The sequence below is a fragment of the Chryseobacterium sp. JJR-5R genome (assembly GCF_034047335.1).
Classification (GTDB): Bacteria; Bacteroidota; Bacteroidia; order Flavobacteriales; family Weeksellaceae; genus Chryseobacterium.
In genome coordinates, this window is record NZ_CP139137.1 from 288356 (window position 1) to 346026 (window position 57671).

General features: G+C 40.7%; 45 protein-coding genes, 2 tRNA genes and 3 rRNA genes (2 of these 50 running past the window's edge). 19 read left to right on the forward strand and 31 right to left on the reverse strand.

The features are described 5' to 3' along the window. The 3 genes from SD427_RS01360 to SD427_RS01370 all read left to right on the forward strand — a co-directional run. Window positions 1-279: the end of a carboxypeptidase-like regulatory domain-containing protein gene (locus SD427_RS01360; RefSeq protein ID WP_320559539.1), read on the forward strand. The gene continues 2601 nt to the left of window position 1, outside the view; the window shows 279 of its 2880 coding nt (coding positions 2602-2880); its start codon lies beyond the left edge, outside the window; its stop codon occupies window positions 277-279. A 17-nt stretch (window positions 280-296) separates the two neighbouring features. After that, the gene (locus SD427_RS01365) at window positions 297-1694 is read left to right on the forward strand and encodes a DUF5689 domain-containing protein (RefSeq protein WP_320559540.1); all 1398 of its coding nucleotides are present in this window, start codon (window positions 297-299) and stop codon (window positions 1692-1694) included. A gap of 387 nt (window positions 1695-2081) precedes the next feature. After that, window positions 2082-3509 carry an MAC/perforin domain-containing protein gene (locus tag SD427_RS01370; protein ID WP_320559541.1) on the forward strand — a complete coding sequence of 476 codons (1428 nt, stop codon included), beginning with the start codon at window positions 2082-2084 and terminating at the stop codon, window positions 3507-3509. Between the two features lie 123 nt (window positions 3510-3632). On the opposite strand, the gene SD427_RS01375 is transcribed toward SD427_RS01370, so the two are convergent. From SD427_RS01375 to SD427_RS01395, 5 genes are all read right to left on the reverse strand, one after another. Continuing rightward, a complete protein-coding gene (locus SD427_RS01375; protein ID WP_320559542.1) occupies window positions 3633-4103 on the reverse strand; it encodes a DUF6702 family protein in 471 nt (156 codons plus the stop codon). A gap of 58 nt (window positions 4104-4161) precedes the next feature. Then, window positions 4162-4908: a TIGR00730 family Rossman fold protein gene (locus tag SD427_RS01380; RefSeq protein WP_320561071.1), complete on the reverse strand. Its 747-nt coding sequence runs from the start codon at window positions 4906-4908 to the stop codon at window positions 4162-4164. Window positions 4909-4920: 12 nt separating this feature from the next. Further along, window positions 4921-5634 carry a nucleotidyltransferase family protein gene (locus tag SD427_RS01385; protein ID WP_320559543.1) on the reverse strand — a complete coding sequence of 238 codons (714 nt, stop codon included), beginning with the start codon at window positions 5632-5634 and terminating at the stop codon, window positions 4921-4923. A gap of 91 nt (window positions 5635-5725) precedes the next feature. Continuing rightward, complete coding sequence (locus SD427_RS01390) at window positions 5726-6136, reverse strand: RNase adapter RapZ (protein WP_320559544.1); 411 nt, start codon at window positions 6134-6136, stop codon at window positions 5726-5728. 201 nt (window positions 6137-6337) lie between these two features. Next, the gene (locus SD427_RS01395) at window positions 6338-7357 is read right to left on the reverse strand and encodes an aminoglycoside phosphotransferase family protein (protein ID WP_320559545.1); all 1020 of its coding nucleotides are present in this window, start codon (window positions 7355-7357) and stop codon (window positions 6338-6340) included. A 48-nt stretch (window positions 7358-7405) separates the two neighbouring features. On the opposite strand from SD427_RS01395, the gene xrtF reads away from it, so the two are divergent. The 6 genes from xrtF (at window position 7406) to SD427_RS01425 (ending at window position 11616) form a co-directional block, all read left to right on the forward strand. Next, window positions 7406-7936: an exosortase family protein XrtF gene (gene xrtF / locus SD427_RS01400; protein ID WP_320559546.1), complete on the forward strand. Its 531-nt coding sequence runs from the start codon at window positions 7406-7408 to the stop codon at window positions 7934-7936. Beyond that, the gene (locus SD427_RS01405; protein ID WP_320559547.1) at window positions 7923-8360 is read left to right on the forward strand and encodes an exosortase F system-associated membrane protein; all 438 of its coding nucleotides are present in this window, start codon (window positions 7923-7925) and stop codon (window positions 8358-8360) included. Before xrtF ends, SD427_RS01405 begins: the two co-directional genes overlap by 14 nt. A gap of 246 nt (window positions 8361-8606) precedes the next feature. Beyond that, a complete protein-coding gene (locus SD427_RS01410) occupies window positions 8607-9524 on the forward strand; it encodes a hypothetical protein (RefSeq protein ID WP_320559548.1) in 918 nt (305 codons plus the stop codon). A gap of 60 nt (window positions 9525-9584) precedes the next feature. Further along, window positions 9585-10154, forward strand: coding sequence for a hypothetical protein (locus tag SD427_RS01415; protein ID WP_320559549.1), 570 nt, complete (start codon window positions 9585-9587; stop codon window positions 10152-10154). 21 nt (window positions 10155-10175) lie between these two features. Beyond that, entirely contained in the window at window positions 10176-10751 is a 576-nt protein-coding gene (locus SD427_RS01420; protein WP_320559550.1) for a DUF6705 family protein, read from the forward strand. Between the two features lie 37 nt (window positions 10752-10788). Next, complete coding sequence (locus SD427_RS01425; RefSeq protein WP_320559551.1) at window positions 10789-11616, forward strand: hypothetical protein; 828 nt, start codon at window positions 10789-10791, stop codon at window positions 11614-11616. A 26-nt stretch (window positions 11617-11642) separates the two neighbouring features. On the opposite strand, the gene SD427_RS01430 is transcribed toward SD427_RS01425, so the two are convergent. The 20 genes from SD427_RS01430 to SD427_RS01525 form a co-directional block, all read right to left on the reverse strand. Then, window positions 11643-11927 carry a hypothetical protein gene (locus SD427_RS01430; protein WP_320559552.1) on the reverse strand — a complete coding sequence of 95 codons (285 nt, stop codon included), beginning with the start codon at window positions 11925-11927 and terminating at the stop codon, window positions 11643-11645. Between the two features lie 101 nt (window positions 11928-12028). Beyond that, entirely contained in the window at window positions 12029-13027 is a 999-nt protein-coding gene (locus SD427_RS01435; protein WP_320559553.1) for a cation diffusion facilitator family transporter, read from the reverse strand. A gap of 55 nt (window positions 13028-13082) precedes the next feature. Next, window positions 13083-14075 carry an aspartate-semialdehyde dehydrogenase gene (locus SD427_RS01440; protein ID WP_320559554.1) on the reverse strand — a complete coding sequence of 331 codons (993 nt, stop codon included), beginning with the start codon at window positions 14073-14075 and terminating at the stop codon, window positions 13083-13085. Window positions 14076-14105: 30 nt separating this feature from the next. Then, on the reverse strand, window positions 14106-14543 hold the full coding sequence (locus SD427_RS01445; protein ID WP_320559555.1) for a hypothetical protein: 438 nt from the start codon (window positions 14541-14543) through the stop codon (window positions 14106-14108). A gap of 91 nt (window positions 14544-14634) precedes the next feature. Beyond that, window positions 14635-17316: a TonB-dependent receptor gene (locus SD427_RS01450; RefSeq protein WP_320559556.1), complete on the reverse strand. Its 2682-nt coding sequence runs from the start codon at window positions 17314-17316 to the stop codon at window positions 14635-14637. Window positions 17317-17525: 209 nt separating this feature from the next. After that, window positions 17526-18386, reverse strand: coding sequence for a carboxylating nicotinate-nucleotide diphosphorylase (gene nadC, locus SD427_RS01455; protein ID WP_320559557.1), 861 nt, complete (start codon window positions 18384-18386; stop codon window positions 17526-17528). 11 nt (window positions 18387-18397) lie between these two features. Next, complete coding sequence (gene nadB, locus SD427_RS01460) at window positions 18398-19969, reverse strand: L-aspartate oxidase (protein WP_320559558.1); 1572 nt, start codon at window positions 19967-19969, stop codon at window positions 18398-18400. Window positions 19970-19998: 29 nt separating this feature from the next. Beyond that, entirely contained in the window at window positions 19999-20625 is a 627-nt protein-coding gene (locus SD427_RS01465) for an NAD(P)H-dependent oxidoreductase (protein WP_320559559.1), read from the reverse strand. Between the two features lie 135 nt (window positions 20626-20760). Next, on the reverse strand, window positions 20761-23022 hold the full coding sequence (locus tag SD427_RS01470; RefSeq protein ID WP_320559560.1) for a T9SS type B sorting domain-containing protein: 2262 nt from the start codon (window positions 23020-23022) through the stop codon (window positions 20761-20763). Window positions 23023-23195: 173 nt separating this feature from the next. Further along, window positions 23196-25448: a T9SS type B sorting domain-containing protein gene (locus tag SD427_RS01475; RefSeq protein WP_320559561.1), complete on the reverse strand. Its 2253-nt coding sequence runs from the start codon at window positions 25446-25448 to the stop codon at window positions 23196-23198. A 161-nt stretch (window positions 25449-25609) separates the two neighbouring features. Then, on the reverse strand, window positions 25610-26086 hold the full coding sequence (gene rnhA / locus SD427_RS01480; RefSeq protein WP_320559562.1) for a ribonuclease HI: 477 nt from the start codon (window positions 26084-26086) through the stop codon (window positions 25610-25612). 161 nt (window positions 26087-26247) lie between these two features. After that, window positions 26248-27837: a replicative DNA helicase gene (gene dnaB, locus SD427_RS01485; RefSeq protein WP_320559563.1), complete on the reverse strand. Its 1590-nt coding sequence runs from the start codon at window positions 27835-27837 to the stop codon at window positions 26248-26250. 129 nt (window positions 27838-27966) lie between these two features. Then, window positions 27967-30327, reverse strand: coding sequence for a gliding motility-associated C-terminal domain-containing protein (locus SD427_RS01490; RefSeq protein ID WP_320559564.1), 2361 nt, complete (start codon window positions 30325-30327; stop codon window positions 27967-27969). A gap of 86 nt (window positions 30328-30413) precedes the next feature. Continuing rightward, window positions 30414-32492, reverse strand: coding sequence for a T9SS type B sorting domain-containing protein (locus SD427_RS01495; protein WP_320559565.1), 2079 nt, complete (start codon window positions 32490-32492; stop codon window positions 30414-30416). A gap of 91 nt (window positions 32493-32583) precedes the next feature. Further along, the gene (locus SD427_RS01500) at window positions 32584-33819 is read right to left on the reverse strand and encodes an MFS transporter (RefSeq protein ID WP_320559566.1); all 1236 of its coding nucleotides are present in this window, start codon (window positions 33817-33819) and stop codon (window positions 32584-32586) included. A gap of 95 nt (window positions 33820-33914) precedes the next feature. After that, complete coding sequence (locus SD427_RS01505) at window positions 33915-34280, reverse strand: hypothetical protein (RefSeq protein WP_320559567.1); 366 nt, start codon at window positions 34278-34280, stop codon at window positions 33915-33917. Between the two features lie 69 nt (window positions 34281-34349). Next, window positions 34350-35849, reverse strand: a complete 1500-nt coding sequence (locus SD427_RS01510; protein WP_320559568.1) for a GH3 auxin-responsive promoter family protein — start codon at window positions 35847-35849, stop codon at window positions 34350-34352. Between the two features lie 123 nt (window positions 35850-35972). Then, a complete protein-coding gene (locus SD427_RS01515; RefSeq protein ID WP_320559569.1) occupies window positions 35973-36233 on the reverse strand; it encodes a hypothetical protein in 261 nt (86 codons plus the stop codon). 247 nt (window positions 36234-36480) lie between these two features. Then, complete coding sequence (locus tag SD427_RS01520) at window positions 36481-36876, reverse strand: hypothetical protein (RefSeq protein WP_320559570.1); 396 nt, start codon at window positions 36874-36876, stop codon at window positions 36481-36483. A gap of 296 nt (window positions 36877-37172) precedes the next feature. Beyond that, window positions 37173-37775, reverse strand: a complete 603-nt coding sequence (locus SD427_RS01525; protein WP_320559571.1) for an NAD(P)H-dependent oxidoreductase — start codon at window positions 37773-37775, stop codon at window positions 37173-37175. 169 nt (window positions 37776-37944) lie between these two features. Here SD427_RS01525 and SD427_RS01530 point away from each other — a divergent pair, with 169 nt between their 5' ends. From SD427_RS01530 to pth, 5 genes are all read left to right on the forward strand, one after another. Next, a complete protein-coding gene (locus SD427_RS01530) occupies window positions 37945-38322 on the forward strand; it encodes a helix-turn-helix domain-containing protein (RefSeq protein ID WP_320559572.1) in 378 nt (125 codons plus the stop codon). 195 nt (window positions 38323-38517) lie between these two features. Beyond that, entirely contained in the window at window positions 38518-41892 is a 3375-nt protein-coding gene (gene mfd / locus SD427_RS01535; protein ID WP_320559573.1) for a transcription-repair coupling factor, read from the forward strand. Between the two features lie 216 nt (window positions 41893-42108). Continuing rightward, window positions 42109-42966 (forward strand): hypothetical protein, encoded by an 858-nt coding sequence (locus tag SD427_RS01540; RefSeq protein WP_320559574.1) that lies wholly within the window; start codon window positions 42109-42111, stop codon window positions 42964-42966. Window positions 42967-43067: 101 nt separating this feature from the next. Then, on the forward strand, window positions 43068-43994 hold the full coding sequence (locus tag SD427_RS01545; RefSeq protein ID WP_320559575.1) for a hypothetical protein: 927 nt from the start codon (window positions 43068-43070) through the stop codon (window positions 43992-43994). Between the two features lie 88 nt (window positions 43995-44082). Next, window positions 44083-44646: an aminoacyl-tRNA hydrolase gene (gene pth / locus SD427_RS01550; protein ID WP_320559576.1), complete on the forward strand. Its 564-nt coding sequence runs from the start codon at window positions 44083-44085 to the stop codon at window positions 44644-44646. Window positions 44647-44702: 56 nt separating this feature from the next. Here pth and SD427_RS01555 read toward each other — a convergent pair whose 3' ends face one another. From SD427_RS01555 to SD427_RS01570, 4 genes are all read right to left on the reverse strand, one after another. Beyond that, on the reverse strand, window positions 44703-45125 hold the full coding sequence (locus SD427_RS01555) for a hypothetical protein (RefSeq protein ID WP_320559577.1): 423 nt from the start codon (window positions 45123-45125) through the stop codon (window positions 44703-44705). Between the two features lie 271 nt (window positions 45126-45396). Next, window positions 45397-46989 carry a SulP family inorganic anion transporter gene (locus SD427_RS01560; protein ID WP_320559578.1) on the reverse strand — a complete coding sequence of 531 codons (1593 nt, stop codon included), beginning with the start codon at window positions 46987-46989 and terminating at the stop codon, window positions 45397-45399. A gap of 143 nt (window positions 46990-47132) precedes the next feature. Next, window positions 47133-47432 carry a hypothetical protein gene (locus tag SD427_RS01565; RefSeq protein ID WP_320559579.1) on the reverse strand — a complete coding sequence of 100 codons (300 nt, stop codon included), beginning with the start codon at window positions 47430-47432 and terminating at the stop codon, window positions 47133-47135. A gap of 10 nt (window positions 47433-47442) precedes the next feature. Then, window positions 47443-48120, reverse strand: coding sequence for a carbonic anhydrase (locus SD427_RS01570; protein ID WP_320559580.1), 678 nt, complete (start codon window positions 48118-48120; stop codon window positions 47443-47445). 2178 nt (window positions 48121-50298) lie between these two features. Here SD427_RS01570 and SD427_RS01575 point away from each other — a divergent pair. The 5 genes from SD427_RS01575 (at window position 50299) to rrf (ending at window position 55527) form a co-directional block, all read left to right on the forward strand. Beyond that, window positions 50299-51815: ribosomal RNA gene (locus tag SD427_RS01575) — 16S ribosomal RNA — on the forward strand. A gap of 226 nt (window positions 51816-52041) precedes the next feature. After that, window positions 52042-52115: transfer RNA gene (locus tag SD427_RS01580), tRNA-Ile, on the forward strand. 99 nt (window positions 52116-52214) lie between these two features. Then, window positions 52215-52288, forward strand: a tRNA-Ala gene (locus tag SD427_RS01585). Window positions 52289-52495: 207 nt separating this feature from the next. After that, window positions 52496-55259 (forward strand): 23S ribosomal RNA (locus SD427_RS01590). Window positions 55260-55419: 160 nt separating this feature from the next. Beyond that, window positions 55420-55527 (forward strand): 5S ribosomal RNA (gene rrf, locus SD427_RS01595). The 16S, 23S and 5S rRNA genes sit together here with 2 tRNA genes alongside, the layout of an rRNA operon. A 628-nt stretch (window positions 55528-56155) precedes the next feature. On the opposite strand, the gene SD427_RS01600 is transcribed toward rrf, so the two are convergent. Then, complete coding sequence (locus SD427_RS01600) at window positions 56156-56713, reverse strand: serine acetyltransferase (protein WP_320559581.1); 558 nt, start codon at window positions 56711-56713, stop codon at window positions 56156-56158. A 44-nt stretch (window positions 56714-56757) separates the two neighbouring features. Beyond that, window positions 56758-57671, reverse strand: partial view of a glycosyltransferase gene (locus tag SD427_RS01605; protein ID WP_320559582.1) — the 3' portion only. It continues 238 nt past the right edge of the window; the window shows 914 of its 1152 coding nt (coding positions 239-1152); its start codon lies beyond the right edge, outside the window — the gene reads right to left on this strand; its stop codon occupies window positions 56758-56760.

Genomic DNA, 57671 nt, shown 5'->3' on the forward strand with positions numbered 1-57671 from the left:
AGGGATCTGCTGAAACCGGTAAAGCTTCCTTCAGCATTTTTCCTGAATGCGAATGCTGGAAAGTCTTTCGTATTCGGTAAATATTATATACTGATAACAGCATCTGTTAATAATATTTTGAATAACAGGAGATACATTACAGGAGGGTTTGAACAGACCAGAGAGACAAAAGCAATTGATTTTGCTACTGATTATTATAGTCCGACCCCTTCTTTCGGTCCAAAATACTGGTATACGCAAGGGCGTTCTTATTTTGTAAACATGCAGTTCAGATTCTAATAAAAATAAAAATTCATATGAAAAATATCATTAACTTTTTAAAAGCAACATTTTTGGCAGCAGGCATGCTGTCTGTAATGTCTTCATGTGTGAAGAATGACGAATGGGAAACACCGCCTTTCGAATGTTCCAATAAATTTCCTGAACCTACAATCTCCATGGCAGATTTTGCTGCCCAGGTTCCAAGCACAGGATTTAAGCTTATTACTACGGACCAGGTTTTTGACGGATATATTATTTCTTCAGATGAGCAGGGCAATTTCTATAAAACCATTTCTTTTCAGGATAAGGCCGTAAATCCTACAGTGGGCTTACAGATAGAGGTTGACAAAGCAAGTAATTTTGCAGACTTTCCTGTTGGATCCCATATCAGGATTAATGCTAAAGGCCTGCGGTTAGGACTTGACAGGGGAACTGTTAAATTAGGATCTGTAGATCCGGTTTTTGCCATCGGCAGAATTCCCCAGTCACTGGTAGGAAGATATGTTTCCGGTGTATGTGGCGGAAACGGACTTGATATCCAGACTATCGTTCCCACTCAGCTTGCTTCATTGGCCGATGCAAAAAACCCTAATCTCATCAATACATTGGTTACAGTTCCGGATGTACAGTTTAATATTGCAGAAATTTATCCTGCTGTAAAGAAGTTCCTTGATTATGACGCAGGCGGCCAAGGCTTAGATACAGACAGGAATATTGAAGATAAATCAGGGAATACTGCTGTCATCAGAAATTCCGGGTTCTTTAAGACAGGAGGAGAATTATTGCCTACAGGAAACGGGAATGTTACGTTTGTCGTAAGCAGATATAATTCCACTTGGCAAATGTTGATCAGGAGCGTTTCTGATATCAAATTTACAGGGACAAGAGTAGATGCAACACCGCCAAAAGGAGGTACGGCAATTACCTATACAGGTGCTTTCATTGAAAATTTTGAAAGTTATCCCGCTTCACCTGCCAATCTTGAATTATATCCCAAATATGTAAACGATCCTGTATTGGGAAACAGATATTGGCAGTTGAAGACATTCAGCAACAATAAGTATATTCAGTTAGGAGCTAACTCAGGAACAGGACCGTATGTAACTTATTTTGCTGTGCCGGTTGATTTTACTGCCGCAAATACTTTGAAATTTGACGTTAATGTCGGATTCTGGAACGGAAATGCCTTAAAAGTATATTATACTACCAGCTATACGCCTCTGGGAGATATTACTCAGGCTGCAAAAACAGATATCACATCAGCATTTACCATTCCTCAGGTTCCGGCTACCGGTTACGGGACATTAGCTCCGGCAGGGACATATACTATTCCCCCTACGGTAACGGGTAACGGATTCATCTTATTTGAATATACCGGAAACGGAAGCGGTGTTACGACAACCGTTCAGTTAGACAATATTCAGGTCCAGTAAAAAGATTTAAATATCCAAAAAGAAATATTGTACTGAAATAAACAGTAATTTTATCAGAATAAAATTATAATTCATTTATTGATCTAAGCTTGGAAAAGTAATACAGGCCGGCTTTCAATTAGGGTGGGATTTTTCTCACCCTTTTTTATTTATTATTATATGCGGTCATAACGATATTTAAGAGTATGCTGAAAAATAAATGCTATTGATTATAAGTGAGATGTATTTAATTAATTGTAAATCAATTTATTAATAAATATACCGCTTTTTTTGTTATCTGGTTTTTAATATAAAATTAAATTCTCCAGTTAGTGATATTTATCATATGTTTAAAATTTTGTTGTATAGTATTGAATATTACTTTTGCTGAGAAAATTATAAAGTACTATGAAAAAACAAATTTTATTTTGCTTTAGCAGCTTGCTAATGCTTTTTATGGCTTCATGTTCTTCGGAAGAACTTATCAATGATGCTTCAACAGAAAATCTTAAAAAATCACAGCCTTCATTATCAGGGAAATTTGCAGGTGACGGAATTTATGATGTTTTAGGTCATGGCTTCGATGCTGCCGGAGAATATGCTAATGCTAATTCTGCAGGCTTCCAGGTAATTAATGTAGAAAAATTTAAACAGGAACAACCCGGAAGAATAATTTCAGAAAATACAAATTCACAGGCCTATGTTGAAGAATATGGAGAAAACGCAGAATCATATTCTAAAATGGTTTCTACGAAAGTAGATGTTACGGCAGGTATTCCATTATTTAAGAAAACACTTTCTGTAGGATTCAGCTCTGCTGTTACGAGCAATCAGAAATTTGATGCAAAATATATCTACGGCAGTTATAACCTTACGATTAAGCAGAAAAGATTAAGATTTAATGCCACTACTGATATGTTAGCGGATTATATCAGTGATGAATTTGCACAGGATTTACAAACAAAAACACCTCAGCAGATTGTACAGGATTATGGCAGCCACGTAGCGGTAGATATTTATACCGGTGCAAAAATGGATATTATGTTTCAGTCTGAGACAACGAATGAAAGTCGTGACCGTGCCGCAAGAGTCGGGGTGAAAGTTGGTATGAAAGATATCTTTAATGTAGATATCAGCAATGATGTGAATACTGCAGAATCAAGCAAAAATTATTCTAAAAAATTATCCTATAAAACCAGAGGGGGTGATCCTTCGAAAGGTTTGATAGGAGAAATAAATCTTGATCAGGATAATCCGAAAATCAATATTTCAAACTGGCAGAATAGTTCAACACAAAGTAATGCTGTTCTTGTGGATTTCGGGAATAATGGCTTGACCCTTATTTATAACCTGGTCAAAGATCCTGCTAAAAAAGCTCAGCTTAAATCATATGTAGACCAATATTTATTGGATAATCAAATATCTTTAGAATATAATACATCAATGTTGTACGGCTATCAAAATCAGCCGGAAAGCAATCATTATTTTGCTTTTGATTCAAATCTGCAGCCATCCTCATACTGGACTAATGAAGGGCCGACATTTAAAGTTTTCAAATACAGAGCACCTAATACAGTGCCTATTTATTGCTACAAAAGTACTTCAGGCGCACATCATTATTACACTACAGCCAGTAGTTTACAGCCGTCTTCTTACTGGAATGTATATATGGGAATAGCCTTCTATGCGTATAAAGAAAGTGGTGTCGGCAGAATTCCTGTCTATAACTATAAAGCTAAGAACGGGTCAGATCATTATTTGTCTACCTCTCCTAATTTAGGTCCAACAAGCTATTGGTATTCAGAAGGTATTGCCTTTTATATTCCTGCGAATTAATCTGCAGATTCTATTTATACCCAATATGAACAGGCTGTCTTTGAAGGCAGCCTGTTTTATTTTGATATTGTTCAAATAAAAAACCACTGCATCAGCAGTGGCTTCTATAATCTTTAAACTTTCTTAGAAAGAAGCTTCATTCACTTCTTTTCCCCTTTGGAAATTCATTGTTTTCTGGCTTCCTTTGTAGGCAATGTTAACGAGGTTAATCTGCTTTGGGAAAACACTCAGGAGGATCGTATTTTTAATTTTTAAGGTACTGATATCTGAAACACCGCCTGCTTCAAAATATACCCATACAGTTTCTCCGCTGACCTGACTGCCCGTAAAAGTTATTGTTTTCGGCGAGTCATTGACATACACATCAAAATTATTGTTTACATATCTTTTTACTTCTGCTTCAAATCCGGCTGTATTCGGATTGATTTTTATGGCATCGGAAATATGACTGGTATTCATCTTTGTGGTAAACTTCAATGTTTTGCTTCCGTCAATATAATCCACTTTGGTCATTGAAGAGAAAAAGTCTACATATGCAAAACTCATTAACACAAAAAGTGTTAAAACTCCGGTAATACATAAAATTTTTTTCATCTTAAATAATAGATTTACAATCATGATTGTTTAGTTAAAGGTGACAAATAACATGCCATTAAAAATTTACATTAACGGAGTACTTGTCATAAAACGCCTTGATATGGGCAACCGCTTCGTCTGCGGTATCCACCACACGGTAAAGATTGAGATCATCTGGATTGATCATTTTTTCTTTAAGCAGTGTTTCTTTAAACCAATCCAGCAGTCCGCTCCAGAATTCAGAGCCGACAAGGACAATCGGGAACTTTCCGATCTTGTTGGTTTGAATTAATGTTAAAGCTTCCGTAAGCTCATCCAGTGTCCCGAATCCGCCCGGCATCACTATAAAACCCTGGGAATATTTGATGAACATCACTTTTCTCACAAAGAAATAATCGAAGTTCATAGAATAGGAGCGGTTGATGTAAGGATTGAAATGCTGTTCAAAAGGCAGGTCAATATTAAGTCCGATGGATTTTCCCTGCGCATTGAAAGCACCTTTGTTTCCTGCTTCCATAATTCCGGGTCCGCCTCCGGTAATGATTCCGAAACCAATTTTTGTAATCTTTTCTGCAATTTCCACGGCCATTTCATAATATTTGCTTTCCGGCTTCAGCCTTGCAGAACCGAAAATGGAAACACAGGGGCCTATTTTAGCCAGTTTTTCATAACCGTCTACAAACTCTGCCATTACTTTGAAAACCATCCAGCTATCCTTCATGATGGTCTCATCCCATGTTTTCTGCCTCAGGCTGTTGTGTAGCCTGATTTCATTGCTTTCAAGTTCCGGGTTTACCAGACTTTCGTCTCTGCTTCCTTCCATTCCCATTGTAAATTATTTAAAATATTGTTCAGCTTTTATGATGGATTCAGGTTTTCCTACATCAATAAGAATGCTGTCGTGCACAAAACCGTGGATAAGTTCAGTATGCATCAGGTCCAGATATTCTTCCATGACAGAAAAGTTGCCTATTCTTTTGATCTTGTCAAAAATAACAGGATTTATGCAGTGAATACCGCTGAAAGCCAGTGGCTTAAAGCCTTTGTTGAATTCCGCAAGCCGCTGTTCCCCTGTCTGTACATTCAGCCAGCCTCTTAAAACCAGATCATCATTAAAAAGCAGTTTTCTCGAACTTTCACGGTCCGAAACGGCTAATGTAGCAAAATCTTTTATCTTTTTATGATAATCAACCAGCTCTGTGATATTGAGGTCCGTTAAAATATCGGCGTTCAGGATCAGGAAATCCTCTCCGTGATCAAGAAGCCTTCTGGCAAAAACCAGGCCGCCGCCGGTCTCCAGCAGCTCCTCAGATTCATCCGAAATTTCTATCCGGCATCCAAAATTATTGTTCTGCTTCAAGAATTCCACAATCTGGTTTCCGAAATGGTGGACATTAATGACAAAATCTGTAATCCCGAAACTTTTCAGGTATCTGATATTCCTTTCCAGAAGCGGTACGTCATTTACCTTAGCCAGTGCTTTCGGATGATGATCGGTAAAAGGTTTCAGCCGGGTTCCTTTTCCTGCTGCAAAGATAAGCGCCTTCATATAATATGCATGATAAGTAATTGGTAATGAATTGATATACAGGTGATGAAATAATTAACAATGTTAAGTGTCACTCATTGACTGTTGTTCATTATTTATGATTGAGTTGGTGCTGTTCGTCATGGTGAAGGCTGATTTCCACCTGGTCGCCGTATTTTTCCTCAATAAAACGGGTAATTTTGATTGCAGAATACACCGATCTGTGCTGGCCGCCCGTACATCCGAAATTAATCTGAAGATTTTCGAAGCCTCTTTCCAGATAATTATCAATATTGATAGAAACCAGGCTTTTTATAAGCTCTAAAAATTTAGGCATGTCAGTTCTGGTCTCCAGGTATTCCTGGACTCCGATGTCATTGCCGGTCTGGATCTTATATTCTTCCACTCTTCCCGGGTTTAAAATTCCGCGGCAGTCAAAGGTAAATCCGCCTCCGTTTCCGGTGTCGTCTTTTGGGATTCCTCCTTTCTTGTATGAAAAACTGTGTATATCAATGTGCAGCATATTCTGTTATTTTTATTTTTAACCGTTAAGGTTTATTTAAGTTGTAAGAGTAATTAAGGTATTTTGATAAATCAAAATTTTAGCCTGAAAATTTTTGAAATAAACTGTTATTTAAGTTATAGTTATTTTAAATCATCTGATTTTTAAACATTCTCAATGTATATTTAACTTCCTTCTTGTTCTTAACAGCATAAAATAATCTTAATGGTTTATAATTGCTTCAATTTTCTGTTTTGTTTTCTCCAGATCTAACTGTTGTATTATTTTTGCCAGTTCAGGATAATCATCCATATTTCCCCAGGTCCGGGCAAATTCTGTAATATTTTCGATTCCTTTTTCAATGCTTGCCAGGAAATGATGCTTTTTCTGAACCAGGCCTCGGAAGCCATACGCTCCCAATACCTGTAAGAACCGCATCATTTTAAGCGGGTTCACCGATTTTCTTAGTTTATTCTGCGTTTCCTCCTCATCGAACTGTTTTATATAAAATTCCAGCATTTCATTTTTAAAGCCTTCAGGGAAATTGGCTTTGGCCTGAAATAGGAAAGAAACTGCATCATACATCAGCGGGCCTTTCATCGCCGACTGGTAATCGATAAAAGAAACTTCGTTCCTTTCATTTACCATAATATTTCTTGCCTGAAAATCACGGATCATAATTCCTTTTGGCTGCAGGTTTTCAATGAGGCTGACAATTTCTTTAAATTCTTTTAACAGAGCCGACTTATGGTATTCCAGTTCCAGGACATCTGCAATAAAATTCTTGAAATAGTATAAATCGTGGGTCACCGGTAGCTCATCATAGCTTTCATATTCAAACGTTCTGCTGAAATCTATTTTATCTTCCGTTGAAGCCTGAAGCTGATACAGTTTTTTAAGTGTTTGTTTCACAAGAGACTTTACATGATCAGACAAGCCTTCTCGCTCGATGATTTCCGAAAGGGTATGTGCCCCTAAAAATTCCTGGATGTACATTTTACGGTCATCTGATACCGCTGTAATTTCGGGGGTATTGAGGTGTAAACCTGAAAAAATCCCGGAGTAATATAGAAAGCTTTCATTCTCCTGGATATTCTCATTGTAAGTAATGATGTATTTTTTGTCCTGGGCTGTAGCCAGAAAATTAATCCTTGCAGAGCCGCTCTGTGCTAAGGGTATGCATTCAGAAGTTTCTGTACCGGTAGAGCGTTCAAAAAATCGTTTGGCGTTTTCAGCATTCATAGACGAAACAAATATACTAATTTACGCGGTAATCTTTATCTTTGCCATATGTTAAAGGACTTTAAACCGGTTTTAGGTATTCTGCTGCGTTTTATCATCATTTATGTGGTGTTGCTTTTGGCATATCAGTTTTACCTTAACCGTTTTCAGCATGAGGGGCTGGATCCTTTTTCCAGAATGATTGCCGCGCAGGTAATGGATATCCAGAATTACTTAGGGTATTCTACCCGGCTGTATGATGATGTAAAAGGGGAGCAGGTTTACTTTTATGTGAATGGAGCATATCCTACCCGGATGGTAGAGGGCTGCAATGCCATTTCTGTCATGATCCTGTTTGTGGCTTTTGTTTTTGCTTTTTATAAAGGTAAAAAAACATTCGCTTTTGTGCTGGCCGGACTTGCCCTGCTGTATGTGATGAATGTACTGAGAATTATCGGGCTCAATATTGTAGTGACAGAATATAAATCTTACAGTAAAGTTTCCCACGATTATGTTTTCCCGGCTGTTATTTATGGCACCGTAGTGGTTCTCTGGCTGGTATGGATCAAATTTTTTGCCTTAAAAAATGAGAATTCTTAGCTGGTTTTTGGTTATTGCCGGAGTTTTCGGACTTATCGGGGTACGGGCGCTTGAAGACAAAATCTTCTATGACCCTTTCCTCAGTTATTTTCATGAAGCAGACAAAAATATGCCTTTTCCGCATTTTGAATGGGGGAAATTAATCGCCGGCCATCTGTTCAGGCTGATCCTGAATTTATTTTTCTCCTGCTTGATCCTTCATTTCTGGTTTAAAAATAAACAATGGACCATTCAGGGTGCCGTATTAATGCTTATTGTCTTTGCCGTTACTTTTCCCATATACCTGTACTGTATCTATGACCGTTTCGGTACCGGCTATCTTTTTTCTTTTTATATGCGAAGGTTTGTGATCCAGCCTTTGATCTTATTGCTTATTATCCCGATGTTTTATTATAGGAAAAAAATAATGCAGAATAACAAATAAATCAAAAAGAAAAGAAATATTTTCTTAAGAAATAAAATGGTTGTTTAATTTTTTTTATTTTAGAGTGTATTTGTTTAATTATTTGAATGATAGGTAGTTATTTTGATTAAATGTTGAATTAACTGACAAAATTTGTTGTGTTTTTATTATATTATTTTTCATATTTAGTATTTAGATTTGTAGGGTTAGTTTAAACTGATAATCAATAATTTTATATCTTTAATCCTGTAAAAAACATCAATACCCATGAAGAGAAAAATTATTCTCAGGCTGTGCTTACTGACAGTCTTTCTGGCTCTGCTGTGGTCCTGCCGTAACGAAGATTTCGCCTCCGGCGAAACAAAACCCCAACGAAACAATGCCGACTTTTTCCGGCATGCCTCATCATCTGCTACTGCAAAATCCGGTGTAGACTACATCAGTATCCTGGAAGCTTACAACAGGGAATCGGATTTTTTGTCTTCCATGGCGGATCAGCAAGGGATGCCGATTTGGGACAAAATGCAGGTTGTGGATGCTGACCATGCAACCGGTTTAATGATCCCCCTTTCACATGATAACGAAACCATGAGCTCTGTGCTGTTTGCTACCCTGGATGATAAAAATTCGGTAACCGGAATAAAAGATTATGACAATGCCCTGTTGGAAAGCATTGTTTATAATGAAGGTATAGACATAAAGCTGCGGGAAAGGATGTTCTATACTTTTGTGTATATGGACAACAGGACCTTCGGGAACGAGCTTTTTACCAATATTCCTAAAGGCATGATGGATGACCTGAAATATGATAAGGAATACGAAAGGATATGGATAAAAGATTTTGAAGAGCCTAAACATGTACACAGTGAAACCTCAAAAATGTTATATATAGAAAGCTGCGGTTCTTCCTGGTCCTGTAAAAACCATGAAAGCTGGTCTAAGTGTGATCATTGCCCGGCATGTTATACAAGTTCCTGCAGCACTACGGTAATATGGATTCCTGATGAATCGTTTCCCGGATCTCCCGGCATGCCTGGCGGCGGTGGCGGTGGTGGAGGAGCAGGACCTTCTATTCCTCCAAAAGATCCTTGTGGCTTAACTACCGTATTTTACAGATTAGCTCCGGGATGCGGCGGCGGCAATACAGGTTTGCCAGAGCTAGATGATCCCTGTGAGAAAATATAAAAATCTACAAACGATTCTAAATACAAATCTAATATAACAAATTTAGAAGGGAAAACAGGATTGAATCATGAAGAAGGTTATAGATTAGGCACTCCAATATCAGGCAGTGGACAAACAGGTACTCAAAACCAATTGTTACAAAATTTACCTGGTACCCATGAAGTTGATATGAAAATTTTCAGCAATACATTTGCGCTGATGCATACCCATTATGACGGCATATATCCTATATTTTCTCCCGGCGATATACTTTTGTTTAACAACTGGATTGTTTGGGCAAATACATGGAACTCAATACCAACAAATACCCCGAAGATTCCATTAAATAATCTTACCTTAACAGTAGTAACAAGCAATGGGAATTATCTGCTTGCGTTTGATGGTTCTTTTGTTGACCCGCTTCCTGCTTTTACTCCGGAAGGATTCGATGATTTGAATACAAAGTATAAAAATAATTATTTAGATAAAACACATACAAATGGTAATTTTAACATGGAAAAGGTTGAAAAGGAATTTTTAAGCTTTATTTCTGAAAAAATGAATATGACAGGATTGAAATTATACAGAGTAAAAAGCGATGGAAATTATGAAATTTCTTTAAGTGATCTTGATGGTACGAAATGTCCATAAATAAATATAAAAAATAATGTTATGAAAAATATAATCTTAATAATTACTTTATTATCAATTAATTTAGTTTCATGTCAGATTTATCCTCTCAATACAAGCCCAAGTGATATACCAGACAATGCCTACATAAAAGATACAAATAATGAATGGGACAAGTTTGTCGGTACATGGAAAGGAAACTGGAATGGCAAAACTCTTTATCTTGAATTAAAGAAAGTGAAAACGTATTCTTCTATTCCTGGAGACACTCATCCATTTTATACCGATGAAGTACTTGGTGAAAGGAAAATTATTGATACAAATGGAATTGTAGAAATAGATAGAATTTCTAATTTTGATTATGAACATCCAGAATTTCGGGGAATGACTAAAAGCATAAAACCTCCGGGTAGAGACAGATTAACCTTTTACCCTAAAAATATGTGCAGAAAGTCTGCTACACTGGATATTGTGAATTTCACCGGGACTCAAATGACATTACATTTCGAGTATGAGCCAAGTGCTTATGATGAAAACTGTATTCACAATACTTATGTACAGCAAAATGGAGATTTTCCTATTAATTTTCCTAAAGATATTATTTTAACAAAACAGTAAAAAGAATTCTGTTGATTGTTACTCTAAAGATATAAATATGAAAAATAGTATTACAATCAATAATCCCTGCCCAGAAAATTGGGAAGATCTGCAGGATTTTCCTCAAGGAAAATTTTGTGAGAAATGTTCTAAATGTGTATTCGATTTCACTGAGAAAACAGACGACTATATTCAGGATATCTTAAAACAGGCCAACGGTAAAGAAATCTGTGGAAGAATTTCTGCAAAATCAGTTTCTGCTATTATAGCAGGTATTGTTTTGATTACAAAATTAACGTTTGTTCAAGCTCAAACTAAAAATGATTTTGGGATTGCAACAGAACAAAAAATAATGAGCAGAACTAGAGTATCTGGTAAACTGATTTTTAAAACAACAAAAAAAGAGATTCCTAATGCCGAAGTTTTCTTCATTCATAAATCAAGATATATTAAAACAACAACTGATGAAAACCGGAATTTTGCTTTAGAAATACCTAACGAATTAATTGAAAGGAAAAACGTTTTATATTTTGATTTTGAAAAATTAAATGATCAAACATATAAAAGCCATGATAGAAAACTTTCTAATTTGATGAATGGTGATATTTATGAAAATACATCAGTTATTTTTACCAAAAAGGAAGAAATGAACGAAAAAGAATTTGAAATAGATTCACAGCATTCCTATATAGGAGCTGTTGTCATTAGTATAGAACGACCTCCGAATTATTATTATTTCAATGGGAAAGGCATCAATGAAAGAAAATTCGAAAAGCTGAAGAAAGGGAATCCACAATATCAATACTTTTCTTTTGAAGGTAAAGAAGCAAAAGTTCTTTCGAGAATTGGATTTATTGATAGAGTATATGTGTTATATTCAAAATAAAAGTTTCAGAAACTCTGAAACTTTTATTATTCTTTATTAAAATATTTATCCAGTTCATCAGTAATTCTTGAAACGGAATTTTCATCTGTAATAATCATGTTAATAATAATTTTTCCTTTCTGAATACCTACGCCTCCGGTTCCGGTCTTATCTTTATTATTAATATTATTAATAAACTGAATCTTTTGATCATCTTTGAAAAGTTCTTTAAGTTCCACCTTAAAAATTTCTACCAGTTTCGGGATGTACTGCGACTTCACATCAAACATTTCGTTTTCCCAGTTTGCATAGGTCACCCTATCGATATTCAATTGATAGGCAATGTCCTGCTGAAAATATTTTGTTGTTCCTCAGCCTTTTAAGATTGATTCCGACTCCCATATGATTTACTTTGACACCTGTCATATTTTTGTTACTCTGCCGTGTGCTTTTCCCAATAGGTGACATTTTCCGGAGTCCATATTACTTTTTTTATAAAATCCTGTTCGCGGACAGGGCAGTCTGAAATCCTGCAGATGGCACAGGAAATCGGCTTACAGTCGTCCATATGGAAATTAAACTCGACACTTCTGTTGATGTTTTTTGCCAGAAGGAGGATCATCTTTTCCATTTCATTGTGGGCGTCCCGGAGGCTGTAATACCAGGGGAGCGTAATATGGGCATCAATGTGCAGGGAGGCGCCGAACTGCTGGATTTTCATGTTATGGACATCAATCCATTCGGTTCTCCTGTTTTCTTCCAGGATCTTAATGATCTGGTCCAAAAGGTCACGGTCCTGTTCATCCATAATCCCGCTTAGTGATTTGCGGACGATCTTATACCCAACCCATATGATGTAAAACCCAAATATCAGGGCTACTACAGAATCCAGCCAGTAGATTTTGGTGAAATAGACAACGATAAGGCTGATTACCACTCCAAGTGTTGTTACGGTGTCCGACTGCAGGTGTTTTCCGGATGAAATGAGCACCAACGAGTTTTCCTGTTCCCCTCTTCTTACGGAAAGGTATCCTAAAAAGTAATTAACCATTGCTGTGGCAGCAATAATGGCAATCCCCCAGTCGAGCCGGCTTAAAACTTTTCCTACTACGAGGCTGTTGATGCCTTCATAGATAATCATAATCCCGGCAATGGCAATCAGCGCACCTTCGATGCCCGATGTTACAAATTCTACCTTTCCGTGGCCATACGGATGGTCTTTATCTTTAGGCTTTGCGGCCAGATACAGGGAATACAGGCCCATAAAGGCACTGATGACATTAACGATGCTTTCCATGGCATCAGAGAATACCGCATCGGAATCGGTCATTTTCCAGGCGATGATCTTTCCGATAAAAAGGATCACCCCGAACGCGGCAATCAGTTTCTGAAAGCCTATTTTATCTTTTTTATGAGTTTCCTGCCTGTTCATAAGGTTTGATAAAAAAAAGAATCTCACTGCTGAGACTCTTTTTATTTTTGTTAGTTTATACTAAGTTATTTGCTACCAGGTATTCTGCAATCTGTACCGCATTGGTGGCGGCGCCTTTCCGCAGGTTGTCAGCCACAATCCAGAGATTCAGGGTCTTTGGCTGAGAGAGGTCCCGCCTGATCCTTCCGACGAATACTTCATCTTTTCCTTCGGAATACAGCGGCATCGGGTATTCATTGTTTTTTACATTGTCCATTACCACGACACCCGGGGTTTCAGATAAGATTTTTCTCACTTCATCAAGGTCGAATTCATTTTCAAATTCAATATTGACACTTTCCGAATGGCCTCCCTGCACGGGAACCCTTACTGCAGTGGCAGTGAGATTGAATGTATCGTCACCCAGGATTTTCTTAGGCTCCTTCATCAGTTTAATCTCTTCTTTCGTATAATCATCATCAGCAAAAACATCACAGTGCGGAAGTGCGTTTTTGAAAATCTGGTAAGGATAGACTTTCTGAATAGAATCATCGCCGCTGATTTCTCCGTTCAACTGATCAACAGCTGCTTTACCGGTTCCGGTTACAGACTGGTAAGTGGATACGATCACCCTTTTAAGATCATATTTTTTGTTCAAAGGCCCCAATACCATTACCAATTGAATGGTAGAACAGTTGGGGTTGGCAATGATTTTATCTTCTTTCGTTAAAACATCTGCATTGATCTCAGGAACCACCAGTTTTTTGTCAGGATCCATTCTCCATGCTGAAGAATTATCAATTACAGTCGTACCTGCTTCGGCAAAAAGCGGTGCAAACTCCAGGGAAGCTGACCCTCCTGCCGAAAAGATGGCAATATCAGGTTTGGCAGCTATAGCGTCCTTCATGCTTACAATCGTAAATTCTTCCTGTTTATACTTCACCTTTTTACCTACGGATTTCTCGGAGGCTACGGGAATCAGTTCTGTGACAGGGAAGTTTCTTTCTTCCAGAATTTTAAGCATAACCTGGCCAACCATTCCTGTTGAACCTACTACAGCTACTTTCATTGATAATTAAAATTGTTTATGTTAATATATTTATGCCCCGAAGACTCTGGTCCAAGGGAAAGCATAGGCGAATAAACTGACTGCAATCAGCCCCATGATCACTACCGTTAAAGAAAGGGAAGGGCCGACTTTTACTTTTTTATAGACTACCGTCATCAGAATGGCAGCAATAAGCATAGAAAACGGATGTTCCACATACTGGAACCTTGAATACGGATCGCTCATCAGTGTTCCGGAAGACAGGGCTGCTTTTACGCCCGGCGATACCAGCAGTAAAACAATCCCGGCCAGAAACTGAACGTGGAAAAAGATCATGGTGAAAAGGGTAATCTTTTTCAGGAACTTATTTATTTTCCCGCTGAACCCGAACATGGTGGTGAGAAGGGCAATAACAAACAAGGCCACCAAAAGGAGTTCCAGATATCCGATTCCTTTATGTGCACTCAGTAAAATCTTGTAAAAATCCATAATCTATTTTCTTTTTTTCTAGTACGCAAATATAACAAAAATCCCGGCGAAAAGCCGGGATGGATATGTAATAAAATCTAATGTTTTTTTATTAGAATCTGAAGGTTAAACTTGTAGACCATGTTCTACCAAAACCAAAATATACTTGGTTAGATTGATGGATACCTTGGTAAGTTCCTACATTGTTGTAAGCTGTAAGTTGAGCATTTTGTGATGCTAACTGTGCAGCAGGCGTTGATCCTGTTCCTACAAAATTATTCGCAGAAAGACCAGTGTGGTTGTTAGTTGTTGCTTCAACGATATACGTAGTATCAAACAAATTGTATACGTTTGCACTAATTGTAAAACTCTGTCCTCCTTTTAAATTAAATTTGTAGTTAGCTCCTAAATCAAATAAATGATAATCAGGCAAACGAAGAGCTCCAAACTGTGTTGCAGGTGCAGTATAAGTAGCTGAATTTCTTGAGTTGTCAAAATCATTTACGTTGAAACCAGCATAATTTCTATCAGCATATCTCCAGTTAGCATAAAATCTTAATCCTGCTACAGGTTTTAAAATTACAGTAAGTGAAGTTGTTGTCTGTGCAGCATCACCAACCTTTACACCATCTAAAGCTAATGTAGCAATGTTACTTCCTGCTGCTAAATTAATTGGGTTGTTGTTCTGGTCATAAGAGGTACTGCTTGCATTACCTTCATATTCCCAGTTCCCTAATGAGGCCGATCCTTCTAGTTCAACATATTGACCTAGTTTATATGATGCTTCAAATTCAATTCCTGAATGAACTTCTGTTAGACCGTTGACTTCAGCATATGAAAAAGGATTTGAAACCCCATTTGCATCTATAATTGTTAAGCCAGTTCTTCTCTGGAATCTATCAGCCCAAGAAGTTCTGTATAAGTTGACATTCGCTCTAAAGTTACTAGCTCTAAAACCGTATCCTAATTCTGCTGAGAAAATTTTCTCATTAGTCAAGTTAGGATTTACAACTTGCTGATTGTTTGGATAAACAGATGTAAAGAAAGGCTGTCTTGAATAATAACCGATATTACCAAATACATTATGATTATCATTTATATTATAATTTAATCCACCTTTTACATTATATCCCACAAGGTCTTTAAATCCAGTTTTTGTATTAACTATCTGTCCTTGTTGTTTAGTAACTCCGTCAAGGACCCAATTATCAATTCTTTGAAAAGATTGATTAGATATCGAACCTTGAGCAAATGCAGATATCTTATCATTTGAATATTCAACCTGTCCGAAACCTCCATACCATAAAACTTCACCATTATAATTTCTACTGGCAATCTGAGAATCATCTTTAACTGCTTTCACAAAAGGATTTGCAGATGGAACAGTGCTGTATGATTGGTTAACAGTGTAGAATGGTTGTTGGTTTAGATTTTGATTTTCACGATATTCTCTATTACCCAAGAAATCTGTAATCACTCCTGGGTGGTAACCGAAGTAATATCTACCATCAATTCCAACAGAGAAATTCCAGTTATCGTTGATTTTATGTTGGAAATTTGATAAAATTCCATACCAGTCATGAGAGTTTACGTGTGCTCTCTGTACCAATCCGTTTGTTCTTGTTGCAATACCAGGTGTAGCATTTGCTGGAGCGTTTGTAGTGTTCCCCACGGTAAAGTCTGAAACAACCTGACCCTGATTCCATCTAACGATATCATCCCATCTTATCTGTCCATCAGCTGTTTTAGCAACATTGAAAACAGTTTTTCCGTTGATGCTTCCTAAGAAACCAGTTCCTCCACCTCTACCCCAAGAGCCGTAACCTACTGTTGACAATTTTGATTTTTCAGAGATTTTCCAATCCCAGTTGATTGAAGCGATAGGTTTTGAGTAGTAATTGGTGTTAGTTGAAAACTGCTGACCATTCAAAGTTCCCCAGTTAGAGTTGTATCTTCTGTTTGGATCCTCTGCTTTTACTCCGTTTAATAGACCATCACCCATATCTAGATATGTTGCAATAGTATTGGTAAAGTTTTGGTTATGCCATTGAGGAGCTCCCGTAAATGTAAACTGTAGATCGTGTTTTTCATTTGGTTGGTATCCTAATGCAAAGTAGTAGTTATAAGATTCAAAATCTGAACCGTCAATATACATTGCTCCTGCAGTTCTTCCTAATAGGAAAGATGAAGACCATCCTGTTTTTGATTTTCCTGTATTATAAGCAAAAGAAGTCTTTAAGTATCCGTCATTTGCAATTCCCAAGGTTACTATTCCTTCTCTTTTTTTGTCTGCAGCTTTTGTAATATAGTTCATTGTACCCCCTACTGAAGCAATTGCCAATTTAGAAGATCCAAGACCTCTTTGTATTTGGATGTCTGAAGTTACATCAGCAAGACCCGCCCAGTTAGACCAATAAACGGCACCGTTTTCCATGTCGTTGACAGGCATACCATTGATCATTACTGCGGTATTTGAATTACCGAAACCTCTAACTCTAATGTTAGCATCCCCGAAACCACCGCCACCTTTCGTAACATAAACTGAAGGAGTTGTATTTAAGATTTCAGGAAGTTCCTGGTTACCTAATCTTTCAACAATTTGTGCAGCTTTAATATTTGAAACAGCAACCGGTGTTTTTCTGTCTTTCGCAAGATCGGCAACTCCAGCAATTACAACCTGTTCGATATCCCTTGATCTTGTATCAGCAGTATCCTGAACCTGTTGTGCATAATAAATACTAGCTGTGGATAAGGTAATTATCGCAGTTAGCATTGATTTGTTGATTAATTTCATAATCGTTAGTAATAGTTAGATTTAATTTTCTGCAAAATTGAGGAAATAAAATTTAACTAATATTAACTTTATGTTAATTTTTAAAGAATCTTAATAAGGTTCAATAAATTGATTTACAATGCATTGAATAATATTTGAGATTTCATATGAAAAAAATCAGATTATTGATTTTTTAACAAAAACACTTTATTTTTACTGAAAATCTAACGTTATTTAACGGCCTTAAGGCTCAAATCCATATTATCAGCAGAATGCGTCAGTGCCCCAGCAGATATGTAGGTAACACCTGTAGCAGCAATGGCTTTCAGTTGTTCACGGGTAATTCCGCCGGATGCTTCGGTTTCGCATGAACCGTTGATCATCTTTACGGCCTTTGCCATAGTCGGGATATCCATATTGTCCAGCATGATCCTGTCGACCTTTGCCTTGATTGCTTCTTCCACTTCATCCAGATTTCGGGTTTCCACTTCTATTTTAAGCTTCTTTTTATTTTTTTTGATGTAATCCTTAGCCATTTTTACGGCATTGGTAATACTTCCGTTGTAATCGATATGGTTGTCTTTCAGCATGATCATGTCATAAAGCCCGTACCGGTGATTGGTTCCGCCGCCAATGGCCACCGCCCATTTTTCGCAGACCCTGAAATTGGGCGTGGTCTTTCTGGTATCTAAAAGCTTGGTCTTGGTTCCTATCAGTCTTGAGTCCCAGTCATGGGTAAGGGTGGCAATCCCGCTCATCCGCTGCATGCAGTTCAGTACCAGCCTTTCTGTGGAAAGGATAGACCTCGCGCTTCCGGTTACGGTAAAAGCAATGTCTCCGACCTTCACTGCGTCACCATCTTTTACAAATGTTTCAACATGCAGGTTTTTGTCAAATGTTTTAAAAATAATTTCAGCCAGTTCCACCCCGGCCAGGATGCAGTCCTGCTTTACGAGGAGCTTTGCGCTCTGCTCAAGGTCCTTGGGAATGGTGGAAAGGGTAGAGTGGTCGCCGTCCTGAATGTCTTCTTCCAAAGCATTTTTGATGAACTGTTTCAAAACTTTATCGGTTACGTATGCCGGTCTCTTCATATTGTATGCTCTTAAACTAAATCTTTATTGTAAAATGCTCCCTTATTTTCTGTCATTTCCATAGACTGGGTAATGATGAGGTGGGCAACGGTTGTGAGGTTCCTTAATTCTGATAACTGCGGGGAAAGAATGGAGTAATGGTAAATTTCATCCACGGCAGCAGCGATTTCCTGATGTTTCTGCAAGGCCATATTCAGGCGGCGGTTGCTTCTTACGATGCCCACCAGGTCGCTCATCATTTCCTGCAGCTGTTTTCTTAAATAAGAAACAATCACCATTTCATCCATAATTTTCATGCCCTCTTCGTTCCATTCCGGGACCGCTTTCAGGTCATCAAAATTGAAATTATTTTCATGCAAAAGGGCTACGGTTTTCATGGCGGCATTGTGTCCGAAAACCAGGCCTTCCAATAATGAATTGGAAGCAAGGCGGTTGGCTCCGTGAAGCCCGGAATTTGTGCATTCTCCTACGGCAAAAAGGTTCCTGATGGAAGACTGCCCGTCCTTGTCCACTTCAATGCCGCCCATCAGGTAATGGCAGGCCGGAACCACTGGAATCAGCTGTTTGAAAGGATCAATCCCTTCATCCCTGCATTTTTTATAGATATTCGGGAAATGTTCAAGGAATTTTTCCTGATCCATTTCCTTACAGTCCAGGCCTACATATTCGTCACCGGTTATCTTCATTTCCGCATCAATCGCTCTTGCCACGATGTCCCGGGAGGCCAGCTCTTCACGCTCATCATATTTATGCATGAATTTTTCACCCTTTTTTGTTCTCAGCCTGGCCCCGTCGCCACGTACGGCTTCAGAAATCAGGAACAGCATGCCGTCAATTTTACTGTATAGTGCCGTTGGATGAAACTGGTAATACTGCATATTGGAAACTTTTCCTTTTGCTCTTGCTACGAAAGCGATGCCGTCTCCGGTTGCAATGGTAGGATTGGTGGTGTTTTTATAGACATGTCCCGCTCCGCCTGTGGCCACCATTGTTATTTTGGAAGTAATTTTCTTGATTTCTTTAGATTTTTCATCTAAAATATAGGCACCATAGCAGTGGATGTCTCCTTCATTGAGTTCTTTGCCGGGAACGTGGTGCTGGGTGATGATATCAATGACGTAATGATGATCGAGGATCTCAATATTTTCACTTTTATTGGCGGTTTCCAGCAATGCCCTTTCAATTTCAAAACCGGTGATGTCTTTGTGGTGGACAATCCTGTTTTCCGTATGCCCGCCTTCTCTTCCCAAAGCAAACTCTCCGTTTTTCATATCGAAGTTCGCACCCCATTCCACAATTTCATTAAACCTGGCCGGTGCTTCCTTTACTACCATTTCCACTACGTCGCGTTTGTTTTCGCCGTCTCCGGCACGCATGGTATCTTCAATATGTTTGTTGAAATGGTCATTTTTAGAATCTGTAACCACTGCAAGGCCGCCCTGTGCATATTTGGTATTGCTTTCATCTTCATCAGACTTGGTTACGATAATTATTTTGGCATCCGGAAACTGCTCAGAAATTTTTATCGCGTAGGAAAGTCCCGAAATCCCGGAACCGATTACTAATACATCCGCTTTTATCATTATGCTTGCTTTAGGTACAAACGTCTAAATTAAATAAATTTAAACAATTTCTCGTCTGGTTTTCTTACTTTTTTCAGGTGCTGGAAATGATCTTCCTCCGAACGGTAGCCTAAAGCCAGCGTAACGGTAGCTTTTTCAGCTTCAGGGTCGATTTCCAGGATTTCCTCAATAACATCCTGGCGGAAACCTTCCATCGGGCAGGTGTCTACATTTTCAATTGCGGCCGCATACATCAGGTTAGCAAGAACGATATACGACTGTTTTTCTGCCCAGTTGAAAATATCGTGGCTGTTTTTCCGGAAGTGCTGGTCAATGCTGTTCCTGAAAGGGTCTAAATGTTCCAGCGGCGTCTCTCTTACTTCCGAGATATGCCTGAAGTATCCGTTAAGATACTGCTCTTCCACTGTTTTTTTTGAAACGATGACAATGAGATGGGAGCAGGTTGAAATCTGTGACGGGTTGTAAAAGGCCGGAATCAGCTTCTGCTTCATTGCCTCGCTTTCCACAACCAGAATTTTGTAAGGCTGAAGGCCCAGAGAGCTTGCAGATAATTTTCCCGACTCAAGAATGTTGCCAAGGACTTCCTGAGGCACTATTTCCTGATTAAATTTTTTTACGGAATATCTTCTGCTTAAAGCTTCTAAGTAATTCTTCATATCACAAATTTAAGAATAGAATACGAATTAAACAGGGTTAAGGCAAAATATCTTATTCCAAATCAGGATGGAAAAAGGATCACTCCGATAATCTGAAGTGATCCTTTTTTAAGTATACGGAATGGTTGTTTAGATTTAATCCCTGTTTTTAACAAGTACCCACCCGGAGTATGTGAACGGGGTGTTTTTCTTGTCATTTTCATTCCATGAAACAGAATACCAGTAGCTGCCTGTCGGAATTTTTCTTCCGCCTACTGTGCCGTCCCACCGGTATCTGTTGGATTTATCGGCCTCATGGATTTTAGCTCCGTACCGGTCAAAAACATTAAATACCAGGTTTTTTTTGCCTGCCAGTGCAGAATAGTCGATCACATCATTTACTCCGTCTCCGTTCGGGGTAATTACATTGATCAGGTTCGGAACCACGATGGTAATGGTAATCGGGTCACAGTCATAGGCGTCTTTGATATAAATCTGGCTGTCTCCTCTCGGTACATTCTTAAATTCATTGGAATCCTGCCAGTGAATTCCGTCGATGGAGTATTGGTAAGGCGCAGTTCCTCCGTTGGCGTAAACCGTAACGGTTGTATTTGAAATATCGACACTGGTGATTACGGGCTGCTCGGAAGGGTATACTTTCACAGGTTGTTTTACTATACAGTTCCCTGTTTTAAGCTCCACCCAATAGGTCCCGACGGTTACATTGGCAATGGCCTGCGTTGTTGCGCCCGTACTCCATTTGTAAGCGGTAAATCCCGGGCCGGCATCTAATGTTGTCATGTCCTCCATGCAGATAATTTTATCCTGTAGAATTGCAGAAAAAGCCTGTGGAATTACAATTAATGTGACTTTGGCTACGGCATAACATCCGTTTGCATTGGTAACCTTAATATATGCTACGCCATTTGGAGAGATATATGCGGTCGGTACCGGGATCGGATTGGTTCCGTTCTGGGCATCGGTTAGGGAAGGGTAATATGTTTTTGTACCGGTTTGTGTAGTGACCAGAGCTGTGGTAAGATCAAACTGCCCCGTAGAAGGCTTGGCCTCAATCGCACAGGATCTTAGAGTGGCATCCTGTACTGTTACAACCGGGAATAGGGCCAGGGTAATCTGTGCAGCATCCGTACAGCCCTGCGGCGTAGTTACCTGAGCATAGATTGTGGTTGCCGGTGAAAAAAATGCCGAAGGGTTGGTGATCGGATTGACCTGACTATTGAGATCAGACATGGTATTATAAAATATTGAAGTACTTCCTGGAACCGATGATAAGGCTGCTGCTGTAAGATCGAAAACGGCTCCACCTGCATTATTGTTGTTACAGCCGTTGATGGTTACGTCATTCGCTGAAAAAGGGGTAGGAGTTAATACAATGGTTCCGTCACCATTATCACAGAGCGTGGATGAAGGATCCTGGACAACTACTGTAACCGTAGTGGTTCCGGCAGGGTACTGGTAATTGCTGGGGTTGGTAATCGGTGTTCCGCCGGGCCCGAAATAAGTGAAAACATAGTTTGCCGGGGTTGTTACGAACTGGTTCTGGAAAGACGTTAGATTTACAGTTCCGTTTCCTGTAGCCGGGTTTACGCAGACACTCGGGGTAACGGTATTGGTAAGAATAGGAACTTTATCAATGTAAATTTTGGCATTTTTTATTGAATGCCTTGCGCTTGCACCTCCCGTTGCTGCGGAAAATCCGAAGTATCCTGTGGTCATTCCTACGGCTCCTCCGGAAGCCGTAAATGGCTGGTCTACCAGTAAGACACCGTCCATCTGAATTTTTATGTTCCAGATATTGGTATTTACAGGATCCATTTCACCGTTTACGATAACGTGTTTGTAAGTAGCCCCAACAAACGGCTGTGTTGGATTGAGATCTGCAGTGTGGAAAGTACTTCCTGCAGTGGTATTATATTCTATATTATTGTTTCCTACAGGCAAGTTGTTGGTTCCGTACAGAACATGGATTTTACTCATCTGGCCTTCTGTGGAATTATTGAAGATGTCAAAACCTACCATCAGCCCGTTGGCATTGGCAGGTATGCCCAATCCGCCTCCACTCGTAAATCCTGTAGGCGGGTTGCTGAGGTACCAGAATGTAAATCCGTCACCGCGGCCGAAAGACGTCGTTCCGTTTCCGTCAATTCTGAAATCAAATTCCACTTTCCATTTATCGCAATATTTGAGGTTGATAGGGGTTGCTAATTTTACCACGCCAAACTGGCTTCCGATATCCTGAGTAAGCTGTATAAAATCTCCGCTTACAGAAGCATTGGAGACAAGATCCCATCCGGTTGTGTTCACAGGGCTCCCGGTAAGCTGGTATGTCTGTGCAGAAATTTTTCCGGCGAGACAAATGAAAATGATAAGAAAATAAGAAAGTATTAGTTTTTTCATTTGAGCGAATTGTTTAATTTATTGATGGTTTAAGTTAAGTTTACAGTATATATATGCTTATTATAAACTCTTTATACAGGATTTATATAATCCGGGCTGCTTACAACAGAGCATCTTTACACAAACAAAAAAGACCACGTTCATACGGAGAGTGGTCTTTTAATGTAAATTATTTATTCTATGTTTTTTACCAGTATCCAGCCGTTGTAAACAGTCTGGGTATTGTTTTTATCATTTTCATTCCAGCTGATGGTGTACCAGTAAGTTCCCGTCATTACTTTTTTGCCGCCGGCTGTTCCGTCCCATTTATAGTTCCTCAGCTTGTCGGCCTCATACATTTTGTTTCCGTATCTGTCATAAATAACGAAAACCAGATTTTTTTTGTAGGCCAGGGCAGTATAATCAATCACATCATTTACATTGTCTCCGTTAGGCGTAATTACATTAATCAGATTCGGAACGGTAACCTGAACGTTGATCGGCGAACAGTTATAGGCATCTTTTACATACACCACGGCTTCACCTCTAGGCAGGCCTGTAAAGGTATTGGAGTCCTGCCAGTTTACACCGTCCAGAGAATACCGGTACGGCGCTTTCCCTCCGTTTACATTTATTGTAATTGTTGTATTGGTAATATCAATCCCTGTAATTACGGGTTGGGGTGAAGGGATGACTTTCACCAGCTGTGTTGATGTACATCTTCCTGATTTCAGCTGAACCCAGTATTGCCCCGGAGAAACATTCTGAATAGCCTGAGTAGTGTCACCGGTGTTCCACAGGTATGTATCAAACCCCGAGCCCGCATCAAGCGTGGTTTTTGCATCAATACAGATAATCTTGTCTTTCAGAACAGAAGAATACACCGGAGGCAGGACTTTCAGGGTTACTTTGGCAATAACAAAACAGGTCGCTACATTGGTAATTCTTACATACACCGTTGATGAAGTTGAAATATAGGCAAGGGAATTTGAAATTATATTTGTTCCGGCTACAGCATCAGCCAGCGTGGTATGGTATGTTTTGGTAATTCCCGCAGCATTCGTCACATTGGCCTGTGTCAGGTTAAAGGAAGCAGTGCTGGGTGCGTTTTCAATAAAGCAGGATTCGATGGTAGTGTCATTATAGACGATAGGAGGGAAAAATGCCAGTGTAATGGCAGCAGATCCCACACATCCCTGCGGCGTGGTTACCTTAACATACACGGTTCCGGCTGCAGAAACATAAGCATTAGGATTGGTAATCGGGTTCGTTCCTGCATTAAGGTCAGCCAGTGTCTTATAGTAAATTTTGGTTGATCCTGCAGGTTCATTTACGTTGGCAAGCGCAAGATTATACGTTGCTGTTCCTGCATTGTTATTGTTGCATGCGGTAAGCGTGGCAGGGGTAGCAGTGAACGGGGAGAGGGATAAAATAATCTTTGCATCCGGATTATCACACAATACGCCGGCGTTATCTTTGATGAGCACGGAAACGGTCGTATTCCCGGCAAACTGGTAACTGGCAGGATTGGCAATCGGGGTTCCCGCCACACTGTATGAGAATGTATAGTTTGCGGGATTGGCAACAAACTGATTCTGATAACTTGTCAGGTTCACGGTTCCCTGGCCGGTTGAAGGGTTCGGGCAGAAGCTTGCCGAAACGGAAGGCTGGGTGATGGAAACCTTATCCGTGTAAATTTTGGCATTTTTGATGGAATGTCTCGCGCTTGCCGCACCCGTAGACGCTGAAAATCCGAAATATCCCTGGGTCATCCCGATCGCACCTCCGGATGGGGCGAAAGACTGGTTCACCACTACAATACCGTCTATTTTTATATTGATGATCCAGTTGTTTACATTGGCAGGGTCTACCTGGCCCAATACCTCCACATGCTTGTAAGCAGCCCCGACAAACGGCTGGGTGGCAATGAGATCCGCCGTATGGAATGTACTTCCTGCCGTATTGTTAAACTCGATATTGGATCCTGCGGTATTGTTTGTCCCGTACAGCACATGAACCTTGCTCATCTGTCCTTCGGTACTGTTGTTGAAAATATCAAAACCTACCATCAGCCCTGTAGAATTAGCAGGGATCCCTAAACCGCCGCCCTGGGTATAGGATGCAGGAGGGTTGGCCAGATACCAGAAAGCAAAACCGTCACCGCGGCCGTAAGACGCAGTTCCGTTTCCGTCTATCCTGAAATCAAATTCCACTCTCCATTTATCACAGAATTTAAGATTGATGGGAGCATTTAATTTGATACCGCCTACCTGAGAAGTCTGATCTGCAGTAAGTTGTACAAAGTCACCACTAACGGTTGCTGACGGAACAACGTCCCACCCGGTTGTATTCACAGGATTTCCTGTCAGCTGATAAGTCTGGGCAGAAATTTCTCCGAAAAAGCAGCATAGAAAGAGGGTAAAATAAGTCAGTAGCTTTTTATTCATATAATGTGGTACTTAAATTATCAGCCAAAGATATTAAATCCCAGTCAAATTATGAGTATTCAATATTAATTTTACCGAATTTAATGGTTATTTTACAATAGATGATAAGCTGGAATGAGAAATAATTAAAATTTTTAATCAGAACTTATTTTAAATATAAATTAGAATAAGGAATTGTTTTCAAGACTTTCAAAATAGGTATCAATCTCTAAATTACCTGATGCAGCAGCACTTACGGCGAGTTTGTCACACAGCTCATTTTCAAAATGTCCTGCATGGCCTTTGATCCAGTGCAACTTTGGCCGGTGCAGGTTATACAATACCGCAAACCTTTGCCAGAGGTCCGGGTTTTTAACATTTTTCCACCGTCTTTTGACCCATCCGGCCAGCCAGTTCTGGTTGACGGCATCCGAGACATATTTGCTATCCGTATACACATGGATATCATTCTCAGGGGATTTCAGTTTTTCCAGCGCAGTGATAACGGCCAGAAGCTCCATCCTGTTGTTGGTGGTTTTCCGGAAGCCTTTTGAAAAGGTTTTCTGATAATTTTTTTCCGGGACACGCATGAGAATTCCATATCCGCCCTTTCCCGGGTTTCCGCTGCAGGCTCCGTCGGTGTATATTTCTATTCTCAAATTATGGATATTGAATATTAAATTTATGGCATAAAATTGCCATGAGGTTTTTACGGCTAGTTATACATTTTATTTCAGATCCTCATTCATCCACACCATCTGGTAAAATTTTGTTTCAGCTGATGCGGACTTTTGTTCAGAGGATGAATTTCAATTACGGATTAAAACGGAAAATCATCATCGTCATCAAAATCATTCATCGAAGATCCTGATACCTGTGATTTATTCGGGAGATCAAATGCTGCCCCGGGCTGGATGGTTGTTTTTATTTTATCAAATCCGCTTGGCTCACCGGCTCCGAAATTGGAAGGGTAGCCTCCGGCTCCTCCGTCAAATGCGGCTTCCACATCACCGAATCTTGCAAAATGTTTAAGGAAAGACAGCCTTACGTCTGCCGTTGCCCCGTTCCTGTGTTTTGCAATAATCAGTTCCGCCTGGTTTTCCGTTGAGGTTTCCTGTCCTTCATCGTCATTGTCCCAAACGGTAATTTTATAATATTCCGGCCTGAAGATGAAGGATACGATATCTGCATCCTGTTCAATGGCTCCGGATTCCCTTAAATCGGAAAGCTGGGGTCTTTTGCCCGGGCGGGTTTCCACACTTCTCGAAAGCTGCGAAAGTGCAATAACCGGAACGTTAAGTTCTTTTGCGATGGCCTTTAATGAACGTGAAATCATGGAAATTTCCTGTTCACGGTTTCCGGCTCCTTTTCCGCCGCCGCCTGCAGTCATCAGCTGAAGGTAATCTACCATGATGATTCTTACACCATGCTGCATGACCAGCCTCCTGCATTTTGCACGAAAGTCAAAAATCGACAGGGAAGGGGTTTCATCGATATACAAAGGTGCATTTTCCAGTTCGGAGACGTTAGAGAACAGCCTCTGCCATTCTTCATCATCCAGTGTTCCTTTTCTTAATTTTTCCGAAGAAATCCTTGTTTCGGAAGCAATCATCCTGGTGATCAGCTGTACCGAAGCCATCTCCAGGGAGAATAATGCCATCGGGATTTTGTGCCCTACCGCAATATTCCTGGCCATTGAAAGAAGGAATGCCGTTTTACCCATTGCCGGACGTGCTGCAATAATGATAAGGTCTGAATTCTGCCAGCCTCCGGTTTCTTTATCCACGTCACGGAATCCTGAAGGTACCCCGGAAAGCCCTTCTTTATCTTTCAGGGATTTAATGGTTTCAATCGCCTGTTTTACCAGTGAATTGGCCGTATCGAAGCCTTTTTTAATGGTCCCGTTGGTGATTTCGAAAAATGACTGTTCGGCTTTGTCCAGAAGTTCAAAAACATCTGTTGATTCTTTGTAGGAGGCGTCAATAACGTTGGCTGAAACATTAATCAGGCTTCGTAAGATATATTTTTCAAGAATGACACGCACATGGTATTCAATGTGGGCAGATGAGCTTACGCCCATGGTGAGGTCAATAAGGTAATGGTCTCCGCCGGCCTGGCTTAGCCTGTCTTCTTTTTTCAGCGCCTGGATAATCGTCATCAGGTCAACCGGCTGGTTGCCTTCGTATAATTTTAAAATCGTTGAAAAAATAATACCGTGCCTGGGGTCGTAAAAGACATCCGGCGTTAGTAAATCTATAGATTCGTCAAGACCTTTTTTATCAATCAGAAAAGTACCGATAACCAGTCTTTCAAATTCCAATGCATTGGGAGGTAGTTTACCGTCAGCAATTGAAAGCTCTTTTGCAAAGTTTCCGTTCGTTAATGAAGATAGAGTTTCTTTCTGCGCCATAATGATGCAAAGATAGTTTTTTTGGAAATCAAAATGCTAAAAATTTAGTCCTGATATGGCTCAGGTACCACAAGGCACCAATAAAAAATCACCTCAGTTGCGAGGTGATTTTTAAATGTCTGAAAATTATTATTGTATATTTTTTACCAGGATCCAGCCGCTGTATTTTGTCGGCGTGCTGTTCTTGTCGTTCTCATTCCATGTGATGGTATACCAGTAGGTTCCGGTCACGATTTTTTTACCGCCTGAGGTACCGTCCCATTTATAGTCTCTCATTTTATCAGCGGTATACATCATGTTGCCGTACCGGTCATATATCTTTAAGACTAAATTTTTCTTATAAGCCAGGGCTGAATAATCAATATAGTCATTCACATTATCTCCGTTCGGTGTGATGGCATTGATCAGATTCGGAACGGTAACCTGCACATCAATAGGATTACAATCATAGGCATCTTTTACATATACTTTGTTTTCTCCTCTCGGCAGGCCTGTAAATACATTGGAATCCTGCCATGTTATTCCGTCCAGGGAATATTGGTAAGGAGGCTTTCCGCCATTTACCGTTACCGTGAAAGAATCATTGGTGATTTCAATATTGGTAATCACGGGCTGTACAGAAGCATTTACCTTCACCTCCTGTAAAGTCCAGCATTTACCTGTTTTCAGTTTTACCCAGTAAGCGCCTGCCGTTACATTTGAAATGGACTGGGTAGTTGCTCCCGTGCTCCATTCATAACCGTCAAATCCGGGTCCTGCATCTAAAGTAGCCGTATCTTCAATACAGATAATTTTATCGGTCAGTACATTTGATTTTACCGGAGGCAAAACCTTTAACGTTATTTTAGCAATGGCAAAACAGTTGTTCTCATTGGTTACCTTTACATAGACCACGGTACTGGTTGAGATGTATGCCGAAGGGTTCAGGATTTCGTTGGTGCCTGCCAGCAGATCAGCCTGTGTGGTGAAATATTTCTTCGTAATACCGGTTTGTGATGTTATATTGGCCTGGGTCAGATCAAAAGAAGCTGTTATTACATTAGCCTCAATAAAACAGGATTCGATAACGGCATCTTTTACAATGACGGTCGGGTAGAACTGTAAAGCAATTTCAGACTGTCCCGTACATCCCTGCGGTGTAGTTACCTTTACATACACTGTTTTCGGTGCTGCGGAAGTATAGGCTGCGGGATTGGTGATCTCATTCGTTCCTGCAGTCAGGTCTGCAAGGGTCGGGTAATATTTTTTGGTAACACCGCCCGGAGGATATACGTCTGCTGCAGTCAGGTCAAAAACACCTGTACCCATATTGTTATTATTACAAGCCTTTATGGCAACATTTACTGCCGGTAAAGGCGGGAAAAACTGCAGGGCGATCTGTGCAGTTCCTACACATCCCTGGCTCGTGGTAATTTTTACGAAAATTGTTTTCGGGGCTGCAGAAGAGTAGGCTGCCGGATTGGTAATTTCATTGGTTCCGGCATTCAGGTCTGCAAGGGTAGGGTAATATTTTTTTGTTGAGCCCGGGGTTGCTGTATATACATTGGCTGTTGTCAGGTTAAAAATACCTGAACCGGCATTGTTGATGTTACAGCTGGTGAGCGTGGCGTTCATCGTTGTGATATTTCCCGGCTTGAATTTAAAAGGCCCGATCTGCGTACAGCTGTTGATCGGATTCGCCGGATTGGCCGGATCCTGGTAATGAATGCTGTAATAGTAAGTAGCCGTACCGTTTATTGTTATAGGTGCGGTGATCGGGTTGGCTCCTGTAAGGGCATCATTGGATGTATAATGGTAGCTAACCTGGAAATTAAGGTTCCCGTTGACAATTCCGGCAGTCAGCGTGCTGAAATCAAAGGTTGTCGGAAGCTGGCACTGCAGGATTTCATTAGGTGATCCCGGTGTTGTTCCCGGCGTTCCCGGCGGTACAAAAGGGTTAGGCGTGAGGTTAGGATCCGTAAACGGAGATGCCAGTACAGCCGTTCCTCCCCAGGTCAGTGAGAATCCCATGGTGTTGGAGGAGAAATTATCAACAATCATATAATAAGTTTCGCCGGGCAGGACATCCATGTATTTTACGAAACGGTCTCCGCCTGCACCTTCGGTAGTATCTGTAGAGGTCATATTAAGGCCTGTTGGCCCGCCGCCGGCCGCAAAGGAACATCGTACAGGGGTGCCTAGGCTTCCGCACTGTACGTTGGGCCCGTAAACGGCCCAGTCGTAGTCTGTACTTATGGGATTAGCCGGGTTTACGGTAGGATCGATAACAAATGTCAGTGTTCCGCCTGTAGCTATGGTAAACTTATACCAAACGGAAAAATGCTCTGTTGAAAGGCATCCTCCCAAAGGGCTTTCCTGTACTGTGCCGAAACCACTTGGAGTATATGACTGACCTGAATTCCCACATACTGCAATTGCCGTGGCGCAGTCTGATTGTGAGAAAAACAATTGTGAAAAAAATAAAATCGTCAGTAGTAATAACTTCTTCATTAGAAATGATTTTTATTAAATAGTATTATACTTATTTATGTGAAAAAAACCGCCTGGGAAAAGCGGTTTTCTCTAGTTATTTAAGTTTAGTCCCTGTTTTTTACCATTACCCATCCGGAGAACTTGAATGGCGTATTCTTCTTGTCATTCTCATTCCATGTTACAGAATACCAATACGTTCCGGTAGGCACTTTTTTGCCGCCTGTGGTTCCGTCCCATTTAAAGCCTGTGGTCTTGTCGGCCAGGCCTACTTTTACTCCGTACCGGTCAAAAATACTTAAAACGAGGCTTTGTTTTCCGGACAGGGCTGAATAATCAATAACGTCATTCACGCCGTCGCCGTTCGGCGTAATTACATTAACCAGGTTCGGCACTACAACCGTTACGGTAATAGGATCACAGTCGTAGGCATCTTTTACATAGATCATATGATCACCTCTCGGTATGTTGTTAAAAGTGTTTGAATCCTGCCAGTTGATCCCGTCAATTGAATATTTATAAGGAGCTGTTCCGCCTGCAATATTTGCCGTAATGGTATTGTCTGTAATATCAATGCTTGAAATAACAGGCTGCTCGGAAGGATATACTTTAACTTCCTGTCTGGCAATACAGTCTCCGGTTTTAAGTTCTACCCAGTAGGTACCTACGGTAACATTTGTGATAGACTGGGTGGTTGCACCTGTACTCCATTTGTAAGCGGTAAATCCGGGGCCTGCATCTAAAGTTGTAGTGTCTTCCATACAGATAATCTTATCTTCCAGAATATTGGAATAAACCGGAGGCAGTACAATCAGGGTTACTTTAACAACTTTATAACATTGGTTTCCATCTTTTACTTTAACGAAGACCACACCGTTCGGAGCAATATAAGCAGTCGGCGTCAAAATCTCATTGGTTCCGTTTACTGCGTCTGCTGCAGAAGGATAATATGTTTTAACAGCTCCGGTAAGAGTAGTCACCGCTGCTGTTGTAAGGTTAAATAAAGCCGTGGCAGGATTGCTTTCAATAAAGCATGATCTCAAGGTAGCATCTGTTACCGTAAAGTCTGCATAGAAAGCCAGCGTGATCTCTGCAACATCGGAACATCCCTGTAATGTCTCTACCTTTACATATACTTTACCTGTAGATGAAGTGAAGGTATACGGATTGGTAATTTCATTGGTCCCCGCGTTGAGGTCAGCCATAGTAGGATAATATTTTTTAATGGCGGTAGGATCTGAAGGCAGAACATTTGCCGTCGTCAGGTTAAATACGGCTGTACCCTGGTTATTGTTGTTGCATTCGGTTAAAGTAACATCCACAGCCGTGATATTTCCCTGCTTGAATTTAAACGTCCCTGTCTGCTTACATTTACTGATCGCACTGTTCGGGTTGGCAGGATCAGCATAGCTGATGCTGTAATAATATACTGCCGTTGTACTTACGGTCTGTGGTGCAGTAATCGGGTTGTTACCGGTAAGCGCATCATTTGAGTTTGTATGATAGCTTACAGTGAAATTCGGGTTTCCGTTGACAATGCCTGCAGATAAAGTCGAGAAATTGAATACAGCAGGATCGGTACAGATAATTACTTCGTTCGGTCCTGTTGGGATCGGGTTCGGTGTTCCCGGTGGTATGAAAGGGTTTGGCTGAACCGCAGACGTAAACGGGGAAGACAGGGTTGCTGTACCGTCCCAGCTTAATACAAATCCGTTGGTATTGGCTGAAAAGTTATCAATGATTAAATAATAGGTTTCACCGGCAATTACATCGAGGTATTTTACAAAACCGTCGCCTCCCGCACCTTCTGTGGTATCGGTTGCAGTCATATTAAGGCCTGTTAATCCTGTTCCCGAAGGAGCAGCATAGGAACATCTGATGGGTGTGCCGAGACTTCCGCAGGCTTTATTAGGTCCGAATACAGCCCAGTCATAATCGGCCTGTGCATTCGGGGTGATCAGGAAAGTAAGGGTTCCGCTTGTAGATGCGGTGAATGTATACCATACGGAAAAATGTTCGGTGGAAAGACAGCCATTGCCAAGAGGGCTTTCCTGAGTGCTTCCGAATCCGCTCGGGGTATAGGAAATACTGGAATTTCCACAGACGGCAAGGGCTGATGTACAGTCCGACTGCGCGTAAAACATCTGGCACAGAATGCCCAGAAAAATTAGTAAAATTTTTTTCATGAAGGGGGATATTTTATATTACAAATATAAAAAATTATTAATTTTAAATTAAAGTTTTTAAGATTAATTTAATAAAAGGGTATTTATGCCTTTAATATTGCATTTTTCTCAATTTCGAATTGGTTGTTCCTACCATCAGTGCAACCAGTACGGTCATTGTTCCGCCGAAGACCACCGAACGAACTACACCCAGCATCTTTGCCATCAATCCGCTTTCAAACTGGCCCATTTCATTGCTTGACATGATAAAGATCGAATTGACACTTAATACCCGTCCTCTGATATGGTCCGGCGTTTTCAGCTGAACGATCGTTCCCCTGATAACTACGGAAATGCCGTCCAGCATTCCGCTCAGCATCAGGAACATAAAAGACAGCCAGTATAGATGCGACAATCCGAATCCGATGATGCAGAGTCCGAATCCGGTCACGGCAGCCAGTAAAATCTTACCCTGGTTCTTCCGCAGCGGAATTATCGATAACATAATAATAACGCACATGGACCCTATATCTGATGCCGCATTCAGCAGCCCGAAACCTTCCGCTCCCACCTTAAGGATGTCTGAAGCATATACCGGAATCATGGCTACGGCACCGCCGAAAAGAACCGCAAACATATCCAGACACAATGCGCCCAGAATCTCCTTTGTCCTGAAAATGTAAGAAATTCCTTCGCGCATACTTTCTATAACGTCAACATTCTCTTTTTTGTATTCGGAATACTGTTTTTTTAACTGAAAAAAGAACAATGAGGCGAAAAATATTAATAAAATAACGGCAATTAATGTCCACTTTACTCCAAAAAAGCCAATCAGGAAGCCTCCGGCTGCATGTCCGCAGACTGAAGATATCAGAAAAGTAGCCTGGTTCAGCGTGACAGCGTTCGGGAGGTTTTCTTTCTTTACAATTTTAGGGATCATGGAAGGGACAATCGGTCCGATGAAAGCCCTTGCAATCCCGGTAAAGAAGATCACGCCGTAAATAAAATAGGTAATCTGATGCCCGGTAAAATGAAGTTCAACATTGAAAAATGCCGGGATCAGCAACAGCCCGATCAGGAAGATATAGGCGTAATTGCAGATCAGGAGCAGTTTTTTCTTTTCATTCATATCTATGACATGTCCCGCATACAAGGCACAGCTCACCGCCGGAATCACCTCCGAAAGGCCGATCAGCCCGATGGAAAAAGGATCTTTGGTTAACTGGTAAACCCACCATCCCAATAATGTGGCAAGCATTCTGAAGGCCAGTACAATAAAAAATCTTCCGGTAAGAAGATTCCTGAATTCTGCATTCTGTAAGGTCTGTAGCGGAGTGAATGAAATCATCCGACAAAAATACCCTCAAATATTGATTTGAGGGCAGGGTTATCTTAATTTTTTTAAATGATAAAGTAAATAGCAGCTAAAAGATAAAATCTATTTTAGTTATCTGCTCTTGTAGAGCTCAATACCAGAGCAGCAACGCCGGCTGCCCCTATTACAACGGCTCCTGCAGTGATTCTCGCTTTACGGCTGTCTCTTACTGCAGCTACGCCTGCCTTTGGAATCGTTACCACTGTACTGTCTTTTTTTCCGGCAGTCCCGATCAGGTTATCACCGTCTACATTACGGAATAACATTTTTTGATTCTTTGAACCGTCTTTCATCATTACCGTATACATTTTTCCTGCTTCAAGATTAGAGTAATCATTTTTCGCGGTGTCTTCTGTGTATTTTGTAGTGGCACAGGAGGAAATCACAAATAACGATGTCAATAAAGATGATTTTAAAAGTACAGATGCTCTCATTATTATTTTTTAGTTTTCCAAATTTATAATTTTTTTCGAATATACGTTTCCGGAATTGAAAAAATCTGTTTAAAGTTTGTATATTTCCAATAAACCGGCAATTTTTCTGTCATTTGCCAGTCTTGGGGTTTTGTTCTGGCCTCCCAGTTTCCCTTGTGATTTGGCATATTCATGAAAAGCATTCTTTTTCAGGCAGGCAATATGAAGAGGCTGCAGGATATTTCCGGAAATCAGGTCATCATAATAAGTATTGCGCTTTCTCAGCTGGCTGTCCAGTTCATGCGAAAAGGCCATTATATTATCAGGCTCTTTTTCAAATTCAATGAACCATTCATGGTACGGCAGTCCTTCTGCCGGATTTACCTGCGGTGCTAGATGGAATTCTGTAATCTGTGCCGGGAATTTTTCCACGGTTGCTTTCATGGCTTCTTCCACTTCAAAGGCAATCACATGTTCCCCGAATGCCGAAGTGAAATGCTTGGTCCTTCCGCTTACCAGAATCCTATAGGGATTTTTATTGATGAACCTGACTACATCACCGATGGAATAGGCCCAAAGCCCGGAATTTGTGGTTAATATTAAAGCATAATCTTTATTAAGTTCAATTTCTTTTAACGTTAATCTGGCGGCATCCGGTTTTCCGTATTCTTCCAGCGGAATGAATTCATAGAAAATCCCATGATCGGTTAAAAGCAGTAACCCGTCTTTTGTATAATCATCCTGAAATGCAAAGAAGCCTTCCGAAGCCGGAAATGTCTGTACAATATCTACTGCTCCTCCCAGCAGATCTTCCATTTTGTCACGGTAAGGCTCATAATTTACGCCGCCCGTTACAATCAGCTGGAGATTCGGGAAAATCTGCCTGATTTTTTTACCGTGTTTTTCATTGAGTTTCTCAAAATACATGATCAGCCAGGGCGGAATACCTGAAATTAAGGTCATGTTTTCTTTTTCTGTTTCCTCAACGATCTTGTCTACTTTGGCTTCCCAGTCTTCCATCATATTGGTTTCCCAGCTCGGAAGCCTGTTCTTCTGTAAATATTTAGGGATATGATGGGCCACGATTCCTGAAAGGCGTCCTGTTTGTATTCCGAAAACCTCTTCCAGTTCAGGGCTTCCCTGCAGAAAGATCATTTTTCCGCTGACAAAATCTGCGTTGTTTTTTCTGGCAATATAATGGAAAAGAGCACTCTGGGCTCCTTTTACCTGAAAAGGCATGCCTTCTTTAGAAATCGGGATGTATTTTGATCCGGAGGTGGTGCCTGAGGTTTTGGCGAAATATTCGGGAACTTCCGTCCAGAGGATATTGGCCTGGCCTCTTTTTACCCTTTCGATATACGGTTTAAGGTCCTCGTAATCTGAAACCCTTACTTTTTCCTGAAAATCCGGGACGGATCTGATGTCTTCGAAATTGTGTTCTCTTCCGAACAGGGTCTTCTTTGCCGTCTCTACCATTGACAGCAACAGTTTTTCCTGGCTCTGTTCAGCATTTTTTTTAAATTTTTCAGCGTTCCGGACGTGGCTTTTTGCCCAGGCCAGGGCCACTGCTTTCTTTAGGAAGTTTACCATGTCCCAAATTTATAAATAACTGAAGAATCTTTTGTTACTTTTTATGGCATACAATAAAAAACCGATGACTGAATGATCATCGGTTCTTCGAAATTTGATTATGAAAATAACTATAAGTTGAGTTTATTTATTTGCTTTGTATCTTTTATCCGGCGTACCGTCTTTCTTCAGGTTTTTGTTTGTGTTATACCTTTTATCCGGAGTTCCGTCTTTTTTCATTTTTGCTGCTTCAGGAGCAGTAGCCGGTTTTACTGCTGCCGGAGTCGTAGATTTCATAGTTTTAGCAGTCTGATGGGTAGATGCCTTTGCTACCGGAGCTGTCTGTTGAGCAGTTGCCAGGCCAAGTCCCAATACGATGGACAGGGCAGATAATAATTTTTTCATATGAATTGTTTTATTCTGTTTTGTTTATCAAAGGTATGCAAAATCCGGACTTGAAATCTAAATTTCAGAAACTTAACTAAAGTTTATCAGAGCTTAAAAAAATATTAAACGGATCATATAAATATTGCTTTTTATTATAATGGAAAGAGCAAAATCATTAAAATAATATTCAGAGCCTGACAAAAATAAAACCCGCTTTTCTCTGAGGAAAAGCAGGCTGTATTATATTGTATGGTAAAGATTCGGTTTATCTTGTACAGTTGGCTGTCCAGGTGTTACCGTTCTTAATATAAAGAATTTTCAGTTCATTGTTGTCAATTCTGATGTATGAAGTGGCTGTAGACCCTACCATTACCAGTGTATTGTCACCCTGCTGATTAAATTCTACCCCGTTCAGATCTGGAATCCCGTTAGAGAAAGAAAAATTGTATTTTGTTCCGCTGGCAACTTTTGTTACGAATACGCTTCCGTCATTGGTGCTGATGTTATCACTGCTGCTTCCATTATAAGATATGCTTCCTCTGTAAGTGCCTGCAAAGAAGTCGTTGTTTGCGGGATCATCATCGTCGCTGCATGATGTAATGGTCGTGACTACAAAAAATGTTAGTAGGAATAATCCTAAAATTCTGATTGCTTTTTTCATAATATTATTTCTTTAGGTTTGTTAATGGTGTTTTTCAAACGGTGTGCCATCCTTGTATTTAAAATAAATTTTAACTTATAAAACGAGAATTTAATATTTATTAAGATTAAATCTGAACTTTTTAGATTATTCTTAACCGAATACTATTATATAAGATAATATTTCTGCAGAGCCATAAGCCCTTAAGCAACCAATTTAAAATATGCATTTCCCATGATATTATTACAGATCCATTATTCTATCGGTTTTCCATGATAACCACCAACAAAATTCAAAAAAATAAAAAAGCTTGTAACTTAAACAGACTTTATCACTTCCTCTAAATCAAAACGGGATTTTGGCGAAACGGCCGGATGTGTCAAATCGGTTAAGTCAGCATATCCAACGGTGACGGCAAACAGCGGGGCATATCCGTCCTGCTGCAAGATCGCTCCGTATGCCTCCCGGTTGATGCCCTCCATGGGCGTAGCATCAAGTCCCATACACGCACAGGCACTCAGAAAATATCCCAGTGAAAGATAAACCTGATGTTCCATCCAGGACTTTGTTGCTGCATCTCCATTGGCCTTGATCATAGGTTCATAAAAGCCGGTCCTCCACCCCTCGGGCAGAATGGCAATATTCCGCTTTTCAAAATGCTCAATATTGTCCATAACACTGAAGACGACCAATAGTCCTACATCATTGATCGCCTGCTCGTTCATATAAGACTGGGAAGCCAGTTCTTTCTTCACGTCTTCATTGGTAACAAAAGTAAATCTCCAGGGCTGGCTGTTGATGGAGGACGGGCTTAACCGTATGATTTCTTTCAGTTCCTCAGTCTGTTCTGCTGAAATTTTTTTAGCAGTATCATACTTCTTGGTAGCGTATCTTCTTTTTGCAATTTCTAAAAAATCCATATTTACAGGTATTTGTTATTAAAATTATTTTCTTCTTTTTATGATCAGCAATAAATACATCTGATGTTATTATTACGGGGATGTTTTTATGTATACTATACTTTTTTCAGTTGCAAACATAGGTATCGTATATTACCTTTGCAATAACGGTCAATAATGATAGTAACAGATGTACAGTATAGACGATAAACATTATCCATGTGCCACAAGCCTTACGATGAGGTACATAGGAGGAAAATGGAAAGCGGTGATTCTAATTAATCTTATCGAAAAAAAACGGTATAACGAATTGAGAAAAGCCATTCCGATGGTTACGGAGCGGACATTAAGTCTGCAGCTCAAAGAACTGGAAGAAGACGGTTTGATAACAAGGACCGTACATACAAAAAAGCCGCCTCTTAAAGTAGAATATGAAATGACCTCATTCGGCGAGACGCTTATTCCATTGCTTACGGCTGTTGCCCAGTGGGGCTATGATACAGGCAGGAATAACGGGAAGGTACACTATACACCCGGTGCGGATATGGATTGTTTGGTCTTGGAATAGATTTTCAGCCCGGATTATTATAAAACCATATCAGTATTTATGGGTATACAGGCGGTGCCTACTCCATAAAGTTTGTGCAAAAGCCTGAGATTTTAACTGAAATCGCAGTAAAGAAAAAAATAGCATTATCTTTGTTATAGTCAAAACGATTCCGGGAGCTCCGGAATCGATTTTGCCGTTTATATCCTACAATCTATGCAGTTAAAAACCATCTCTGAAAAGTTCCTTCCGCATCTGCTCCAGAAAGAATTCGGAAAAGAAATTTTTACCCAACTGGAAACCCATCAACATATTTATGTAAAAGGAAGTGCCGGTTCTTCGGTTTCCATTTTTGTTGCAGAACTGTTTCTTACTCAAAAAAAGCACTTGCTTTATCTTTTGGATGACAAAGAAGATGCACTGTATGCGAATACGGAAATGGAAAATCTTTTAGGCAAAGACAAGGTGCTGTACTTTCCGGCTACCCACCTTGAACCTTATCAGGTGGAGAGAACACAGAATGCCAACCTGGTGTTAAGGACGGAAGTTATCAATAAGATCACTTCAGGCAAATCTCCTAAAGTAATTGTTGCCTATGCAGGTGCCTTATCTGAAAAGGTTCTGAGGAAAGAAGATTTTAAAGCCATTTCCCATCATATTAAAGTAGGCGACCAGCTGGATTTTGATTTTGTTGATGAACTGCTGAACCATTATAATTTCCAGCAGGCGGATTTTGTTTCTGAACCCGGGGAATTTTCCGTGAGAGGAGGGATTGTGGATGTTTTTTCTTTCTCTAATGAAAAGCCTTACCGGATTACCTTCTTCGGGAATGAAGTGGAAAGCATTAAAACGTTTGATATCGAAACCCAGCTGTCCGTAAGCAAAGTAGAAGAGCTTCAGCTGGTATCCAATATGAATTTTACAGTAACCGGCAGCCGTGTCTCACTGTTGCAGCTGCTGCCGGAAAAAAGTTTTGTTGTCTCCAGAAACGGGATCCTCGGCATGCAGAAGCTGAAATCGTTTTATGAAAAGTCACTGGAAAAATATGATACCTTAAGCAAAGATATTGCACACAGATCGCCGCAGGAGCTTTTTATTTCAGACCAGGAGTTCTTATTCGATTATAAAAAGTTTAAAACGGTTGATTTCGGAGGCGTTTCTGTTGAAGGCTTAATAGAATGGAAAGATATAAAAACCGATCAGACTCCGCAGCCTTCTTTCCATAAGAATTTTGAAATGCTGGCCGAAGACCTGGAAGCCAGGCAAAGTGAAGGCTACGATACCTGGATCTCTTTTTCATCTGAAAAGCAGAAACAAAGACTGGAAATGATTTTTGAAGAACTGGAACGCGAGCTTCCTTTTAAAAGCTTTACCTCTGAGCTTCATGAAGGGTTTGTAGACCACGAGAATAAATTCCTGGTATATACGGATCACCAGATTTTTGATCGTTACCAGCGGTATAAAGCCAAAAATGCATTTGCCAAATCTGAGCAGCTTACCCTGAAAGATTTAATGTCCCTGAAGATAGGAGACTACATTGCCCACATCGACCACGGGATCGGAAAATTTATGGGACTGGTAAAAGTGAACAATGACGGTAAGATCCAGGAATGCTTCAAATTGACATACAAAAACGGGGATTTATTATATGTGAGTATCCACTCGCTTCATAAGATTTCAAAATACAACGGGCCTGAGGGAAGGGAAGTTGTACTGAGCAAATTAGGATCTCCTACCTGGAAATCTTTAAAACAGAAAACAAAGGCAAAGGTAAAGCAGATTGCTTTTGACCTTATTAAATTATACGCACAGCGGAAAACAGCGAAAGGCTTTGCTTATACCCAGGATTCTTATCTTCAGAATGAACTGGAGGCAAGCTTCCTGTACGAAGATACCCCGGATCAGGAAAAAGCCACCATAGACGTAAAAAAAGATATGGAAGCAGATACGGTAATGGACCGTCTGGTCTGTGGAGATGTGGGTTTCGGGAAAACCGAAGTGGCCGTGCGTGCGGCTTTTAAAGCAGCAACAGACGGAAAGCAGGTGGCCGTGCTGGTTCCTACCACCATTCTTGCTTTTCAGCATTACAGAAGCTTTAAAGAAAGATTAAAGGATTTTCCGGTGACCGTGGCCTATGTGAACCGTTTCAGGACAGCCAAACAAAAATCTGAAACGCTTGCAGATTTAAAAAACGGAAAAGTTGATATTATTATCGGGACGCATCAGCTGGCAGGCAGTTCGGTGAAGTTCAAAGACCTCGGGCTGCTGATCATTGATGAGGAACATAAATTCGGGGTATCGGTAAAAGATAAATTAAAAACCCTGAAGAGTAATGTGGATACGCTTACCTTAACAGCCACACCGATCCCTAGGACGCTGCAATTTTCTTTAATGGCCGCCAGGGATTTATCGGTAATCAAGACACCGCCGCCCAACAGGCAGCCTGTTGATACCCATATCATCGGGTTTAATGAAGAAACCCTTCGCGATGCCGTTTCATATGAAATCCAGCGGGACGGGCAGGTGTATTTTGTCAATAACCGGATTGAAAACTTAAAAGATATTGCCGGCCTGATCCAGAGGCTTGTTCCTGATGCCAGGGTAATTACAGGACACGGCCAAATGGAAGGCAAGCAGTTAGAAAAAAACGTCCTCGATTTCATGGAAGGGAAGTATGATGTTCTGGTTTCCACCACGATTATTGAAAGCGGTGTGGATGTCCCGAATGCCAATACCATTTTTATCAATGATGCCCAGCGGTTCGGAATGGCAGACCTCCACCAGATGAGGGGAAGGGTAGGAAGAAGCAACAGGAAGGCCTTCTGTTACCTGATTACGCCGCCGTATGATATGATGACTTCCGATGCCCGAAAAAGGCTCGAAGCAATAGAGCAGTTTTCAGACCTTGGAAGCGGTTTCCAGATTGCCATGAAAGACCTTGAAATAAGGGGTGCCGGAGATTTGCTGGGTGCTGAGCAGAGCGGTTTTATTAATGAAATGGGCTTCGAAACGTATCAGAAGCTGATGCAGGAAGCTTTGGAGGAATTAAAGGATGACGAGGAATTTGAAAACTTATTTGAAAATGAAGAAGAAAGGAACAAGCTTTTCAAAACCACGAAGGATGTGAATATTGATACCGATCTGGAGCTGATGCTGCCGGACGAGTATATTTCAAATACCGAAGAAAGGCTGCTGCTGTACCAGAAACTGGCAGAAATCGATAACGAGAAAAACCTGGAGAAATTTGAGGCTGAACTTATTGACCGTTTCGGAACATTACCTGAAGAGGCGAAAAACTTACTGAAGAGTGTAAGCTTAAAGTGGCTGGCAGCAGAAATCGGGTTTGAGAAAATTGTCATGAAGAACGGGGTATTCTTAGGCTACTTCCCGGGTAATCCTCAGGACAAATTTTATCAGACCAACAAGTTCAGGCACATCATCAGCTATCTTACCCAAAATCCCGGAGAAGCCCAGCTGAAGGAAAAATCCGGTAAAGAAGGAAACCAGCTGATGATGAGAAAGGATAGTGTGGTTAATGTAAAGGAAGTGAATCGCCTACTCAAATCAATCCTGGAAAATGAAAAGAACTAACTGCTTAAAACAATACTTATTGTACGGTAATACATTTTATCAGCCTCCAATTGAGTGATATCTAAGGTTTATAGGAGTATATAGTTTCATAACAATACATTAAATCCGAAAATGCAGGTTTTTGGATTTTTTTTATTCATTTTCACCATTTGATTGAAAATCCAAAGAAAAATTACTTAAAATAATTTATATTTGACGGCATTAAAAATTAATACTATGATAAAAAAGTACTTTCTTTCTTCATTAACAGTACTGGCACTTGCTTTTGTGGTTTCATGTGACAATACCACGGAAGATCCGCCGAACCAGAATGAAAACAGCTCAACCAGTACTCCTTCCATCACCGGACCGAGGATTTTAAGCAAAGTAAATAACGGAAATATTGACCTGGAAGAATACATTACCAATGCCGGAACCCTTTCCCAGGCTTTTATCAGAGATGCCGGATCCAACAATACCATTACCGCCACAGCAACTTATTCAGGCAGCAAAATAGCACAGATCAAATATCAGGATAATGCTAATCCGCATGTGATTGATAATGTGTATACACTTAGTTATACAGGCGGAAAGCTTTCCTCATTTACCATGGACCAGACGTCACTGGCAACTGTATTTAACCACAGTGATTTTACGGTTTTTTATGATGCCAATGGACAGTTATACAGAATTGTTGAAAAGAAAAAACTGGGCGGAAATACTTCATATACTCATTATGTAGAATCTAAGTTCACATTCTCTGCGAGCAATGTTGCTAAAGCAGACCATACTACGATGCTGATGGATGGGGCCAACCCTGATCCTTCTACAGCTTCTACCATCTCATACGCTTACGGAGATTATGATGCTAAAATAAACCCTTATACCACTTTACCGAAAGAGTACTGTATCGTAACCGGTACTATTTTCCAGTCTAATTTTAATATGATCTCTTCAAACAACTACGGGAAAATAACCATACAGAATCCTGTAGGGCCTCCGATCTCGGTCCCGAAAGGTTATTTGTATGATTCTCAGAATTATCCGGTTTCTGACCAAAGCCAGACAATTAAATACATGTATAAAGCGTTATAATAATTACTTTCCTTTAATGGTTTTGTCTGAAAACAAATAAATACATGGTTTTTATGCAAAAAAAAATTATATTTGTGGAAAAATAAATAATCCCTATCGGAATGAAACGACTTTTTTATTTTATTTTACTGTTTGCAGGTGTTGCTGCAGTCCATTCTTGTAAAGACCTGCTGGATGAAGACGGGAACCCGCTGCTGGACATCAATACGAATACGGGTCTTAACGGTCCGAGAGCGTTATACAGAGAAATCACAGATTCAGATACCCTGGCCACTTATTATTATAACGGATTGCAATTATCCAGAGTGGTGATGGACAGTGCCGATTCTACATCCAATATTGCATGGAGCGGCGATAAGATCAGCAGGATTGATTTTAAAGGCTTTCTTGATATGAACGGTGACGGAGATCTTGAGAAAGACAGTATTATTTTTACCCAGCAATTCACTTACGGAAGTACGGGAAGACTGGAAGTTATTTCAGAAAACCGCTCTTTTTACAAGAGGACCATAACTCCTCCTGCCACTACCCCAGGACCACAGACACTTTACAAAAAGACCAAAGCGCTTTATGCCTTAAAGTATTCTGCAGCAACGGCCAAGCTGGATTCTATTATCATGAGAAACGGGCCGGATGCACCCGGAACTTCGTTTACGGATTATTCGAAGACAAAATATGAATATTCAGGAGATAATGTTTCCAAAGTAATCAGGTCTTACGGTACAATGAATGGAAATGTATTTGGTGCAGTAATAGAAAAATTAGGTTATGATTACGGAAACTATGATGCACAGATCAATCCGTTTACCCTGTTGCCTAATGCCTATAAAATATCAAGGCTTTTATCAGGCGAAAGAAATGATTTACAAAGCTGGATTTTATCGGTAAACAGCCCGAAAAGAGTATCAATTACCGACCTTACACAGCCTGTTCCCAGTCCTAATATCATTTCAACGGATTATACATATGATCCTCAGACTTATATGATCAGGGGATATGGTGTGAATTACATTTATAAACCGTTATAAAAGAAATATTTTATAAACTGAAGGCTCAATCTTTCCAAAGATTGAGCTTTTTTATTTTTAATGCTTTAATTTTGCAAAAAATTTCTTCATGAAATATTTGATTATAGGCCTCGGGAACAAAGGGTCTGAATATGAAAACACGCGGCATAACATAGGCTTTAAGGTAGCGGATAAAATAGCGGAAACGCTGGACGTGTCTTTTAATACCACCAATTTCGGATGGATGGCCAACGGGAAGTATAAAGGAAGAAGGGTATTGGTTCTTAAGCCCGATACCTATATGAATCTTTCCGGGAATGCCGTAAAATACTGGATGCAGAAAGAAAATATACCATTGGAAAATGTGTTGATCATCACCGATGACTTGGCGCTGCCGTTCGGGACATTAAGATTGAAAGGGAAGGGCTCGGATGCCGGCCATAACGGACTGAAAAATATCAATGAGGTTCTGCAGACCCAGAATTATGCGCGCCTCCGTTTCGGAATTTCTGCGGAATTTTCGGAAGGGAGACAGATAGATTACGTATTGGGGACCTGGAATGAAGAAGAAACGGAAAAACTTGCCGAAAGAATTGAGAAGTTTTCCAAGGCATGCCTGTCCTTTGTTTTTGCAGGCATCAGCAATACCATGTCTGCCTTTAACGGAAAATAACAGATAGTAAAGTAAAGATCTGATCATAAGAGAAACCTTCGGCTTGGGAGGTTTTGCTATTTAGAAACTACCATATTCCTTATAATCTTTTTCTCAAAATAATTTTTTTCGCTTACCGTAAAGCGGTAGTTATGTTCTTCCTGAAAAAACTCAAGAGGCGTTGTAGGGCTGTCATCAGGTTTCCAGGTGATCACCAGTGAAGGCTGGTTCCCAGAACTGATGTTCCTTTCTGAAAATGTGAATACAGTGCTTGGCAGGGGATTGTCCCTATCTTCTTTGATATCGGATCTGGCTTTCGTCGGCTGCAGCTGGGCCATATCTTTCAGGAGCAAAGAAAAAGGTTTGCCGATGTATTTTTCCTTATTGATTTCAAATTTTTTAAGGTACGTCAAAGTATCTTTTACCGGCTTCTGTGCATTCAAGAAGCCGCCTAAAGAAATAAGCATCCCGATCAGGAATGTATTTGTCTTTATATTCATAGGCTGTCAGTCACATAATTTTAAAGATCAAAGGTAAGTAATTAAGATCAAAATGTCTTACCTTGATAATTGTATAAAATCAATTGTATCTTTAATCCGCTGTGATTATTATAAACGGGAAAGGCTGAATTAATTTAGTTAATGATCCTAAATAAAAGGCCGCCGAGTCCGGCGGCCTTCTGATGTACTTTATTTTATAATTTCCATCAACTTATCTAACTAAAACATTGTTTTATTATGATATACCCATTCCATTCCATTTGGTTATAATCTACATGGCTTTTGTATGGGTAACTATGATGTGTGAATCTTCATTGGTTTCATAATCCCTGTACGATGTTTTAAAGCCTAAAAGCTCTACCTTGATATCTTCCTCTTTAGCCCTGATGTTCGCGAAATCCTGGATCATTTCCAGGACGTCTGTTGCAATATAGGAAGTGCCCCGGGCATCAATGGTTACCGTAGAGTTGGGTTTGATGTTTTTCAAGGTCTTCTTAATGGCCGCTTTGTTCAGGAAAGACACTTCCTCTGCAAGCTTAATGACGATCCCGCCTGCATGATTCAGCTTTTCGCGGCTTAAATAATAAGCTCTTTTCATATTTCCCTGAAGAATATAAAAAACAGAGATAGCCAGGCCGATACCAACTCCTTTAAGCAAATCGGTGGATACTACAGCTGCTACGGTTGCTGCAAATGGGATAAACTGGAATTTGCCCAAATGCCAGAAATGCCTGAATGTGGCAGGTTTTGCCAGCTTGTAGCCGACTAAAATCAATACCGCTGCCAGCGTTGCCAAAGGGATCAGATTAAGGATCACAGGAATTGAAAGTACGCAGATCAATAATAAAACCCCGTGGATGATTGCGGATATTTTTGAAGTTGCCCCTGCGTTGGCATTGGCAGAACTTCTTACCACTACCGAGGTCATCGGAAGCCCGCCGATGAAAGAACTGATAAGATTTCCTATTCCCTGTGCTTTCAGCTCAAGATTGGTATCCGTTATTCTTCTCTGCTGGTCCAGCCTGTCGGAAGCTTCAATACAGAGCAGGGTTTCAATGGAGGCTACAATGGCAATGGTTGCTCCGGCAATCCAGACTTTAGGATTGGTAAATCCATGGATGTCAGGCAGGGTTATTAAATTTTTAAAATCCTCCAGAGACTGCGGTACAGGTAAGGAAACAAGGTGTTGCGGCTGTATAGCCAGCGAACTTCCTGTCATTCTGAACATCTGGTTCATAATAATACCCGCTACTACGGCAACCAAGGCTCCCGGAAGCATTTTCATCCTTCTCAGGATATAAATTCTGTCCCATGCAATAAGAATGGCTACGGAAACCAGGGTCACCACAATGGCGCCCGGATGGATAGCCCCGGATAATTCGGTAAAATACCCGAAGTTGAACCCGTTGTCAAAAATAGATTCGTGGCCTTCATAATCTTTATCAAACCCCAGTGCATGAGGGATCTGTTTTAAAATAATAATAATCCCGATTGCCGCAAGCATGCCTTCAATAACATTATTGGGAAAATAGTTGGATATGCTTCCGGCCTTCACAAAACCCAAGATCAGCTGCAGGGCTCCCGCTATGATTCCGGCGCATAGGAATATGTTAAATGCACCCAGATCTGTAATGGCAGTCAGAACAATCGCCGTCAGGCCCGCTGCAGGCCCCGAAACCGATACATTCGAGTTGCTGACCGAACCTACAATGAGACCTCCTACCACCCCTGCAATAATGCCGGATAGAGGCGGTGCCCCGGATGCCAGGGCAATACCCAGGCAAAGTGGGAGTGCCACCAGGAATACAACGAGCCCCGAAGGGAAATTCTCCTTAATTCCTCCGATTAATGATGTTTTTTTCATGATGTGAAAACTGCTGTGAATGGAACTGACCTATTGAAATTCAATACATCAGTAGAAAATGAAATTTAATTTTAAAATACGGATAAGTATACTGCCGAAGAGTTCGGCAGAGACAGATATCATTAAAAGTGTATTGTAAAAAATTAAGCTTCCGGAGGCGGAGAAAATATGGATAATAAGGGTGAAAGATGAAAAGAATCATCGATCAGTACAAAAGAACTGCCTTCATGGGAAGGTTCAAAAAACTTCAGGTAGTCATAGACATTCAGCGTTTCCGGGAGTGTCTTTTCATAAACTAAAAGCAGTGAATAATGAGCATGGGTTTCTTCTTCATTTACAATTACATTGGTCTTGGGGATTTCCCAACCGGACATTACAGCAATGCTTGGCAAGGCTGTAAAGTTCAGGATAATCAGTAATGTAATTATGCTCCAGAGTTTCATGTACTCAAATTTAAAGGGGGAGTTCTCTCTTTCTGCTCATTACCCATTGGTCTTCACTAAGGTTATAGATCTTCTGGATGTCTTTCAAAACTTTTTCGAAATCAATCTCAAGATCAATGATTTTACCGGTTCTAAGGTCAAAAACCCAGCCATGAACAATAGGATATTCCTCAAGGATATATCTTTCCTGCACACAGGCCATTTTAATTACGTTGATGCACTGCTCAAGAACATTCAGCTCTACAAGCCTGTCATAACGTTTACCTTCGTCTTCGATAGCATCCAGTTCAGCCTGGTGAATTCTGTAAACGTCGCGGATGTTTCTCAGCCAAGGATTTAAAATACCTAAATCCTGAGGGGTCATCGCTGCTTTTACACCCCCGCAGTTATAATGTCCGCACACCACAATATGTTTTACCTTCAGATGCTGTACAGCATATTCTATTACTGCTGTTGCGCTCATATCCAAAGCATTCACTACATTTGCAATGTTCCTGTGAACAAATACTTCTCCGGGTTTCGCTCCCATCAGTTCTTCCGCGGTCGCCCTGCTGTCTGAACATCCGATATAAAGATACTCAGGAGTCTGGGTTTTGGCAAGATCTTCAAAGAAACTCGGGTTATCACCGATTTTAGACTCTACCCATTTTTTGTTGTTTTCGAAAATAACCTCGTACGATTGTGACATAAATTAAAATTTAAAGTGTATAATTATTTATTTCGTGTAAATTATTTCTAAATTCAATAGACTAAATCAATAATATTACAAAAATATAATTTTTAAGGAAAAAGTAATCGTTTTTAACAAAGTTTAATACATAGACTCGTTTAAAAAATAGTAAAACAAAAGAGTGAAGGTAGGAATTTGAATAAAAAATGCTATTTCAACGTTGCAAAGTAAAAAATATAAATGCCACTTAGAACCAAATCTATTTGCAATTCCTAAAAAAGTATTAGATTTTGACTATAAAAAGCGGAAATACAATCTGAACCTATCTATATAGGATTAGATTGTTGAATATATTTTCTTTATTTTGATAGCATAAGAAGAATATGTAGAAATTGTGAACCTTGATGGAAATTTCTCAAAATAGGGTTAAAATTATTAATTATAAAACTATTATTACATGAAATCTGAACAGTCAAAATTAAGCATAATAGATTTATTGGTGATGATTAATATAATTTTATATAATGTACGCTCAATATTACTTCCATCCGGAGTATGTGCAGCCCAACCTTGCAGGTTTTCAAAACCTGTAAGGTTTCTTCAAAGTTTCCATTACGGTTTTCATTATATAAGGTGTTTTTTTAATTTAATTTCCATCCGGCAATCACCATTTCTTATACATTGTTATATCATAATTCCCTGTAAGCATTATCATAAATCATGGCAGGGCCCTCTTCATTTATATCTTATTCCCGGTATAAAAATTCCTTTCCTTTGGAGGGTTGTCAAAAATCCTCTGGATTTTTGACGGGGTGGTTTAAAACATTGCGCTCCTATATATTGCATTATTATATATAATATACTCTTATATAGTATACTCTCCATATTACCTACCGTCAGAAGTATGTGCAACCCAACCTTGCAGGTTTTGAGAACCTGTAAGGTTTGATCAAAGTTTTTCATCACAGTTTTGTCACACGGAGTTGTTTCTATACCGGTCAATCTAATCACAACTCAGCAATCATTATAACCAGTTACTTTGATAAACCCCATGTAATACCTTTAGCTTCTCAATTCATCATCTATAATATAATGTTCACTAAATTTGAAAGCCATTTATAATGATCTGCAATTACAAATCAGGAATCATTTTAATAAACTCATTTCGGCATAATTTATTTCCCTATTTCTTTTATATAATGTATCCTCAATATCACCTACCGTCAGAAGTATAGGAACCCAACCTTGCAGGTTTTTAAAACCTGTAAGGTTTGATTAAAGTTTGCATTACGGTTTTTCTCACAGATTTATCACACGCAGTTGTTTCTACACCGGTCAATGTTAATCTAATCACGGTTCAACAACCATTGTTTTGTCAGGAATAACTTTGATAAACCCATCCCGGCATAATTTACTTATTTCGTTCTTCTTCTTATATCTTATATGAGAACTATCTTATATAAAGACAGAATCTTTGTCAGCAACCGGTAGGATTTATAACCTTCGCCACTGATTTAAAATCTGTTTTCAGGTCCTTTTGGTCTCTATTTACCGGCGAAACAGTTCACATGACCTTAAGTTTTTTAACCCATACCTATGGTATTTGAATCTTGTGGATAACTCTGAATTATCTGTAAACGTTATGCAGTCAGTTGGATAAGGATTTACTTTCCCACAAATTGTGTTTTAAGATGAACATAATGTTACGTATATTTGGAAGATAAGGGATGAGTTTCTATCTTTGCCCCACTGAAAAACGAGAGTAGATCAGCAGCGCAGAAGAGGCTTTTAGGTAAGCCGGAATAAAATAACTAATCATCTACCTTACAGGATTGCTTCAGGCAGTTGTGTAGGATACGGATCGGGAAAAACTTTTTAAGATTTTAGATAAATAAAATTTGGATGGTTGGAAAAGATTTGTATCTTTGCAGTCCGGTAAAACGGGAGCGCAGGAGTAGAGGGGTTGAATGTTGAGAAGGGTTAAGGTTACAGAAAAAAACTTTAAAATTTTCCTTAAAAACATTTGGCGGATTAGAAATAAAGTTTTACTTTTGCACACGCAAATACGGCAAAGCCCAACGACAGAAAAGGGTGGCTGTGGGAGCGGAAGAAGAGAGATCATTGAAAAACAGATATACAACCAAGAATAAGGAAAAACTAAAGCGTAAAATAACTTTGAGTGAGTCAGACAAACATACAATGGAGAGTTTGATCCTGGCTCAGGATGAACGCTAGCGGGAGGCCTAACACATGCAAGCCGAGCGGTATTTGTCTTTCGGGACAGAGAGAGCGGCGTACGGGTGCGGAACACGTGTGCAACCTGCCTTTATCAGGGGGATAGCCTTTCGAAAGGAAGATTAATACCCCATAATATAAGAGACGGCATCGTTTTTTATTGAAAACTGAGGTGGATAGAGATGGGCACGCGCAAGATTAGATAGTTGGTGAGGTAACGGCTCACCAAGTCGATGATCTTTAGGGGGCCTGAGAGGGTGATCCCCCACACTGGTACTGAGACACGGACCAGACTCCTACGGGAGGCAGCAGTGAGGAATATTGGACAATGGGTTAGCGCCTGATCCAGCCATCCCGCGTGAAGGACGACGGCCCTATGGGTTGTAAACTTCTTTTGTACAGGGATAAACCTACTCTCGTGAGAGTAGCTGAAGGTACTGTACGAATAAGCACCGGCTAACTCCGTGCCAGCAGCCGCGGTAATACGGAGGGTGCAAGCGTTATCCGGATTTATTGGGTTTAAAGGGTCCGTAGGCGGACTCGTAAGTCAGTGGTGAAATCTCACAGCTCAACTGTGAAACTGCCATTGATACTGCGGGTCTTGAGTAAGGTAGAAGTGGCTGGAATAAGTAGTGTAGCGGTGAAATGCATAGATATTACTTAGAACACCAATTGCGAAGGCAGGTCACTATGTCTTAACTGACGCTGATGGACGAAAGCGTGGGGAGCGAACAGGATTAGATACCCTGGTAGTCCACGCCGTAAACGATGCTAACTCGTTTTTGGGCTTTTGGGTTCAGAGACTAAGCGAAAGTGATAAGTTAGCCACCTGGGGAGTACGTTCGCAAGAATGAAACTCAAAGGAATTGACGGGGGCCCGCACAAGCGGTGGATTATGTGGTTTAATTCGATGATACGCGAGGAACCTTACCAAGGCTTAAATGGGAATTGATGGGTTTAGAAATAGACCGTCCTTCGGGCAATTTTCAAGGTGCTGCATGGTTGTCGTCAGCTCGTGCCGTGAGGTGTTAGGTTAAGTCCTGCAACGAGCGCAACCCCTGTTACTAGTTGCTACCATTAAGTTGAGGACTCTAGTAAGACTGCCTACGCAAGTAGAGAGGAAGGTGGGGATGACGTCAAATCATCACGGCCCTTACGCCTTGGGCCACACACGTAATACAATGGCCGGTACAGAGGGCAGCTACTTAGCGATAAGATGCGAATCTCGAAAGCCGGTCTCAGTTCGGATTGGAGTCTGCAACTCGACTCTATGAAGCTGGAATCGCTAGTAATCGCGCATCAGCCATGGCGCGGTGAATACGTTCCCGGGCCTTGTACACACCGCCCGTCAAGCCATGGAAGTCTGGGGTACCTGAAGTCGGTGACCGTAACAGGAGCTGCCTAGGGTAAAACAGGTAACTAGGGCTAAGTCGTAACAAGGTAGCCGTACCGGAAGGTGCGGCTGGAACATCTCATTTTAGAGACTCGTTAAGCGAGTATAAACAAAATTAGGTACTTAACTGTACCAAGTACTTACTTAAAGTTAGAGCTTTAGTTTTTTTATTGGTTGCTATCTTACATAAAATACAATACAAACCCACTAGGAATTAGTATAGGGATAGAGATACAGGAGCGGAGAGCCAAGAACCAAGACCAATGTAAAAGTCTTGTATCTAGCATCTGGGATCTGTTAGTCTAAAAGACAGTCTCGTAGCTCAGCTGGTTAGAGCGCTACACTGATAATGTAGAGGTCGGCAGTTCGAGCCTGCCCGAGACTACTAATTGCAAAAGACGGGAAGAGTAGAGAGCCATGAACCAAGACTGTCAATTAGAAAGTCTTGTCTCTAGGATCTTGAGTCTTTTAAGTCTGACTAGAGGGGGAATTAGCTCAGCTGGCTAGAGCGCCTGCCTTGCACGCAGGAGGTCAAGGGTTCGACTCCCTTATTCTCCACGGATTGTACTTAATTACTTAGGTAATAGGGTATGATGTATGAGGGTAATAAAAGAAAGTGTATATTCTACATAATGACGGAGCCGTCATTAGTATGCTTCACTTGATTGCTTAAGTACAAGAACAAAGATCATTGACATTAACGGTAAAGACATCACAAAGAGAAAACCGAGCACTTATAAGTGCTTGAGTAACCTAAAAAATAGGAAAGAAATCGTTAAGGGCGTATGGCGGATGCCTAGGCTTTCAGAGGCGAAGAAGGACGTGGTAAGCTGCGAAAAGCTCGGGGGATCGGCACACACGAATTGATCCCGAGATGTCCGAATGGGGCAACCCGTCTGGTTGAAGACCAGTCACTCTAAATTTATTTAGAGAGCAAACCCGGAGAACTGAAACATCTAAGTACCCGGAGGAAAAGAAATCGAAGAGATTCCGTAAGTAGTGGCGAGCGAACGCGGATTAGCCCAAAAGCTTTTATATGTTTAATAGAATGTTCTGGAAAGAACAGCCGTAGAGGGTGATAGCCCCGTACATGAAAGGCATATTTGAGTGATAAATGAGTAGGGCGGGACACGTGAAATCCTGTCTGAATATGGGGGGACCATCCTCCAAGGCTAAATACTCCTGAAAGACCGATAGTGAACAAGTACTGTGAAGGAAAGGTGAAAAGCACTTCGAATAGAAGGGTGAAATAGAACCTGAAACCGTACGCCTACAAGCGGTCGGAGCCCACAAGTTGGGTGACGGCGTGCCTTTTGCATAATGAGCCTACGAGTTAATTTTACTAGCGAGGTTAAGGACTTCAGGTCCGGAGCCGGAGCGAAAGCGAGTCTGAATAGGGCGCATAGTTAGTAGGATTAGACGCGAAACCTTGTGATCTACCCATGGGCAGGTTGAAGCTCTGGTAACACAGAGTGGAGGACCGAACCGGTTGACGTTGAAAAGTCTTCGGATGACCTGTGGGTAGGGGTGAAAGGCCAATCAAACTGGGAGATAGCTCGTACTCTCCGAAATGCATTTAGGTGCAGCGTCGCAATAAAGTTTATTAGAGGTAGAGCTACTGATTGGATGCGGGGGTTTCATCGCCTACCAATTCCTGACAAACTCCGAATGCTAATAAATGTTCTGCGGCAGTGAGGGCATGGGTGCTAAGGTCCATGTCCGAGAGGGAAAGAACCCAGACCAACAGCTAAGGTCCCCAAATATATGCTAAGTTGAAGCAACGCGGTTGGACTGCATTGACAGCTAGGATGTTGGCTTGGAAGCAGCCATTCATTTAAAGAGTGCGTAACAGCTCACTAGTCGAGCGGTCCGGCATGGATAATAATCGGGCATAAGCATATTACCGAAGCTATGGATTTATAATTTATTATATCTGGTAGGAGAGCATTCTGTTTGCACCGAAGCAGTACCGTGAGGTATTGTGGAGCGGACAGAAAAGAAAATGTAGGCATAAGTAACGATAAAGGGGGCGAGAAACCCCCTCACCGAAAGACTAAGGCTTCCTCAGCTATGCTAATCAGCTGAGGGTTAGTCGGGACCTAACGCGAACCCGAAAGGGGTAGTGGATGGACAATGGGTTAATACTCCCATACTTGCTCACACTAAAAAGGGGACGGATTTACGTACTTACTGGAGACTGACGGAATAGTCAAGGCCTAGCCTTCGGGCGAAGCTGCTGTAAGGAAATAGATTCCAAGAAAAGCCGAAGTGAAGCAACCCGTACCAAAACCGACACAGGTGGTCGAGGAGAGAATCCTAAGGTGCTCGAGTGAGTCGTGGCTAAGGAACTAGGCAAAATAGTCTCGTAACTTCGGAAGAAGAGACGCCAGCAGCAATGCTGGCCGCAGTGAAGAGGCCCAGGCGACTGTTTATCAAAAACACAGGACTCTGCTAAATCGAAAGATGCTGTATAGGGTCTGACACCTGCCCGGTGCTGGAAGGTTAAGGAAGGGCGTTAGCAGCAATGCGAAGCGTTTGACTGAAGCCCCAGTAAACGGCGGCCGTAACTATAACGGTCCTAAGGTAGCGAAATTCCTTGTCGGGTAAGTTCCGACCTGCACGAATGGTGTAACGATCTGGGCACTGTCTCAGCCACGAGCTCGGTGAAATTGTAGTATCGGTGAAGATGCCGATTACCCGCAATGGGACGAAAAGACCCTGTGAACCTTTACTATAACTTCGTATTGACTTTGAGTAAGTAATGTGTAGGATAGGTGGGAGGCTATGAAGCGGGCACGCTAGTGTCTGTGGAGCCAACGTTGAAATACCACCCTTTACTTACTTGGAGCCTAACTTCTGTATGGAAGGACATTGCGTGGTGGGTAGTTTGACTGGGGTGGTCGCCTCCAAAAGAGTAACGGAGGCTTTCAAAGGTACCCTCAGCACGCTTGGTAACCGTGCGTAGAGTGTAATGGCATAAGGGTGCTTGACTGTGAGACCTACAAGTCGATCAGGTGCGAAAGCAGGACATAGTGATCCGGTGGTTCCGTATGGAAGGGCCATCGCTCATAGGATAAAAGGTACTCCGGGGATAACAGGCTAGTCTCCCCCAAGAGCTCACATCGACGGGGAGGTTCGGCACCTCGATGTCGGCTCGTCACATCCTGGGGCTGGAGAAGGTCCCAAGGGTTGGGCTGTTCGCCCATTAAAGTGGCACGCGAGCTGGGTTCAGAACGTCGTGAGACAGTTCGGTCTCTATCTATTGCGGGCGTTAGATGTTTGAGAGGGCTTGATTCTAGTACGAGAGGACCGAATTGAACAAACCTCTGGTGTATCAGTTGTACCGCCAGGTGCACCGCTGAGTAGCTACGTTTGGAAGAGATAAACACTGAAAGCATATAAGTGTGAAACTCGCCTCAAGATGAGACATCTTTTAAGGGTCGTGGGAGATGACCACGTTGATAGGCTACAGGTGTAAAGTTGGTAACAGCATAGCCGAGTAGTACTAATTACCCGTAGATTTATTGCCTATCAGGATACTGTAAGCTTATAGCTTCATGCGATAAGCCAAGCCTTATAAGTGCCAAAATGGTTTTGCCTTTGTGATGATATTTACCGATAAAAAGCAGTATGCTTTACGCTGTAAGCCTAAAGCTTATAGCCTACTGCCTACAGCTATATACAACCTTTAGGGTGGTTTTAGCGGTGGGGCTCACCTGTTCCCATTCCGAACACAGAAGTTAAGCCCACCAGCGCCGATGGTACTGCGAAAGCGGGAGAGTAGGTCGCCGCCAGTCTTTTTTTATTTTATAAAACTCCTTCATCATCCGATGAAGGAGTTTTTGCGTTTATACCCTGTTCCCTGTTCTCAATAACCGATACCTCAGAATAAAACATTGACCGACCGTAAACAAACAGATTACATCATGTTACATCTGCCTCATTGCACACTGGCATACTATATACTACTTAAACCTTGGCTTAATGATAATTCATGTAAAAAAGTGTTAAGTTTTAATGAAACAAGGTGAAAACAGAGGCTTTTGCCTTGAGGAGTTCTCAAATGGCAATTGATCTATTACTGTCACTCAAAATAGGCTAATCCGGAGATTTTAATTCGCTATTATTAAGATTAAAGTAAAACGTTGGCTTAAGAAGTGCAGCAAGCAGCAGCAAACCCACATATTATAGACCGTCAGCGTAGTAACTGCTGCAAAACTAATTGTTCCACTGGATAGCTTTAAAGCAAGCAAAGAAGTAAAAGAATCAAATTCGGTGTAGTAGTCTAGCCTGTAAAAATAGTTTCTATGTAGTGGCCGTAGAAGCAGTTGTCACTGATATTCATAATAGGAAATTAACGGTATTGCTAATGAAATACTGCAATATTCACTTGTTCTGTGTCAGCTGGTCCCGGCAGACAGAATCTCAGACTTTATTATTAATATAACCTTCTGTTGCATTCTCATTCGGATAAATTTTTGCGGGATTACCTACGACCACTGAATCATCCGGAACATCAAAATTTACATAGGCATTCGGTGCTACCAATACATTGTTCCCAACGGTAATTCCTCCGACGATCACTGTGTTTGTTCCGATCCAGACTCCATTGCCAATGATGGGGAAGCCTGCATTTTTTCCTCGGTTCTGCTGCCCGATGGTAACGCCCTGCGCTATATTGCAGTTCCTGCCAATCTTTACTTTCGGATTAATAACCAGGCTGCCCCAGTGCCCTAAATAGAACCCTTCCCCTATTTCAGTTTCAGGATAGATCTGGAAGCCGTATTTAATCTGGTAATGCCTTAAAATAAGTTTCCAGAACAGATTTAATACAGGCGTATTAAGATGTTTCTGGCTTTTTCTCAGGATATAAATGAAATGCAGATTGGGATTAATACATTTTGTCCACATATCAAAAATAGAAAGCCATTTTCCGCTTTCCCTGTAAAAATCTTTCTGAAGGATAGAGTATTGATCTGGCATACGGTAATATAAAATAGATGATGATTAAAATTAAAACTGATCCGTTATAGGTTATCTAGGATTGAAGCAATTTTATGGACTGAATTTTCAAGGTTGAAAGGCATTGCATAATCTTTAAGCTTCAAAGTGTATTTTTCAAACGATTCAGGATGCGATAATGCTTCCTTTATGCCATGGTAAATCCCATCTTCAGAGTTATCAACCAGTAAGCCCAGTTCGCCGTTATTCAGCATTTCTGCAGCGCCGGAAACTTCGGTTGATATAATCCTTTTTTTGAGGGCAAGGGCTTCAAACAAAACGGTTGGGAAACCTTCATACCTTGAGCTTAAAATATAGAAATCCGCATTTCTGAAATAAGGATAGGGATTATCGGTAAAACCAAGCATGGTTGCCGTTTCGTCCACTCCGAGATCAGATTTCAGTTTCCTGATGTTTTCAAAGTCGTAACCGTCGCCTATAATTAATATTTTATGTTGAAAACCTTCGTCCAAAAGCTTTTTATGCACTTTCAGCAACCGGTCGAAACCTTTCTGCGGAAATACGGTCCCGACGGAAATAAAAGTAGGGACAGTGTTATCAAAGGTATAATTAAGTACCGGCTGATCTGCTTTTGAAATAAATTCTCCGGTATCTAAAGGATTATAAATTTTTACAATTTTCTGTTTTTCCTTTTCATTTCTGGCCAGGCTGTGGAAAAGCTGCTCAATTTTCTCGGAGATAACCATAATTCTGTCAAAGCCGAAAAACTTCCGGATTTCCTGATCCGTATATCCCTTTACCTGAGAAAGGTCATTATGGATCCAGACTACTTTTTTTGAGTTTTTTAAAGGAGATCCCAGGATTTCATCGCGCATTCCGTGAATGGCAGCAAATTCCAGATCATATTTTTTATTCTTCAGCTTTCCTTTATACAGAATATTCGGGAATTTTTTCAGCATTCCCTGGTAGAGAACCCTTG

Coding starts and splice junctions, on each gene's coding strand:
- SD427_RS01395 (WP_320559545.1), bottom strand. CDS start 7,357: ATGAATGCTGAAAACGCCAAACGATTTTTTGAACGCTCTACCGGTACA.
- SD427_RS01540 (WP_320559574.1), top strand. CDS start 42,109: ATGATAAAAAAGTACTTTCTTTCTTCATTAACAGTACTGGCACTTGCT.
- SD427_RS01365 (WP_320559540.1), top strand. CDS start 297: ATGAAAAATATCATTAACTTTTTAAAAGCAACATTTTTGGCAGCAGGC.
- SD427_RS01560 (WP_320559578.1), bottom strand. CDS start 46,989: ATGAAAAAAACATCATTAATCGGAGGAATTAAGGAGAATTTCCCTTCG.
- SD427_RS01410 (WP_320559548.1), top strand. CDS start 8,607: ATGAAGAGAAAAATTATTCTCAGGCTGTGCTTACTGACAGTCTTTCTG.
- SD427_RS01405 (WP_320559547.1), top strand. CDS start 7,923: ATGAGAATTCTTAGCTGGTTTTTGGTTATTGCCGGAGTTTTCGGACTT.
- nadC (WP_320559557.1), bottom strand. CDS start 18,386: ATGAAGAGACCGGCATACGTAACCGATAAAGTTTTGAAACAGTTCATC.
- nadB (WP_320559558.1), bottom strand. CDS start 19,969: ATGATAAAAGCGGATGTATTAGTAATCGGTTCCGGGATTTCGGGACTT.
- SD427_RS01450 (WP_320559556.1), bottom strand. CDS start 17,316: ATGAAATTAATCAACAAATCAATGCTAACTGCGATAATTACCTTATCC.
- SD427_RS01510 (WP_320559568.1), bottom strand. CDS start 35,849: ATGGTAAACTTCCTAAAGAAAGCAGTGGCCCTGGCCTGGGCAAAAAGC.
- SD427_RS01570 (WP_320559580.1), bottom strand. CDS start 48,120: ATGTCACAATCGTACGAGGTTATTTTCGAAAACAACAAAAAATGGGTA.
- SD427_RS01370 (WP_320559541.1), top strand. CDS start 2,082: ATGAAAAAACAAATTTTATTTTGCTTTAGCAGCTTGCTAATGCTTTTT.
- SD427_RS01425 (WP_320559551.1), top strand. CDS start 10,789: ATGAAAAATAGTATTACAATCAATAATCCCTGCCCAGAAAATTGGGAA.
- dnaB (WP_320559563.1), bottom strand. CDS start 27,837: ATGGCGCAGAAAGAAACTCTATCTTCATTAACGAACGGAAACTTTGCA.
- SD427_RS01470 (WP_320559560.1), bottom strand. CDS start 23,022: ATGAAAAAACTAATACTTTCTTATTTTCTTATCATTTTCATTTGTCTC.
- mfd (WP_320559573.1), top strand. CDS start 38,518: ATGCAGTTAAAAACCATCTCTGAAAAGTTCCTTCCGCATCTGCTCCAG.
- SD427_RS01390 (WP_320559544.1), bottom strand. CDS start 6,136: ATGCTGCACATTGATATACACAGTTTTTCATACAAGAAAGGAGGAATC.
- SD427_RS01515 (WP_320559569.1), bottom strand. CDS start 36,233: ATGAAAAAATTATTATCTGCCCTGTCCATCGTATTGGGACTTGGCCTG.
- SD427_RS01530 (WP_320559572.1), top strand. CDS start 37,945: ATGTACAGTATAGACGATAAACATTATCCATGTGCCACAAGCCTTACG.
- SD427_RS01440 (WP_320559554.1), bottom strand. CDS start 14,075: ATGAAAGTAGCTGTAGTAGGTTCAACAGGAATGGTTGGCCAGGTTATG.
- SD427_RS01600 (WP_320559581.1), bottom strand. CDS start 56,713: ATGCCAGATCAATACTCTATCCTTCAGAAAGATTTTTACAGGGAAAGC.
- SD427_RS01475 (WP_320559561.1), bottom strand. CDS start 25,448: ATGAATAAAAAGCTACTGACTTATTTTACCCTCTTTCTATGCTGCTTT.
- SD427_RS01420 (WP_320559550.1), top strand. CDS start 10,176: ATGAAAAATATAATCTTAATAATTACTTTATTATCAATTAATTTAGTT.
- SD427_RS01385 (WP_320559543.1), bottom strand. CDS start 5,634: ATGAAGGCGCTTATCTTTGCAGCAGGAAAAGGAACCCGGCTGAAACCT.
- SD427_RS01525 (WP_320559571.1), bottom strand. CDS start 37,775: ATGGATTTTTTAGAAATTGCAAAAAGAAGATACGCTACCAAGAAGTAT.
- SD427_RS01495 (WP_320559565.1), bottom strand. CDS start 32,492: ATGAAAAAAATTTTACTAATTTTTCTGGGCATTCTGTGCCAGATGTTT.
- SD427_RS01565 (WP_320559579.1), bottom strand. CDS start 47,432: ATGAAACTCTGGAGCATAATTACATTACTGATTATCCTGAACTTTACA.
- SD427_RS01545 (WP_320559575.1), top strand. CDS start 43,068: ATGAAACGACTTTTTTATTTTATTTTACTGTTTGCAGGTGTTGCTGCA.
- SD427_RS01555 (WP_320559577.1), bottom strand. CDS start 45,125: ATGAATATAAAGACAAATACATTCCTGATCGGGATGCTTATTTCTTTA.
- SD427_RS01445 (WP_320559555.1), bottom strand. CDS start 14,543: ATGGATTTTTACAAGATTTTACTGAGTGCACATAAAGGAATCGGATAT.
- pth (WP_320559576.1), top strand. CDS start 44,083: ATGAAATATTTGATTATAGGCCTCGGGAACAAAGGGTCTGAATATGAA.
- SD427_RS01465 (WP_320559559.1), bottom strand. CDS start 20,625: ATGAAGAATTACTTAGAAGCTTTAAGCAGAAGATATTCCGTAAAAAAA.
- SD427_RS01500 (WP_320559566.1), bottom strand. CDS start 33,819: ATGATTTCATTCACTCCGCTACAGACCTTACAGAATGCAGAATTCAGG.
- SD427_RS01490 (WP_320559564.1), bottom strand. CDS start 30,327: ATGAAGAAGTTATTACTACTGACGATTTTATTTTTTTCACAATTGTTT.
- SD427_RS01435 (WP_320559553.1), bottom strand. CDS start 13,027: ATGAACAGGCAGGAAACTCATAAAAAAGATAAAATAGGCTTTCAGAAA.
- SD427_RS01505 (WP_320559567.1), bottom strand. CDS start 34,280: ATGAGAGCATCTGTACTTTTAAAATCATCTTTATTGACATCGTTATTT.
- SD427_RS01380 (WP_320561071.1), bottom strand. CDS start 4,908: ATGGAAGGAAGCAGAGACGAAAGTCTGGTAAACCCGGAACTTGAAAGC.
- xrtF (WP_320559546.1), top strand. CDS start 7,406: ATGTTAAAGGACTTTAAACCGGTTTTAGGTATTCTGCTGCGTTTTATC.
- SD427_RS01375 (WP_320559542.1), bottom strand. CDS start 4,103: ATGAAAAAAATTTTATGTATTACCGGAGTTTTAACACTTTTTGTGTTA.
- SD427_RS01520 (WP_320559570.1), bottom strand. CDS start 36,876: ATGAAAAAAGCAATCAGAATTTTAGGATTATTCCTACTAACATTTTTT.